This is a genomic window from Trueperaceae bacterium (genome assembly GCA_036381035.1).
Taxonomy (GTDB): domain Bacteria; phylum Deinococcota; class Deinococci; order Deinococcales; family Trueperaceae; genus DASRWD01.
This window is the reverse complement of record DASVDQ010000109.1, coordinates 1-56080: the sequence shown is the minus strand read 5'-3', so window position 1 is coordinate 56080 and position 56080 is coordinate 1. Positions and strand designations below refer to the sequence as shown.

Below are 56080 nucleotides of genomic sequence, written 5' to 3'. Positions count from 1 at the left end.
CGGAGCTCGACGGCGGCCTGGAGGCCCTCACCTCGCTGGCCTCCGAGGTGCACAAGGACAGCGACAGCGGCGCCCCGATCGCCTCGGGCAGCCACAGGTTCGAGGCCATGGTCGTCGTGCCTTGCAGCGCCGGCACGCTGGCGAAGGTGGCGCACGGCCTCACCGACAACCTCACCTCGCGCGCCGCCCACGTGGCGCTGAAGGAGCGCCGCAAGCTCGTACTCGTCGTGCGGGAGGCCCCCTACTCCCGCCCGATGCTCGAGAACATGCTGGCCGCCGACGCGGCCGGCGCCGTCGTCATGCCCGCCTCGCCGGGCTTCTACCACCGGCCCGCGTCGGTGGACGACCTCGTCGGCAGCGTGACGGCCCGCGTGCTCGACCACCTGGGCGTCGAGCACGCGCGGGTCCCGCGGTGGGGTGAGTGAGCGTGGGCGCGAGGGTCGCCGCCCTCCTGGCCGCCGCCGGGCGGGGCACGCGCCTCGGCCGCGGGCCCAAGGCGCTCGTCGAGGTCGCCGGCAGTACGCTCCTCGACCTGGCCCTCGACGCGCTGGCCCCGCACGTCGACGAGGTCGTCGTGGCCGTGCCGCCGGGCGCGCTGGCCGCTTGGCCCCGCCGCCCCGGCGCCGTCTACGTGGAGGGCGGCGAGACGCGCCAGGAGTCGGTGCGCGCGCTCGTCAGGGCGTCCACGGCGCGCCACGTGCTCGTGCACGACGTCGCCCGGCCGTTCCTGACCGGCGACGTGATCGCCCGCGTGCTCGCGGCGGCGCGCCGACACGGTGCGTCCACGGCGGCGCTGCCGGTCGCCGACACCGTCGTGACCGAGGCGGGCGAGGAGCTCGACCGGACGCTGCTGCGCGCCGTGCAGACGCCGCAGGGCTTCGAGCGCGCGCTGCTGCTCGCGGCCCACGAGGCGGCGGCCGCCGCGGGCGTCGCGGCCACCGACGACGCCGCGCTCGTCCGACGCCTGGGGCGGCAGGTGGCGCTGGTCGAGGGCAGTCCGCTCCTGATGAAGGTGACGCGGCCGGAGGACCTGCTGGTCGCCGAGGCGCTGGCGGCGAGGCTCGCCGTCGGCGCGACGCGGGGGCGATGACTGCCGGTAGGTCGCGGCGAGGCGAGGAGGCGGGCGGCGCCGACGGCGGCACCGCGGGCGCGACCGCCAGGGGCCCGGGCACCGTCGCGGGGGGCGCGTCCCCGACGGTCGCGGAGAGCGCGCCGGGCAAGGTGAACCTCGGCCTGGCCGTGCTGGCCAGGCGCGGCGACGGCTTCCACGAGATCGAGACCCTCTTCGCGCGCCTCGACCTGGCGGACGAGGTCGAGGCGACCCTGGCGCCGGAGCGGCCCGGCGAGGTGAGCCTCGTCGTGGACGCCGCGCCGTACCCCGGCGCCCCGGGGTGGTTCGAGCGCTCGGTCGCCGAGCTGCCGCCGGGCGAGGGGAACCTCGTCGCCCGAGCGGCGTCGGCCTACCTAGCGTCCTGGACGGCGAGCGTGGGCGCCCCGGCCCCCGGCGTCGCGCTGCGTCTCACGAAGCGCCTGCCCGTGTCCGCCGGGCTCGGCGGGGGCTCGTCCGACGCCGCCGCCGCGCTGCGCGCCCTGGAACGGCTCGTTCCCGGCGTGCCAGACCTCGGTGCGCTGGGCCTCGCGATCGGCTCCGACGTGCCGTTCTTCCTCTCGGGCGCGGACGCCGCCGTGGGTCGCGGACGCGGCGAGCGGCTCACGCCCGTCGCGGCCCCACGGCTCGACCTCGTGCTCGCCAAGCCCGAGCTCACGGTCTCGGCCGCCGAGGCCTACGGCGCGCTCGTCGGCTTCACGGGCCGGCTCAGGCACGTGGCGGCGCTGGAGGCCCTCGCGCGCGGCGCCGAGCCGGCCTGGCGCAACGGGCTGCAGGCCGGCGTGATGCGGGCGCACGTGGAGGTGCGCGAGCTGCTGGCCGAGCTCAGGTCGCTGGGCCTGCGCGGCGTGCTGATGGCCGGCAGCGGCCCCACCTGCTTCGGGGTCGCGGAGGGACCCGAGGCGGCCGCGGAGCTGGCCGCGGTGCTGCGCTCGCGCCGACCCGACCTCTGGGTGGCGGCGGCGCGCACGGGACCCGCCGACACGGAGCCGCGCGCCGGCTGAGCGTCCACCGCGATGCGCCGCGTCCGGGCCCGCCGCGGCGCCGCGTCCGGCGACGCTCGCCCGGAAGCCGCTAGCGGTCGCGCCTGGTGAAGGAGCGGCTGACCTCGACGTCCTCCTGGACCAGGAGGTCCTCGCCGGCGAGCGACTCGACGTGGTGCCTGAGCTCGTGCGTCAGCGTCTCCCACGCCTCCTCCTCCCAGTCGAAGTCGGGGTCGGCGTCGGCGATGGCCTTGAAGGAGCCGTAGTAGAGGGCGATGTGGCGGCCCAGCCCCTCGCTGCCGCCGAGGAACTGGTCGGGACCGGGGTCGAGGTACTCGCCCATGCGGAACACGTCCTCGTCGTAGCCCTCCTCGCGCTTGGCCTGCGGCAGGACGTGCACGCCCTGCAGGCCGCGCATGAACCGCTCTGGCACCTCGTCGACGAGGTCGGCGACGAGCTGGCGGAACTCCTCGAAGGTCACGACGCCGTCACCGCCTCCTCGAAGGTGTCGGGCGCGTCCCTGAGGCGCACCGGCGCGTGGTCGGCGGCGCTGGCGTAGGCGGCGAGGATCAGGCGCACGGCCTCGCGCCCGTCCTCGCCGGAGCACACGACCGGCCCCTCGCCGCGGACGGCCTGCACGAAGGCGATGACGTGCGCCGTGTGCGGCTTGTAGCCGCCGAACGTGTAGGTCGTGAGGTCGGTCTCGTCCCAGGTGCCGCCGGGCATCGACCGGTGGTAGTGCCGCAGCCAGGGCGGGCCGAAGCGGTTCGTGCTCTCCAGCGCGCCCTTCGTGCCGTAGATCCAGAACCCCTCCTCCCAGCCGGTGGCGGTCCACGCCGTCTCGATCGTGCCGATGGCGCCGTCGGCGAACTCCAGCGAGACGTTCGCCGTGTCCTCGACCTCGATGTCGTAGGCGAGGGTGGCGGTGCGGGCGAACACCTCGCGGACGCGCCCGCCGAAGAAGCGCGCCAGGTCGGCGAGGTGGCAGCCGTTGTCGAGGAGCGTGCCGCCGCCCGAGCTGGCCCTGGTGGCGAACGACGGGCGCACTCCGAGCCCGCCCCAGTCGTGCGCCTGCCGCAGGCGCAGGTGGGTCACGCGCCCGATGGCGCCGGCGAGGAGCAGCTCCTTGGCCTTGCGCGCCGGGCCGGAGGACCTGAGCTGGTGGTTGACGAAGAGGATCACGCCGGCGTCGCGGCAGGCGGCGATCATCTCGTCGGCCAGCGCGAGGTCGAGGGCGATGGGCTTCTCGACGAGGACGTGGACCCCGGACCTGGCCGCGGCCAGCGTGGCGGGGTGGTGCACGGCCGTGGGCGCGGCGATCGACACGGCGTCGATGCCGCCGGCGGCGAACAGCTCCTCGAAGTCGGCGTAGGTCCTGTCGACGCCCCAGGCGCTGGCGCGGGCGGCGAGCTGGACCGGGTTGACGTCGCAGAGGGCGACGACGTTGGCGCCAGCGGCGCGGTACCCGTCGAAGTGCGCCTGCGAGATGCTGCCGGTGCCGATTATCGCTACGCGCAACGGGTCGGCGACGGGCCTCACGGCTTGAGGACGTGCTCCTTCCCGGGGTTCGGGACGGGCTCGAAGGCCGCCGTGTTCGGGCAGGCGGAGTCGTCGCGCCTGAGCCGCGCGGCGGCGTACAGGGCGGCGTTCGCCACGATGCGCCTCACGACGGGGTGGTGGTAGGTGGGGTAGGTCTCGTGCCCCGGACGGAAGTAGACGACGCGTCCGTGTCCGCGCCGCCACGTCATGAGGCTGCGGAACACCTCGCCACCCTGGAACCACGAGATCATCAGCAGCTCGTCGGGGTCCGGGACGTCGAAGCGCTCCCCGTACATCTCCTCCGGCTCGATCTCGAAGTGGTCGGGTACGCCCGCGAGCAGCGGGTGGCCGGGCTGCAGGCTCCACAGGCGCTCCTTCTCGTCGGCCTCCCGCCACCTCAGCGAACCGTGCGTGCCGAGCAGGCGGAGGAACGGCTTCGAGAGGTGACCGGAGTGCAGGACGACGAGGCCCATGCCGGCGAGGACCGCCCGCTGCACGCGCTCGGCGACGGCGTCGGAGACCTCGCCGTGGGCCTTGTGGCCCCACCACAGCATGACGTCGGTGGCGTCCACGACCTCCTGCGACAGGCCGTGCTCCGGCTCGCGCAGGGTGGCGGTGCGCACCTCGGCCGCCGGCACGTGCTCGCGCACGGCGGCGGCGAGGGCGGCGTGGATCCCGTCGGGGTAGAGGCGGCGGACGCTCTCGACCTCCACCTCGTGGAGGAACTCGTTGTAGATGGTGACCCTCAAGGCGACCTGCCCATCACCGGGCGTCAGTCGGTCACGGCACCGACCGAGGCGCTGGATACGAGCTTGGCGTACTTCGCCAGCACGCCGGTAGTGTAGCGCGGCGGTGGCGGGCGCCACGCCGCACGCCGGCGCTCCAGCTCGGCGTCGTCGACCTCGAGCCTGATCAGGTTCTCGTCGGCGTCGATGGTGATGAGGTCGCCCTCCGCGACCAGCGCGATCGGCCCGCCCACGGCCGCCTCCGGCGCCACGTGGCCGACGACGAGTCCGTAGGTGCCGCCCGAGAAGCGCCCGTCGGTGACGAGCGCGACCGAGTCGCCCAGACCCTGCCCGATGATCGCGGAGGTCGGCGCCAGCATCTCGCGCATGCCCGGGCCGCCCTTCGGCCCCTCGTAGCGGATCACGACGACGTCGCCCGGCCTCACCTCGCGGCCGAGGATCGCCGCCATGGCGTCCTCCTCGCCGTCGTAGACGCGCGCGGGACCGGTGATGCGGCGCGAGCGCAGCCCCGTGGTCTTCGCGACCGCGCCCTCCGGCGCCAGGTTGCCGCGCAGCACGTTGAGGTGGCCGACGGGGTAGAGCGGCGCGGAGAGGGGCCGCACGACGTCCTGGCCGGCGGGCGGCTGGTTCGGGACGCCCACCAGGTTCTCGGCGACCGTCCTCCCGGTCACGGTGAGGCAGTCGCCGTGCAGCAGCCCGGCCTCGAGGAGCATGCGCATCACCAGCGGCACGCCGCCCACCGCGTGGAGGTCCGTGGCGACGTAGCGCCCCGAGGGCTTGAGGTCGCACAGCACGGGCGTGGTGCGGCGCAGCTCCTCGAAGTCGTCGATCGAGAGCGCCACGCCCAGCGAGTGCGCGATCGCGAGCAGGTGCAGCACGGCGTTCGTGCTGCCGCCGACGGCCATGACGACGCGGATCGCGTTCTCGAACGCCCGCCTGGTCATGATCCGCCGCGGCGTGAGGCCGAGCTCGACGAGCCTCACCACGGCCTCGCCGCTGGCGCGGGCGCTCTCCAGCTTCTCGTCGTCCTCGGCGGCCATCGTGCTCGAGTAGGGGAGGCTCATGCCCAGGGCCTCGATCGCCGAGGACATCGTGTTCGCGGTGTACATGCCGCCGCAGGAGCCCGGGCCGGGGCAGGCCGCCGCCTCGATCGCCCGCAGGGTCTCGAGCTCGATGCGCCCGGCGGCGTGCGCGCCCACCGCCTCGAAGACGCTGACGATCGTCAGGTCCTCGCCGGCCAGCCGGCCGGGCTTGATCGTGCCGCCGTAGACGTAGACGGACGGCACGTCGAGGCGCGCCAGGGCGATCATCCCGCCGGGCATGTTCTTGTCGCAGCCGCCCACCACGACCATGGCGTCCATGCTCTGCCCGCGGCCCACGGTCTCGATCGAGTCGGCGATGACCTCGCGCGACACCAGGCTGCACTTCATGCCCTCGGTGCCCATCGAGATGCCGTCGGAGACGGTGATCGTCCCGAACGTCTGCGGCATGCCGCCGGCCGCGCGGACGGCGTCCGCCGCCGCCTCGGCCAGGCGCCTGAGGCCGGCGTTGCACGGCGTGATCGTCGAGTGGCCGTCGGCGATGCCGACTATGGGCTTGCCGAAGTCGTGGTCGGAGAAGCCCACCGCCCGCAGCATCGCGCGGTTCGGCGCGCGCTCTGGCCCGCTGGTGACGACGGCGCTGCGGCGGTCGAGACGACGCTCAGCCATGGGCCACCGGCTCCTGTCGCGCGACTGCGGCCACGACCGCGTCGGTGAACGCGGCCGTGCCGCGCGTGCCGCCGAGGTCGACGGTCGGGTCGTCGGCCAGCGCCGCGGCGACGGCCGCCTCCAGCGCCGCGGCCGCCTCGGGGGCGCCCAGGCTGTGCCTCAGCATCATCGCGGCCGAGAGCATCGTGCCCGTGGGGTTGGCGATGCCCTGGCCGGCGATGTCCGGCGCGCTGCCGTGCACGGGCTCGTAGAGGCCGACCCGGCCGCCCAGGCTCGCCGACGGCAGCACGCCGAGGCTCCCGGGGATCACGGCCGCGAGGTCGGAGAGGATGTCGCCGAAGAGGTTGCCCATGACCAGCACGTCGAACGCTCCCGGGTCGCGCACGACCTGCATCGCCGCGTTGTCGACGTAGAGGTGGTTCAGCTCGACGTCGGGGAACTCGCGCTCGTGCACCTCGACGACGACGTCGCGCCAGAACTGCGAGACGTCGAGCACGTTGGCCTTGTCGACGTTCGTGACCCTGTTGCGGCGCGTGCGCGCGGTCTCGAAGGCCAGCCGGGCGATCCGCTCGACCTCGTGCCGCTCGTAGACCATCGTCGAGAGGCCCTGGTCCGGGCGGTTGTGAGACGGCCGGCCGAAGTAGATGCCGCCGGTGAGCTCGCGGAAGATCACCAGGTCGGTGGACCGCGCGCGCTCGGGGCGCAGGGGGGAGAGGCGCTCGAGTCCGGGGAAGACCTTCACCGGCCTGAGGTTCGCGAAGGCGCCGAGGTGGCGGCGCAGGGCGAGGATCGCCGTCTCGACGCGCTGCTCGCGGGGCAGGCGGTTCCAGGGGTGGTCGCCCACCGGCCCGCCGACGGAGCCGAGCAGGACGGCGTCGGCCCGCGTCACGGCCTCCCTCGTCGGCTCCGGGAACGCCGTGCCGTGCTCCGCGAGCGCGCCGCCGCCGAAAGGCAGGCGCCGGTACTCGAGCTCGAGGCCGTAGCGCTCGGCCACGGCGTCCAACGCCACCAGCGCGGCCTCGACGACCTCCGGGCCGACGAAGTCCCCGGGCAGGACGGCGATCGTCTTCTTGGCCGCCGTCACGGACGCGCCTCGCGTCGGCGGGAGGGGGCGGCGTTCACGGGCGCACCTCGCGCCGGCGGCTCGCCTTGGCGTTCACCGGCGCACCTCGTGCCCGAGGGAGGCGGCCGTCCGCCGCACGTCGGGAAGGCCCTCGAGGAGCTCGGCGAGGGGGTCGTAGGTGCCCGTCAGCAGTGCGTTCCTGGCGCTGTCCGGCATGGCGGCAGCGTAACCTCGCCCGCCGGCCTCCACCCGCATGGCCGCGAGGTCGACGGTGACAGCCAGCGCCGGGTCCTCCTGCACGCGGCGCGTGAGGTCGGAGAGGTCGCCCTCCGCCAGGCGCACGCAGGCCAGGCCGATGCCCGTGGCGTTGCCGAAGAAGATCTCGGCGAAGCTCCCGGCCACCACCGCCCTGAAGCCGGCGCGGTAGATGGCCTGCGGGGCGTGCTCGCGGCTCGAGCCGCAGCCGAAGTTCGCGCCGCTGACGAGAACGGTGGCGCCGGCGCGCGCCGGGTCGTCGAGCGGATGGCCCTTCGGCGTGCCGTCCGGCGCGAAGCGCTCGTCGACGAACAGCGCCGCGCCGAGGTCGTCGAAGGTGACGCTCTTGAGGTACCGGGCGGGGATGATGCGGTCGGTGTCGATGTCGTTCCCCGGCACCGCCACGGCCCTGCCGACGACGCGGACGACGGGCTGGAACGCGCTCACGCCACGACCTCGCGGCCCACGCCGAACACCTCGCGGGCGTCGGAGACCACGCCGGTGACGGCCGCGGCGGCGACCATCACGGGGCTCATCAGCACGGTGCGTCCGGTGGGGGAGCCCTGCCTGCCCTTGAAGTTGCGGTTGGAAGACGAGGCGCAGAGCTGGTCGCCTACGAGCTTGTCGGGGTTCATCGCCAGGCACATCGAGCAGCCCGCGTCGCGCCACTCGAAGCCGGCGGCCTTGAAGACCCGGTCGATGCCGATCCGCTCGCACTCGCTCTTGACGTGCTCGGAGCCGGGCACGGCGATCGCCTTCACGCGCGGGTGCACGCGGCGGCCGGCGAGCACCTTGGCCACCTCGACGAAGTCGGAGAGCCGCGCGTTCGTGCAGGAGCCCAGGAAGGCCACGTCCACCGGCGTGCCCACCAGGGGCCGGCCGCCCTCGAGCTTCATGTGCGCCAGCGCCTCGGCCACCGACGCCCGCTCGCCCTCTGGCACGTCCTCGGGCCGCGGCACCGGCTCGTCGATCGCGACCGACTGTCCGGGGTTGATGCCCCAGGTGACCGTGGGCGGCACGTCCTCGGCCCGGATCTCGACGACGTCGTCGTACTCGCACCCCGGGTCGGACCGGAACGAGAGCCAGCGCTCGACCGCCGCGTCCCAGGCGTCGCCCCGCGGGGCGTACTCGCGTCCGCGCAGGTACGCGACCGTCGTCTCGTCGGGCTGCACGTAGCCGAAGCGCGCGCCGCCCTCGATGGACATGTTGCAGACGGTCATGCGCTCCTCCATGCTCATCGCGTCGAAGACGTCGCCGGCGTACTCGTAGGCGTAGCCGACCCCGCCCTTCACGCCGAGCGTCCTGATGATGTGGAGGATCACGTCCTTGGCGTAGACGCCGGGGCCCAGGCGCCCGTTCACCTCGATGCGCCTCAGCTTCGGCTTCGACAGCGCCAGCGTCTGCGTGGCGAGGACGTCGCGCACCTGCGTGGTGCCGATGCCGAACGCGATGGCCCCGAAAGCCCCGTGCGTGCTGGTGTGGCTGTCGCCGCAGGCGATCGTCGTGCCGGGCTGCGTGAGGCCCAGCTCGGGGCCGACCATGTGCACGATGCCCTGCCTCCCGGTGCCGACGTCGAAGAACGCGATGCCGTGCTCGGCCACGTTCCGCCTGAGGTGGGCGATCATCGCGGCGGCCATGGGGTCCTCGAACGGCTCGACGCGCGTGTGCGTCGGCACGATGTGGTCGACCGTCGCGAACGTGCGCTCGGGCATCAGCACCTCAAGCCCCAGGTCGCGCAGCATCGCGAACGCCTGCGGGCTCGTGACCTCGTGGACCAGGTGCGTGTCGATGAAGAGCTGTGTCTGACCGCTCCGCAGGGTGCGGACCGCATGGGCGTCCCACACCTTGTCGAGCAGGCTCTTCGGCCGCTGTGGCATCGTCACCTCTCGTGCCCGCAGTAAGTGGAAGACCCCCGGCCGCGGGTGGGGCCGGGGGTCGTGGCGGTGCGAACCGGCGCGCCGGGCGCGCGCGTCCTAACCCTGCGACCCCGCGCCGCCTAGCTTCAGGCGGCGCGCCACGCCTAGCAGGGCGCTGACGCTGTCCAGGGGCATGGCGCGGAGTATATCGCGGCCGTCGCGAGGCCGGTCAACCCGCTGGACGGCCCGGCGGTCCGCCGGCGGACCGGCCCGCCGCCGCGGGCGGGCGGCGCAGGACGGGGACCTGGTCCAGCAGGCCGTGGTGCCCGAGGAACGCGACGACGCGCTCGTCGCGCAGGTAGCGGAAGCCGACCATCTGGATCTGCAGGCCTGCGCCGTAGTTCGCCTCGATCACGCTGAAGCCCCCGCGCTCGTCGGTGAGCACGACGTCCCAGCCGACGTAGACGAGGTACGGGTGCGCCTCCATGAGGCGCAGGAGGCGTTCGACGACCGCCGCCGCCCCGGGCACGACGGCGCCGGCGATCCGCGCTCCGGTGTCGGGGTGCTCGTCGTACCAGACGAGCCTCCTCGCGCCGAAGGGGTAGCCGGCCGCGGGGCCGATCTCGTAGGTCTCCAGGTCGACCCGGGCGATCAGGCCGCCCGAGGAGACGTTGTCGACGGGTCCCGTGCCCTCGCGCCCGAAGCGGTGCGCGATGGCCGCGACGAACGGCGCGTAGCCCGTGCCCTCGCCCCCGAAGGTCACGACCCGCATCGTGTTCACGCTGCCCGGGTTGAAGGCGGCGGCGTACGGCGCCTGCTGGGCCAGCTCGACGACGAGGGTCGCGGCGCCCTCGAGGAGCGCCGCCTCCGCCTCGGCGCGGCCGACCGGCGCGTGGTCGAGGAGGTACCGGCCGCCCTCCGACTCGAGCCTGTGGACGCGCTTCCCCTTCTGGCCGCCCATCGGCTTGAGGATCAGGGGGCGCTGGGCGGCGAGCTCCAGGACGGCGCCGGCGCTGCGCAGCGCGGTGTCGGCGACGGGCCGCACGTGCCCGCTCACGACGGCGGCCAGCACGGCGGGCATCGGCACGTCGCCGGCGAACGCGTACCAGAAGAGCAGCTTGTTCGAGAGCATCTCGGTGACCACGGGCCCGTTCAGCCGGTGGAGGGGGGCCCAGAGGCTGCTCGGCAGGTAGTCGGCCGGGTCGTTGCGGTCGAACTCGTAGATGACGTACGACTCGGGCGCGAACCCGAGCCGCGTCATGCGGAAGCGCTGCCCGTAGGGCAGGCCGGAGCGGTCGAGGTAGGCCTTGGCCGCGTCCTTGAGCAGGCGGAGCGCCCTCATGGTGGGGCACCCCCTGTCAGTTGGCTCGGGCTGGCCTCAGCCGGTGCGTCCGGCGCGACCGATCGGGGGCGGCCCGCTCACGCGCCCGAGGTCGCCGCCGACGCGCGGTGTCGGGGTCACGCCGCCGTTCTGGCCGGCGATGCCTCCCGTCGAGACGAGACGCTCGAACTCCTTGGCGTCGACGGCGCGCGCCAGGCCGGTCTCGAAGGAGATCATCTTCTTCAGGTGGAGCTCGGCCAGGCAGGCGTCCATCGTGATCATGCCGAGCTGGCCGCTCGTCTGGATGGAGCCGGGGATCTGGTGCGTCTTGCCCTCGCGGATCTGGTTCCTGATGGCCGGGGTGGCGATGAGGAACTCGTACGCCAGCACGCGTCCCTCGCCGTTCATCCGCGGCACGAGCTGCTGCGTGAGGATCGCCTGCAGGTTGTTCGCGAGCTGCACGCGCACCTGCTCCTGCTGCGCCTCGGGGAAGACGTCGATGATGCGGTCGATGGCCTCGGCGGCGGTGTTCGTGTGCAGCGTGCCCATGACGAGGTGGCCCGTCTCGGCCGCTGTCACGGCGGCGCCGATCGTCTCGTAGTCGCGCATCTCGCCCACGAGGATCACGTCGGGCGCCTGCCGGAGGACGCTGCGCAGCGCGTTGTTGAAGCTCTGCGTGTCCTCGCCCACCTCGCGCTGGTTGATGATCGACTGCTTGTGGCGGTGGAAGAACTCGATCGGGTCCTCGACCGTGACGATGTGCTTGGCGTACTCGGTGTTGATGAGGTCGATCATCGTCGCCAGCGTCGTCGACTTGCCCGAGCCGGTGGGCCCCGTCACCAGCACGAGCCCGCGCGGCAGGCGGGCGACGTTCGCGACCTCCTCGGGCAGGCCGAGCTGCGCGAACGTCATGACCTCCTCGGAGATCGTGCGCATCACGCCGCCGACGGAGCCGCGCTGCACGAACACGTTGACGCGGAAGCGCCCGTGGCCCGACAGCGAGAACGAGAAGTCGAGGTCCTTGCGCTCCTCGAAGTTGCGCTGCTTCTTCTCGTCCATCAGCGCGTACATCAGCCGCCGCGTCATCGTGGGGGTCAGCACCTCGTGCTCGGTGGGCCGCCACTCGCCGTGGATCCGCAGCATGGGCGGCAGCCCCACGGTGAGCAGGAGGTCGGAGGCCCTGCGCTCTATGGCGATCTTCAGGAGGTCGACGATGTCGGCCTGTATCTGCGTGGACCTGATCTGGTCAGCCATGGTGGTTCGCCTCGAAACCGACGATGTCGCCGGTCATGAAGATCTGGGTGGACCTGATCTGGTCAGCCATGGTGGTTCGCCTCGAAACCGACGATGTCGCCGGTCATGAAGATCTGTGTGGACCTGATCTGGTCAGCCATGGTGGTTCGCCTCGACGCCGACGACGTCAGCGGTCATCTGGATCTGCGTGGACCTGGTCTGGTCAGCCATGTCGCCGCTCCGGTCCTCTCACTAGGGCATCACCATAGGGGCGGCGCTGTCACGGTGCTCTGACGAATCGCACACCTGCCAGGGGCTCACTCGGCGGTGCGCGCGAGGACCTCCTCGAGCGTCGTGATGCCCTGCAGGGCCTTGTGGATGCCGTCGTCGCGCAGGGTCCGCATGCCGCGCGAGATCGCGAGCTCCCTGATCTCGAACGCCGACGCCTCCTTGACGATCGCGGTCCTGATCTCGTCGTCGACGACGAGGAGCTCGTGGATCGCGTGGCGCCCGTTGTAGCCGCTGCCGCCGCACTTCTCGCAGCCGACGCCGCGGTAGAGGACCTTGCCCTTGATCTCCTCGTCGGAGAGGCCGAGGCGCCTGAGGACGTCCGGCTCAGGGGTCGAGGCGACCTTGCAGTCCTGGCACACCTTGCGGACGAGGCGCTGGGCGAGGACGCCCAGCAGGGACGCCGAGACGTTGAACGGCTCGATGCCCATCTCGGTGAGGCGCGTGACGGCGCCGGCGGCGTCGTTCGTGTGCAGCGTCGCGATGAGCAGGTGGCCGGTGAGGGCGGCCTCCATGGAGATCTTGGCGGTCTCGTGGTCGCGGATCTCACCGACCATGATGATGTCCGGGTCCTGCCGCAGGAACGCCCTCAGCGCCCTGGCGAAGTCGAGCCCGGCCTTGATGTTCACCTGCGTCTGGTTGATGCCGGGGATCTCGTACTCGACGGGGTCCTCGATCGTCGTGACGTTCACGTCTGGCGTGGCGATGCGCTTGAGGATCGAGAACGTCGTGAACGACTTGCCCGAGCCGGTGGGGCCGGTGATCAGGAACATGCCGTACGGCTTCTTGATCAGGTCCTCGAAGCTCTGGAAGTTGTAGTCGGCGAAGCCGAGGTCCTCGATCTCGGGGATGTCTGTCGCCTTCTTCAGGATGCGCATCACCGACTTCTCGCCGTAGACGGTGGGCAGCGTCGAGAGGCGGAGGTCGACCTCGAGGTTCTTGTCCCTGAAGCGCACGCGGCCGTCCTGCGGCAGCCTGCGCTCGGCGATGTTGAGGCCGCCCATGATCTTGATGCGCGAGGACAGCGCCGGGGCCGTCACCTTCGGCATCGTCATGTACTCGCGCAAGGAGCCGTCCTTGCGCACGCGCACGACGACGCGCTCGGGCCGCGGCTCGATGTGTATGTCGGAGATGTCGTTGATGATGGCGTCGCGGATGATGTTGTTGACGACGCGCACGAGCGCGTTGTCGTCGATGGCCGAGCTGTCCTCCTCGGCCTCCTCCTGTGCGCGCCCGCTGGCGACCTCCTCGACCACGGCGCGCGCCAGCTCGTCCATGTCGGCGCCGTCGCGGTAGTAGCGGTTGAGGAGGCGCGTGAGCGTCTCCTCGGTCGCGACCGCCGGCTGGATCTCGCGGCCGGTGATGAGCTGGATGTCGTCGAGGGCGAACACGTGGCGCGGGTCCTTCATCGCCACCACGAGGGTGTTGCCCTCCAGGCGCACGGGCATGGCCGTGTAGCGACGCGCCGTCGCCTCGGGCACCAGGCTCACCGCGTAGGGGTCGACCTGGACGTTCTCCTCGATGAACGGGAAGCCGAGCTGCATCGCCAGGCTGCGGGCGAGCATGTCGGGGCTGATCTTCCCGGACTGGACGAGCGTGTCCTCGAGCCTGCCGCCGCCGGCCCGCTGCTTGTTCAGCGCCTCGTCGACGTCGGCCTGCGTGACGTAGCCCAGGTCGACGAGGATCTCGCCGAGCGGCTTGACGCTGCCCAGCTTGGTCTGTTCCTCGAGCGCGCGCCTGAGCTGCTCGCGCTTCAGCCGCCGGCTCTGCAGCAGGGTCTCGCCGAGGCGGCCCTTGTCGTCGGCGTAGAGCCTGTCGATGCGCTTCTGGACGGCGCCCTCCGGCGCGGCGACGAAGCGGACCGGCCTGTTGACGATCGCCTCGATGTCGGCCATGCGCCGCGGGTCGGCGATCGCCACGACGAGGACGTCGCCGTCCATCTTGTAGGGGACCGCCGAGAACTGCACGGCGTCGAGCCTGAGGAGCTGGCTGCCCAGCTTGTCGGAGACCGGCTCGTCGTCGAGGTCGGGCAGGTAGGCGATGCCCATCTGCTCGGCCAGGAGCTGGGCCAGCTGCTCCTCGTCGAGGGCGCCGGACTGCACGAGGATGCGTCCCAGCAGTCCGCCGGTGCGCTGCTGCTCGGCGATCGCGGCCTCGAGCTGCTCGGGCGTGACGAGGCCGCGCGAGACCGCCAGGTTGCCCAGCCGCTGGCTGATGTCGACCTCGACGTCGACGGGCGGCTCGAGCCCCAGCTCCGGGTAGTAGGTCGCGAGCGCCCACATGATCTCCTTGTGGAGGGCCTGGTAGGGCTCCACGAGGCAGCCGGAGGCGTCCTCCACCTCTTCTATCAGCAGCGCGTCGAGCGGGTCGACGAAGGCGACCCTGAGGCGGTCGCCGTCGATCGCGAACGGCATGGCCAGCAGCTCGGCCGCGAGCGTCGCGGGCACCTTCGCCAGCGCGTCGGCCATGACGTCGACGCGGGGGAGGTTCACGAGGGGGATGCCTATCGACTCCTCGACGGCGCGGGCGATGCGCTGCTCGGAGATCACGCCGAGCTGCATCAGTATGTCGGCGAGCCTGCCGCCGACCTCGGCGTGGCGCGCGATCGCCTGCTGCAGCGCGTCGTCGGTGACGTAGCCACGCTCGAGTAGGACGGCGCCAAGCCTCTTGTCGCCGATCGAGAGGACTGCCAAGGTCAACGCTCCTCGAGGATCATTCTCTCAAGCCGGCGGGCGAGCCTGGTATGAGGAAGCTTACCCTGGGTCAGCGGCCTGACGAGGACGGTGACGAGCCCGGCGCGCTTGGCGCCCAGCACGTCGGTGAAGAGCTGGTCCCCGACCATCGCCGTCGTGGCCGGCGAGGCGCCGGGCAGCAGGCCGAGTGCCCTGCGGAACGCCCAGCCGAACGGCTTGCCCGCCAGGGCGACGCCGGGCACGCCGAGGAGCCGCGACACGCGCGCGACGCGCTCCGGCTTGCCGTTGGAGAGGATCGCCACGCCGAAGCCGGCGTCTATGAGCCGGCTCACGAGCAGCGGGGCCTCCGCGACGTGCTCGTCGCGGTCGGAGGCGACCAGCGTGTCGTCGAGGTCGAGGAGCGCGTGGCTCACGCCCAGCCGGCGCAGCAGGTCGGGCGTGACCTGCGCCAGGCTGTCGACGCGTACGTCCGGGCGGAGCATCGGGGGAGTGTATCACCCCGCTCTGACCGGTCTCTTACCGGCCGGGCGGGGGCCGTGGGGCGGCCGGGCGGGGGCCGTGGGGCGGCCGGCCGACGCCTGGTGTGGCGGGCCGGCGGCCAGGCCTCGAGCGTGCCGTCGGCCCGGCCGACGCCGTCCCGAGCCCGGCCGCTCCCGCCGTCAGCCGAGCCCCCCCGTGAGGGCCTCGCGCAGCGTGGCGGCGAACCCCTCGTCGTCGATCCAGGGGTAGTGGCCGGCGTCTAGCAGCGCGAAGGTGGCGCCCGGCGCGGCCTCGAGCACCAGCTCGGCCTGGCCGGGGTAGCTGGTCCTGTCGAGCCGCCCCGCGAGGAGGACGACGGTGACGCCGCTCGCCGCCGCGGCGCGCAGGTCGTGCAGGCCCTCGGCCAGCCACACGGCGTCGTCGACGTCCTCCGGCGTCTCGCCCGAGAGCGCCACGGCGTCGACGTGCTCGAGGAACAGCCGCGACTTCGCCGAGGGGAACTGCATGGCGTCGAACAGCACCTTGGGGTTCACGAGCCCGAAGGCCTCGTCGACGAGCGCGCGGGGGTCGGCGGGCTCCTCGGCGGGTCCGCTCCGGGTGCCAGTAGCCTCGGCGTGCAGGTCGCGGGCGAGCTGCGGCATCGAGACCCAGGGGTTGACGAGCACGAGCCTGGTGACCCGTTCCGGGGCGGTGCGCGCCGCCCGCAGCGCGACGAGGGCGCCGAAGCCGTGCGCGAGCAGTGCGGCCCGCGCGACGCCCAGGGCGTCCATGACGGCGAAGACGTCCGCCGCCAGCAGGCCGACGTCGCTGCCGCCCTCGCCCGTGCTGCGCCCCGCGCCGCGCTGGTCGGCGTAGACGACGTCGAGGTCCTCCAGGTCGCCGCCGGCGATCTCGCGGAACGAGGCGGCGTTGTAGCCCGGCCCGCCGTGCAGGTAGTAGACGGTGGGGGCGCCCACGGGACCGACGCGCTCGACGTAGAGGCTCGCCGGGCGCGCGCCCCGGTAGGCCGCGGCGCCGCTGGCGTCGAGCGCCACGTCGACGCGCAGGGCCTCGTCGCGGAAGCCCTGGCGCTCGCCGTCGCGCCCCGGGATCACCGCGGCACCCCGTCGCCCTCCGCGGCGCCGGCGCCCGCGACGCCGGCGCCCCAGCCGAACAGCGCGGCGGCGTTCGCGTCGAGCGCGTCCTCCAGCGCGGCCGGGTCGGCGCCGCGAGCCTCGGCGAGCGCGGCGGCCGTGAGCCTCACGTGCGCCGGCGTGTTCGGCTCGCCGCGGTGCGGGACGGGGGAGAGGAACGGGCTGTCGGTCTCGACCAGCAGCCTGTCCTCGGGCGCGGCGCGGGCCGCCTCGCGGAGCGCCGCGGACGACCTGTAGGTGAGGTTGCCGGCGAAGGAGACGTGCCAGCCGAGCTCCAGGCCGGCCTCCATGAGGCCCAGGTGGCCGTTGAAGCAGTGCAGCACCCCGCGCCTCACGCCGGCCTCCCTGATCGCGGCGGCCGCGGCGCGGCTGGCGTCTTCGGCGCCCTGCCGGTCCCTGACGTGGAGGACCAGCGGCTTGCCCGTCCTCTCGGCCAGCTCCGCGTGCCAGTCGAAGGCCGCGCGCTGCGTCTCCAGCGTCTCCTCCCGCCAGTGCGTGTCGAAGCCCGTTTCGCCGATGGCCACCACGAGCGGGTCCGCGGCCAGCTCCGCGAGGCCGCGCCGCACGCGGGGGTCGCGGGCGTACGAGGCCTCGTTCGGGTGCACGCCGACGGCCACGCGCACGCGGCGCAGGCGCCGCGCCAGCTCCAGGGCCGCGCGCGAGTCCTCGAGCGAGGTGCCCACCGTGACGATCCAGGCCAGGCCCGCGCCGTCCACGGCGGCGTCGGGGTCGGCCAGCCGCGTGAGGTGGCAGTGGGAATCGGTCATAGCGCCTCACGATAGCCGCCGCTGCGCGAGCCGCGGTGGACGGCGGGCCCGGATGACCGTTGGGTGAGAGTTCTGTAAGAAGGCCGCTGCTACCTTGCGCCGCAGAGAGCGATGGTCGATCGCCGACCAGGAACGAGGAGCAGGATGGTACAGAGTCGTCCGATGGCCGAAGCCATCCGGTACTACAGCAACGAGGAGCTGTCCGAGATCATCTCCAAGTGCGAGACCGCCATCACCGACGGCACCGCCGAGATCGAGGACTACGAGGCGTTCGTGCTGTGCCAGAAGGAGCTCGCTCGGCGCACCTGGGCCTGAGCCCGGAAGACGTTCACACCCGACCCGGCGCGCGTGCCAGTAACATCGGTCGTGCACGCGCGCCGGGTCTCTTCGTCACGACGCCTCGCCCCCCTGACGCTGCTCGGCTGCACGCTCCTGTTCGCCGCCTGCGCGCCCGCGGTGGCCCGCTCCGACGCCACGCCGACCGCCTTCGTCGTCGAGACCCAGGCGCCGCCCTTCCGGGTTCAGGAGGGCAAGGCCTCGTGGTACGGGCCGGGCTTCGCCGGGCGGCTCACGGCCAGCGGCGAGGTCTTCGACCCGAGCCAGCTGACGGCCGCTCATCGCGAGCTGCCGTTCGGCACGCTGGTGCGCGTCCTCAACCTCGACAACGGCCGCAGCGTCGTCGTGCGCATCAACGACAGGGGACCGTTCAAGGCCGGCCGCGTCATCGACCTCTCGCGCGCGGCGGCCGAGGCGATCGGCATGACGGGCGCGGGCACGGCCGACGTGAGGCTCGAGGTCATGAGCCTGCCGGCCGGGATGGTGCGCGTCGCGGCCTTCGGCAAGCTCAGGGGCTACGAGGCGATGTCCCGCTACCACCCCGTCGGCACGCTGCTGGTGCTGGAGCCGCCCGCCGGGCGCCCGCCGATCGTCGTGCGCGTCGTGAGCCAGGACGTGCCGACGGGCATGCCGGCGGACCTCCTGCTCGCCTACGACCTGTTCGCCGTAGTCGGCTCCGAGGTCACGGTTCTGGGCGACTGAGGGCCGCTGCGCCGGAGGACCGGCGGGTCCGCCGGCGCCGGTGACCGGAGGGCGCGGACACCGCGCCGGACGCTCGGGGTCGGCGGTCGCGTGCGGCTCGTCCCGACCGGCGTCCCGCCGGCCCGCGAACCGGCTCGCCCGCGTCAGCGCTCGCAGCCCGCGCGCAGCTCGCGCGCCAGCTCACTGAGGTCCCTGCCCTCCTCGACGGCCCTGACGATCGCCGAGCCCACGACGACGCCGTCGGCCACGCGGGCGACGCGGCGCGCCGTCGCGGCGCTGGCCACCCCGAACCCCACGGCCACGTTCCGGCCGCCCGCGGACCGCGTCCTGGCGACGAGCTCCTCGAGCTCGGGCGGGAGGCTGTCGCGCACGCCCGTGACGCCCGTGACGCTGACGGCGTAGACGAAGCCGCGGCAGGCCCCCGCCACCAGCGCCAGGCGCTCGTCGGTTGACGTGGGGGCGGCGAGGAACACGGTGCCGAGGTCGGCCCTCCTGGCGGCGGCGATCAGCGACTCGCCCTCGTCGGGCGGCAGGTCGGGGAGGATCATGCCGTCGCCGCCAGCAGCCCTCAGGTCGTCCACGAAGCCGGCCTCGCCGCCGGGGTAGCAGTAGATGGGGTTGTAGTACGACATCACGACGAGCGGCTTGTCGGTCCGCCGGCGCAGGGCGGCGACGAGCTCGAGGGTCTCCGGCGCGCCGACCCCGGCCGCCAGCGCCCGCTCCGAGGCGCGCTGGACCGTCGGCCCGTCGCCCAGGGGGTCTGAGAACGGCAGCCCGACCTCGAGGAGGTCGCCGTGCTCCAGCAGGGCCTCGGCGTGGCCCAGGAAGCCCTCGCGGTCGGGGAAGCCGGCGGTGAGGTAGGGGACGAACGCCGCTCGTCCCTCGCGCCCGGCCGCGTCGAACGCCGCCTCGATGCGGGCGACGCCGCCGCCTGCGCTCGTCCCCCCGTCGGTCGTGCCCCGCTCCACCGGGCCCGTCCCGCCGCGCGCGCCCGCGGGCCCGCTCCCGCCGTCGGCGCCGCCGCTCATCGGCTCGCTCCCGCCGCGGCCGGCGTCGCGGCCCCGGCGACGCCGCCGCGCAGGCGGCTGACCTCGGCGACGTCCTTGTCGCCGCGCCCGGAGAGGTTCACGACCATGACCGCGTCCCGCGGCAGCGTCGGCGCCAGCTTGGCCGCGTGCGCGACGGCGTGCGCGCTCTCCAGGGCCGGCACGATGCCCTCGGTGCGCGCCAGGAGCTCGAAGGCGTCGAGCGCCTCCGCGTCGGTCGCTACGGCGTACTCGGCCACGCCCGTCTCGGCGTAGTAGCTGTGCTCCGGGCCGACGCCGGGGTAGTCGAGACCGGCGGACACCGAGTGCGGCGGCGAGACCTGACCGCCGTCGTCCGAGAGCAGGTACATGAGGGAGCCGTGCAGCACGCCCGTCTTGCCGCCGGCGATGCTGGCGGCGTGCTCGCCGCTCGACAGGCCGCGACCGCCGGCCTCGACGCCCACCAGGCGGGGGCGCTCGGCGGCGGGCAGGTAGGCGAACGGCGCGAACAGGCCGATGGCGTTGCTGCCGCCGCCCACGCAGGCGACCAGGACGTCGGGCACGCGCCGCCCCTCGCGCGCCTCGAGCTGGTCCATGACCTCGTAGCCGATCGCGCTCTGCAGGTCGCGGACGAGCATGGGGTAGGGGTGGGGGCCCACGACAGAGCCGAGCACGTAGAAGGTGTCGCGCACGTTCGTGACCCAGTCGCGGATGGCCTCGTTCGTGGCGTCCTTGAGGGTGCGCGTGCCGGACGACACGCTCACGACCTCGGCTCCGAGCAGGCGCATGCGGTAGACGTTCAGCTCCTGGCGCCGGACGTCCTCCTCGCCCATGTAGACGACGCAGCTGAGGCCGAAGAGCGCCGCGGCCGTCGCCGCCGCCACGCCGTGCTGGCCGGCGCCGGTCTCGGCGACGATGCGCCTCAGGCCCATGCGGCGGGCGAGGAGCGCCTGTCCGACGGTGTTGTTGATCTTGTGCGCGCCGGTGTGGTTGAGGTCCTCGCGCTTCAGGTAGAGGCGCGCGCCGCCAAGCTGGCGCGTGAGGTTCTCGGCGGCGTAGAGCGGCGAGGGGCGGCCGACGTACTCGCGCAGCACGTGCCGCAGGTCGGCGACGAAGCCGGGGTCGTGCTTCGCCTCGCGGTACGCGGCCTCCAGCGCTTGCAGCGCCGGCACCAGGGTCTCTGGCACGTACCGCCCGCCGAAGCGGCCGAAGCGTCCGCGGGCGTCGGGCAGCGGGAAGTCCGGCAGTCCCCGCGGCAGCACGGCTGTCTCGTCCATGGGTCAGGAGTCTACGCCGCTCAGACGCGCGAGGTCCGCCGTGGCCAGGCGCACGGGCCCGGCGGGCGCCTTCACCGGGCCGGGACCGAGCGACGCGAGCAGCTCGCGCGTGGTCGTCGGCTCGGGTCCCTCGGTCCAGCCGAGCGTGTGCGCCAGCAGCCCGAGGACCGCGGCGGGCTCGGCGCCGGCGCGGCGCAGCTCGTGGAGGGAGAGGGCGCCGCCGCGCTTCGAGAGCTTCTCGCCGTCCTCGCCGAGGAGCAGGCCGACGTGGGCGAAGGCCGGCGGCGTCAGCCCCAGCGCCCGGTAGAGGACGAGCTGCGCCGCCGTGCTCTGCAGCAGGTCGGCGCCGCGCGCGACCTCGGTGACGCCCATCGCGTGGTCGTCGACGACGACGGCGAGCTGGTAGGCGACCTGCCCGTCGGAGCGCCTGACGACGAAGTCGCCCACCGCGGACGCGAGGTCGACGCTCACGCGTCCCTGGACGGCGTCGTCGAACTCGACGGTCCCCGCGGGGACGCGGAAGCGCAGGCTGGGTCTCCGGCCCTCGGCGCGACGGCGGGGCGCCACGGAGTCGTTCAGCTCGCGATGTGCTGGGCCGTAGACGCGCGAGGGCGCGTCCTGCCGGCCCTCGCCGGCGTCGTCGACGCCGGGCGGTCCGCTCGACAGCTCGGCCACCTCGCGGCGGGTGAGGAAGCACTCGTAGAGGTGGCCGGCCGCGAGCAGCCGCGCCAGCGCCGCCTCGTAGAGGGGGCCGCGTCGGGACTGGAGGTAGGGGGCGTGCGGTCCGCCGCGGTCGGGCCCCTCGTCCCAGTCGAGGCCCAGCCACGCCAGCTCCTCGAGGTTCCCCAGGACCGCCTCCGGACGCGTGCGCGGGGCGTCGAGGTCCTCGACGCGCACGACGAACGCGCCGCCGGCGGCGCGGGCGCGGGCCCAGGCGAACAGGGCCGTGCGCGCGTTGCCGAGGTGCAGCCAGCCGCTCGGCGAGGGAGCGAAGCGCCCGCGGTAGCTAGCCACGGCGCGCGCGGGACGACCTCAGCCGCGCCGCCCGATCGCCTCGAGCACGGCGTCGCCCATCTCGGAGGGCGTGCGCGCCACGACCACGCCCGCCGCCTCCAGGGCGGCGATCTTCTCGGCGGCGGTGCCCGACCCTCCGGAGATGATCGCGCCGGCGTGGCCCATGCGCTTGCCGGGCGGCGCCGTGGTGCCGGCGATGAACGCCGCCACGGGCTTGCTGACGTGCTCCCTGATCCAGGCCGCGGCCTCCTCCTCGGCGGAGCCGCCGATCTCGCCGATCATCAGCACGGCCTCGGTCTCCGGGTCGTCCTCGAACACCCGCAGCATGTCGATGAAGCTGGTGCCGTTCACGGGGTCCCCGCCGATGCCCACGGCGAGGGTCTGGCCGAGGCCGTTGTCGGTGAGCTGCTTGACGGCCTCGTACGTGAGGGTGCCGGAGCGGCTGACGACCCCCACCTTGCCGGGCGCGTGGATGTAGCCGGGCATGATGCCGATCTTGCACTCGCGAGGCTTGGTGAGGCCGGGGCAGTTCGGGCCGATGAGGCGGGTGCGCTTGCCCTCGAGGAAGCGCTTGACGCGCACCATGTCCGCGATCGGGATGCCCTCGGTGATCGCCACGACCAGCTCCAGGCCGGCGTCGGCGGCCTCCATGATCGCGTCGGCGGCGAACGGCGGCGGGACGAAGACGACGCTGGCGTTGGCGCCGGTGGCGGCCACGGCCTGCGCGACCGTGTCGAAGCTCGGCACCTCGACGTCGTAGCTGTCCGGCCGGCCCGGCACGCCGGAGTGGTCGGTCTCTCCCGTGAAGCGCACGCCCTGGCCGCCCTTGCCCGGGCGGACCGCGGCCACGACGTTCGTGCCGTAGGCGATCGACCTGTCGGTGTGGAACGTGCCGGCGCCGCCCATGCCCTGGACGAGCAGGCGCGTCTCGCGGCCGATCAGCGGGCTCACGCCGCGCCCCCGGCCAGCTCGACGACCTTGCGCGCGCCGTCCTTCATGTCGGTGGCGCTGACGACGTTGAGGCCCGACTCGTCGATGATCCTCTTGCCCAGCTCGGCGTTGGTGCCCTCGAGCCGCACGACCAGCGGCACCTTCAGGCCCACCTGCTTGACGGCGGCCACGACGCCGTTCGCGATCGTGTCGCCCTTCATGATCCCCCCGAAGATGTTGACGAAGATGCCCTTCACGTTGGGGTCGCGCGTGATGATCTTGAACGCCGCCGTCACGTTCTCCTCGGTGGCGCTGCCGCCCACGTCGAGGAAGTTCGCCGGCTCGCCGCCGACCTGCTTGATCGTGTCCATCGTCGCCATGGCCAGGCCGGCGCCGTTGACGAGGCAGCCGATGTTGCCGTCGAGCTTGATGAACGAGAGGCCGTAGCGGCTCGCCTCGACCTCGGCGGGGTCCTCCTCGCTGAGGTCGCGCAGGCTCGCGTACTCGGGGTGACGGAAGAGCGCGTTGGAGTCGAAGCTGACCTTGGCGTCGAGGGCCACGACCTCGCCCTGAGCGGTGACGACGAGCGGGTTCACCTCGAGGAGGTCGGTGTCGAGCTCGACGGCGGCGCGCGCCACGGCCTTGAGCAGCGCCGCGCAGCGCTTGTGAGCGTCGCCGGAGAGCCCGAGCGCGAACGCCAGGGCGCGGGCCTGGTAGTCGGCCAGGCCGAGGAGCGGGTCGATGGCGACCCTGACGATCTTCTCGGGCGTCTCGGCGGCCACCTGCTCGATGTCCATGCCGCCCTCGGTGGAGACCATGACGACGTTGCGGCCCACGGAGCGGTCCAGCACCACGGAGAGGTACAGCTCGCGCGCGATGTCCATGCCCTGCTCGACGTAGAGCCTGTTCACCTGCTTGCCGCCGGGGCCGGTCTGGACGGTGACGAGGGTGGAGCCCAGCATCCTCTCGGCCAGCTCGCGCACCCGCCTCTCGGCCGCCTCGATCCCGCCGGAGACGCCGTCTGTGACGACGTTGACGCCGCGCAGGCCGGCGTGCTCCACGAAGGTGCCCTTGCCGCGCCCGCCGGCGTGGATCTGGGCCTTCACGACGACGACGGGGTCGCCGCTCTCCTCGACGAGCGGCCTCACGGCCGCGGCGGCCTCCTCCGGGGTCGCGGCGGGGCGACCGCGGGGCACCGCCACGCCGAACGGCGCGAGCAGCTCCTTGGCCTGGTACTCGTGGATCTTCAAGGGCTAGTACCTCCGTAACCGCCGGTGCGCACGCAGCCGGCCAGCAGACACGGTAGGTTACCGCGCGCGGTAGCGGCCGCGGAGCCGCGCTGGAGCGCGTTGTGGCAAGGTCCTCTCGCGCGCCGGGGCGGGGGCAGTAGAGTGCCGGCATGGTGAGGACGGCGATCCTTACCGTCTCCGACTCGGTCGCGGCCGGTAAGCGCGAGGACGGCAGCGCCCAGGCGATACGCCAGGTGCTGAAGACCGGGCCCTTCGTCGAGGTCGACTACCAGGTCGTGCCGGACGAGCAGGCGCTCATCCGCGCCCGCCTGCGCCTATGGGCCGACCAGGACGGCGTCGACCTCGTGCTCACGACCGGCGGCACCGGCCTGTCGAAGAAGGACAGGACGCCGGAAGCTACCGAGGAGGTCATCGAGCGGCGCGTGCCCGGCCTCCCCGAGCTGATGCGCACGATCGGCGCGGCGCGGAACAAGGTCGCCGCCCTGTCGCGCGGCGTGGCGGGCGTGCGCCGCCAGACCCTGATCCTCAACCTGCCCGGCAGCCCCGGCGCGGCCGCCGAGTCGCTGGCCGCCGTCCTCGAGACCCTGCCCCACGCGGTCGACGTGATAAGGGGCGAGCCCCAGGCGGCCCCCGAGACCTGGCATAGCTGAGGCGCCTCACCCCGCTTGGCCAGGGCGCCGCCGGGCGCCGGTGGGCTCCGGCGCGACCCGTGGTCCCTGGCGCGGCGAGCGGGCGCGTCCCGGCGTGTCCCCACGGACCCTGGCGCCGCGGGCGAGCGCGCACTAGACTCGTCAGCGCCGTGACCGTCCTCGCCTTCGCCGTCTTCCTCGTCGCCTACGTCGTGGCCCTCGTCGGCGTGATCGTGCCCGTGCTGCCAGGGGTGCCCATCGCGCTGGCCGGCGCCGTCGTCGCGGCGCTGATCATGGGCTACGAGCGCTTCGGCGTGCAGCCCCTCGTCTACGTCAGCTTCCTGACCGTGCTCTCCCAGCTCGTCGACGTCGCGGGCACCTGGCTGGGCTCCAAGCGCTTCGGCGCCAGCCGCGCCGGGGTGTGGGGCGGGGTCTTGGGCTCCTTCGTCGGGCTGTTGGTGTTCCCGCCGTTCGGCTTCCTGGTCGGGGCGCTGGCGGGCGCCGTCCTCGCCGAGCTGCTCGCGGGGCGCGAGCTGAGCGAGTCGTTCAGGTCGGGCATCGGCGCCTTCGTCGGGACCCTGGGCGGGGCGGTGGCGAAGCTCGTCATCATGGTAGTGATTGGGTTCGTGGCTTTCCCGAGGTTCTTCGGCGGCTGACGCGGCCGAGAAGGAGCGGATATGGATCCGATCTTCGTCCAGATAGGGCCGTTGGCCGTCCGGTGGTACGGGCTGCTGATCGCCCTCGGCGTGCTGGTCGGCGCCTCCTGGGGCCTGCGGGCGGCGGAGCGCCGGGGTCTGGACACCGACCGGCTGCTCGACATGGCCCTGTGGCTCGTGATCGCGGGCGTGGTGGGGGCGCGACTCGTCTACGTGCTCACCAGCCCCGCCGCCTACTTCGGTCCCGGCGGCGACTGGGTAGACGTCTTCAAGGTGTGGGAGGGCGGCATCAGCATCCACGGCGGCGTGCTGGGCGTGGTGCTCGCGGCCTGGCTCTACTGCCGACGCCACGGGCTGAACGTGTGGGCCTACCTGGACGTCATGACCCCCGTGGGCGTGCTGGGCATCATGGGCGGTCGCATCGGCAACATCATGAACGGCACCGACACGGGCGGCCGGCTCACCGACTGGGCGATCGGCTTCCGCTGGCCGGAGGCGGGCAGCGAGACCTTCGGCGCCTTCGGCCGCGCGGTCTTCGGTCGGGACCTGTGGCAGTTCGCGCCGCCGGCGTGCGCGTCGGTCCCCGCCGGCGAGCCGTGCGTGGTGCACTTCACCCAGCTCTACGGCTTCCTCGTCGGGTTCGTCCTGCTGTTCATCGTCGCCTGGGCCCTGCGCCGCGACCGGCCGGCCGGCAACGTGTTCTGGCTGTTCGTCCTGTGGTACTCGGTGCTGCGCAGCGTGATCGAGGAGCCGTTCCGCGACAACCCGCTGCCGTGGCAGGTCTACCTGAACGACCAGGCGGGCGTGGGGCTCTTCACCTACACGCAGCTCGCCAGCATCCCCATCGTGCTCATCGCCCTCTACATGCTGCTCACGGCCCCGGAGCGGGACCGGGCGAGGCGCCCTGCCGAGGCGAGGTGAACCCCCTCGCCGTCGTCGTCCTCGCCGCCGGGGCGGGGACGCGGATGCGCTCCTCGCGCCACAAGGTCCTGCACGAGGTCGCCGGCGCTCCTCTCCTCGAGCACGTGCTGCGCGCCGTGGACCCGCTCGCCCCCAGGCGCGTGGTGGTCGTGATCGGCCACCTGGGCGAGCAGGTGAGGGAGCGCTTCGCCGCGCGGTCCGCGGGAGGCGGGCTGGTGTTCGCCGAGCAGCGGGAGCTCCTCGGCACCGGCCACGCCCTGGCGCAGGCCGAGGAGCAGGTGCTGGCCGCGTTCGCGCCGGGCGAGCGCGGCACCGTGCTCGTGCTCGTGGGCGACGCGCCGCTCGTCACCAGCGAGACCCTGCGGCGCCTGGTGGACGCCCACGGCGAGGGGCCCGGCATGACGCTCCTCACGGCCACGGTGCCCGACCCGGCGGGGCTGGGGCGGATCGTGAGGGCGGCAGACGGCGCCGTCGAGCGCGTCGTCGAGCACAAGGACGCCGGCCCGGCCGAGCTGGCGATCGCCGAGGTGAACGGCGGCTTCTACGCCTTCGACCTCGGGGTGTTCGAGCGCTGCCGGCTGCTCTCGCGCGACAACGCCCAGGGCGAGCTCTACCTCACCGAGCTCCTCGACATCTACCGGGCCGAGGGCCTGCCGGTCCGCGCCGTGGCGGCCGCCTCGCCCGAGGAGGTCCTGGCGGCGAACGACAGGGCCGAGCTCGCCGTCGTCGACAGGGCCCTGCGCGACAGGGCGCGCCGCGCGTGGCTCCTCGCCGGCGTGACGATGGTGGCGCCGGAGACGGTGTTCCTCGGCGACGCCGTGAGGCTGGCGCGCGACGTGACGCTCCACCCCGGCGTCCACCTGCTGGGCGCCACGACGGTGGGCGAGGGCGCCAGCGTGGGACCCTACGCCGTGCTCACCGACTGCACCGTCGAGCCCGGCGCCGTGGTGCCGCCGCACACCGTCGCGGCGGGGGAGACGTTCTCGTCCCGGTAGCGTCGCCGGCCTCGCCGGCGGACGAGCGACCGCGTCGGGGGGAGCCCTGACCGTTCGGGCGCGCGCGGCCGGGCCTCAGCGCCCGGCGCGGACCTGCCAGCCCGCGCGGGCCAGGCCCTCGGCGACGCCGGCGCAGAACGGCCGCGCGGCCGCCAGCACCCCAGGGTACGACCTCAGGTCGGAGAGCTCCGGCTCGTGGTTGGCGACGAGCACGGCGACCATGCCGGCGTCCGCGGCGGCTACCAGGAGCTCGCGGTCGTTGCCCGAGTCCCCGGCGGCGACGACGTCCTCCGGCTCCAGGCCGTAGCGCTCCACGAGCCAGAGGAGCGCTCCGCCCTTCGAAGCGGGGCGGGGCAGAACGTCCAGGTACCTGCCGGCCGAGTGGACGAGCCGGGCGGGCGAGCCGCGCGCCGCCAGCGCCCGCGCCGCCTCCTCTACGGCCGCGCCGTCCTCGACGAGGTAGCTGACCTTGTGCTCGCCCTGCGCGTCGGCGGGCTGGAGCCGCAGCCCGCGCACCCCCGAGAGCGCCTCGCGCACGTCGTCCGCGCTGAAGCCCGACGCCGCGAGCCGCTCCCGCCACGCCTCGTCCCGGACGAAGCCCGTCCCGTCCCAGGCGTGGACCTCGGAGCCCACGCCGCACACGAGAGCCGACGGCCACGGCAGCCCGGCGGCGGCGAGGGCGTCTGCGGCGACGAGGGACAGCCGGAGGCCGCGACCCGAGCAGAGCACGAGGGCGGCGTCGGCGGCGACGAGCGCGGACCCCAGCGCCGCGGCGTCGTCGCACGGACGCCCGCCGTCGAGCAGCGTGCCGTCGACGTCCGACACCAGCGCGCGCCTGCCCCGCCCCAGGCCGACGCAGTAGCCGCCGCGCCCCTCCCGCCGCCCGAACCTCGCGCCTCTCACGACGCCGCGGGCACCGCCTCGAGGACCTGTTCGAGGGCGTTCACGTACTTGTCGACGTGCGCCCGCCACGAGTAGTGCTCGCGCACGCCGGCGACCCCGTTCTCGGAGTAGCGCTCCCACTTCTCCCTGTCGACGAGGATGCCCTTGATCGCGGCCTGGATCGCGCCCTTGTCGCGCGCGTCGATGAGCTCCCCCGAGCCGACCTTCGAGATGATCTCCTGCGGGCCGCCGTGGTTCGTGGAGACGACCGGCAGCCCCGACGAGCTGGCCTCGATGATCGTGATGCCGAAGTTCTCCTCCAGCGCCGGGTTGACGAACACGCCGCGGCGCGCCGCGACCAGGCGGTAGAGGACCGGTATGTCGACGTCGGGCCTGTGCTTCTTCGGGATCGCCAGACGCCCGTAGAGGTCGTAGCGGTCCATGGCGAAGAGCAGCCCCGTCATGACCTCGCGCTCGTTGTCGTCGAGCTGCTCGATGTCGCTGCGCACCCCGGCGAAGATCGCCAGGTTCGCGAGGTGCCTCAGCTCCTTGTCCTCGCCGTACGCCTCCACCAGGCCGAGGTTGTTCTTCTTCCGGTCCGGCCGGCTTATCGAGAGGATCACCGGCTTGTCCGGGTCGCGCAGGAAGCGCGTCAGCTCGCGCTTCATGCGCACGCGCGCCTTCACGACCTCCTCGTCTGGCTCGAACGACGCGTCGAGGTCGTAGTAGTAGGGGTAGAAGCGCTCGACGTCGACGCCCGGCGGGATCACGGCGAACCGCGCGGCCGGGGCGGCGTCGTAGAGCTCGTAGCCCTTCACGACCTCCTGGTGGGTGCTGGCGATGACCAGGTCGGCGGCGCGCAGGGCCTGCTCCTCGGCCTCGATGCGCCTGCCGATCCGGTACTGGTCCTCCATCTCCTCGCGGGTCATGCCAGCGCCGCGCAGCGCCCGCTGCTTGTTGCGACCGAGCGAGTGCCCCGTGAACACCATCGGGCGGCGCCACCGCTGCGCCAGCCGCTGCGCCACGTAGCCGGCGTCGGCGTAGTGACCGTGCACGACGTCCGGCACGCCGGGCCCCTCCTCGAAGTAGCGGGCGGCGTTCGCCGCCAGCTCGTCGAGGTGCGGCCACAGCTCCTCCTTGCGCATGTACTCGTCGCCGCCGGCCGGCACGCGCACGAGCGCGGCGCGCTCCCCCAGGCGCTCGACGGGCTTCGCGTAGTCGTCGCTGACCTCGAGGTCGTCGATGCGCCGCGTGACCAGGTCGACGCGCGAGACGCGCGGGTGCCTGCCCAGGGCGCGGGCCAGCTCGACGACGTACTTCGTCTGCCCCCCGGTGTCCGCGTCGCGCCCCAGCTCGAGGTCGGAGCCGCGGATCAGCCCGTGCACGCTGAACATCGCGATGTGGAGGCCGGCCTCGTCCTTCCTCATGGTTTCCCTGTCCATCTATCTGGCCTCCCGGAGACGGCACCGTAGCGCGCGAGGCGATGAGTTTGGGGGCCTGGCCGACGTGGCGCATGAAGATGCAACGACGTGTATGCAGCCTGCAACGACCGCGCCCGGCGCGTGGTAGAGTGCCCGCTCGGATGGCGCTCCTCTCCAAGCCACGCGCGGTCCTCGCCCTCGAGGACGGCACCGTCTACAAGGGCTACGCCTTCGGGGCCCGCGGCAAGTCGGTCGGCGAGATCGTGTTCAACACCTCGATGACCGGCTACCAGGAGATCCTCACCGACCCCAGCTACCACGGGCAGATCGTCACGATGACCTACCCGCACATCGGCAACTACGGCGTCAGCGTCTACGACATGGAGTCGAACAGGCCGTACGCGCGCGGGTTCATCGTGCGGGAGTTCAGCCGCGTCGCCTCGAACCACAGGGCCAACCAGGACCTGCAGTCGTTCATGGAGCAGCACGGCATCGTCGGGATCGAGGGCATAGACACCAGGGCGCTGACGCGGCGCCTGCGCGTGGGCGGCGTCGTCAAGGGCGTGATCTACCACGGCGACGCCGACGACGAGCTCGAGGCCGAGCTCGTGCGGGAGGCGCGGGAGCACATCGACATCGACGGGCGCGACATGACGCCGGAGGTGACGACGCCGCTGCCCTACGCCCGTCCGACGTTCAAGGACAACCCGCGCGTCGTGGTCCTCGACTTCGGCATCAAGCACTCGATCGTCTACCAGCTCGAGCGCGCCGGCGCCGAGGTCATCGTCGTGCCGGCCCAGACGACGCCGGCGCAGATCATGGCGCTCGACCCCTACGGCCTCGTGATCTCGAACGGCCCCGGCGACCCCGACGGGCCGAAGTACGCCCACGACACCGTCTGGCAGCTCCTCGGCCTGCTGCCCACCTACGGCATCTGCCTCGGCCACCAGCTCCTCGGCCTGGCCGTGGGCGGCCGCACGTTCAAGCTCAAGCACGGCCACCACGGCGCGAACACGCCCGTGAAGAACCTGCTCACCGGCGGCGTCGAGATCACCAGCCAGAACCACAACTACGCCGTCGACATCGACTCGATACCCGGCGGCCAGTTCGTGGCCACGCACGTGAACCTCAACGACGGCACCCTCGAGGGCATGGCGCACGCCCGCTACCCGGTGTTCAGCGTCCAGTACCACCCCGAGGCGAGCCCGGGGCCGCACGACGCCAGCTACCTGTTCCGTCGCTTCATGGCCGAGGTCGACGCGTTCGAGGGCGCCTCTTCGCTGCCCGTGAACGCGCTGGCGGCCGTCTAGGCGCCCCCGCCCGGTCCCCCACTGCGGGGAGGTGGGCGGGCCTTCCACCGGTCGCGCCGGCGCCCCGCCCGCTCCTCAGCCGAACAGCTCCTCGGAGTCGAGCCACAGCGTCACCGGCCCGTCGTTGACGAGCTCGACCTCCATCTCGGCCCCGAAGCGGCCCGTGGCCACGGGCAGGCCGGCCGCCTCCAGCGCCCGGGCGAAGCGCAGGTAGAGCCGCTCGGCCGGCTCCGGCGGCGCGGCGCGCGAGAAGCCGGGGCGGTTGCCTGAGCGCAGGTCGCCGTAGAGCGTGAACTGGCTCACGACGAGGCAGCCGCCGCCCGCCTGCTCCAGCGAGCGGTTCATCCGGCCCGCCTCGTCGGGGAAGACCCGCAGCTTGCGCACCTTGTCGGCGAGCCTCTCCGCGACGGCCTCGTCGTCCTCCGGCCCCACGCCCAGGAGCACCAGGAAGCCGCGCCCGACGCGGCCAACGACCTCACCGCCGACGCGCACCTCGGCGCGCGACACGCGCTGCACCAGCGCCCTCACGTCAGAACAGCGACACCTGCTCGGCCGTGTCGATGACGACGCTGCCCTGCCGCGGCGGCAGGGCGTCGAGCGCCCGCTTGACCTCCTGCATGTCCTGCCACATCAGCCACTTCGGGCCGCCGCGCTCGCGCGTGGGGTTGCGCAGCAGGTAGGCGGGGTGGAAGAGCGGCATGACCTTGATGCCGTGCCAGTCGAACCAGCGGCCGCGCAGCCGCGTGATGCCCTCGTTCGTCTTGAGGAAGTACTGCGTCGGGACGTTCCCCAGGGTCCCTATCACCTGCGGCCGGACGATCCTGATCTGCTCGAGCAGCACGCGCTCGCTGGCGGCGACCTCGGCCGGCGTGGGGTTGCGGTTGCCGGGCGGCCGGAACTTGACGACGTTCGTGATGTAGACCTGCTCGCGCTCGAGGCCGACGGAGGCGAGGATCTTGTCGAGGAGCTGGCCGGCGCGGCCGACGAACGGGCGGCCCTGCAGGTCTTCCTCCTCGCCGGGCGCCTCGCCGACGAGCATGAACGCGGCGTCATCTGGTCCCTCGCCGAAGACGAGGTTGTCGGAGAGTTCGCGCAGCGCCGGCGGCTTCTCGGCCGCGAGGCGCTCGAGCTCGGAGAGCGTCACGCCTCAGTAGATAACACGGGCACCCCGGCTCAGAGCTCGCGCGCCGCGGCCTCGTGGCCCGGCGTCTCGCGGGAGTGCAGCGCCTTGCGCTGGCTGCGGATCTCGCGCCGCAGCTTCGGCTCGAGGCCGATCATCAGGAAGAAGTTCTCCAGGGCGTTCTCGCGCCCCTTGATCTCGGTGAGGGCCTCGTCGTCGCTGCCCGTCACGAACGGCAGCTCCCGGTACGCCCTCAGCGCCTCCTCCACGACCTCGGGCGGAGACTTCGTCTGGGCCAGCTCCGAGAGGTACGAGTACACGCTGCGCCGAGCCTCGGCGTGGCGCCTGAAGACCTCGGGGTTGTCCGTCTCGCTCGCCAGCAGCAGGTCCTGCTTGGCGATGCGCCGGTAGTGCTTGAGACCCCGCAGGATCTCCTCCGAGCTCAGGACCACGTTGAGTTCCATCGGCTCTCCTTCCCGGGGCGCGGCGGCGCACCCCCGCCGCCAGAGGTCGACGGCGCACCGCGAGACGCCCTCACCGTCGTCTCGGTGAGGGTCGCGGCAGTCACCTCCATCACCTAGGCCTTCAAAGTCCTGATCGGTACGGGTACCCTGTCGCCCTCGGATCCCTCACGCTCGAGCACCTCGCCCCCGTAGCGCGTGAGGGCGGCGATCTCCTCGGCGTCGGAGCGGTAGCCGCAGGACTCGCACTCGAGCTCCTCGAAACCCTCCCGGTAGTGGAACGTGATCGTCCGCCGGCTGCCGCAGCTCGGGCAGGGGGTCTGCTCGTGGAAGCCCTCGGCGTCCAAGTGGTGCTCCCCTCGCAAGGTGACCTGAGTCTAGCTCAGGCGAGGGAGGGTCCGTGTGCCCGCGCGTCCGCCGCCGCGGCCAGCAGCTCCTCGGCGTGCGACAGCGACGCCTCCGTCACCGTTCCCGACAGCATCCGCGCCAGCTCCTCCGCCCGCTCGCGGCCGGTCACGCGCCGCACCGTGGTCAGCGTCCGCCCGGCCTCCTCCGCCTTGGTGACGACGAAGTGGGCGTCGCCGAACGCGGCGACCTGGGCCAGGTGGGTGACGACGAGCACCTGCCGTCCGCGGCCCAGCTCGCCGAGAAGCGCGCCGACCTCGCGCGCGGCGCGACCGCCGACGCCGGCGTCCACCTCGTCGAAGGCCAACGTGGGCTGCGCGGCGCCGGTGACCAGGTGGAGCGCGAGCATCAGCCGCGACAGCTCGCCGCCCGACGCGATCTGCGACACGGGACCGGGCGGCTCGCCGAGGTTCGCGCTGAAGAGGAACGACACCTCGTCGGCGCCGCCGGCGTTCGGCTCGGCGAGCGGCTCGACGGCGACGGCGAACGAGGCGTTCGGCATGCCGAGGCGCCGCAGCAGCGGGGCCACCTGCGCCTCGAGCCGCTGGGCGGCCGAGCGCCTGGCCGCAGTGAGGGCGTCGGCGAGGCGGGCGAGCTCCTCGGCGAGCTCCTGCTCCTCGCGGACCAGCTCGGCCTCGTCCTCGTCGAGGGCCAGCAGCTCCTCCTGCTCGCGGGCCGCCGCCTCGCGGTAGGCGAGCACGGCGGCGAGGTCGTCGCCGTACTTGCGCTTCAGGTCGTCGAGCTTCGAGAGCCGCGCCTGCACCGCGTCGAGGCGGGCCGGGTCGGCCTCGAACCCGGCGAGGAACGACTCGACCTCGGCGGCGACCGCGCCCAGGCCGGTGAGCGCGTCGTCGAGGTCCCGCGCCAGCGGCTCCAGCGCCGGGGCGTACTTCGCCGCGGCGCTCAGCTCCCTCGCGGCGTCGGCCGCGAGCTGGACGGCTCCGGTCTCCTCGCCGGCGAGGGCGGCGAGTGCCGCGCCGGCGCCCTGCACCACGCGCTCGGCGTGGCGGAGGGTCCGCAGCTCGGCCTCGAGCTCCTCCTCCTCGCCCGGCCGCGGCTTGGCCTCGTCGATCTCCTGCACCTGGTAGGCGAGGACGTCGAGCCGCCGGGCGCGCTCGCGCTTGGCCGCCCGCACCTCGGCGAGGCGCTGCGCGACCTCGGCGCGCCGTTGGAACGCCCGCCTGTGCTCCTGCAGCGCCTGCCTGGCGTCCTCGGGCAGCAGCCTGTCGAGCTGCGCGCGCTGCGCCGCGGCGCCCTGCAGCTCTAGCGCGCCGTGCTGGGCGAACACGGCCACGAGGGGGCCGACCCGCTCGGCCAGCTCGCCGACGGTCACGAGCTCGCCGTCCAGCCGGGCGGAGTGCCGGCCGGAGAGCGCGATGCGCCGGGCCGCGGAGGAGACCTCGGCGCCGTCGAACTCGCCCTGGACGAGGGCGCTGTCGGCGCCGGCGCGCACGAAGGAGACGTCGGCCCGGCCGCCGGCGAGGAGCGCGAGCGCGTCGACGACGATCGACTTGCCCGCCCCCGTCTCGCCCGTGAGGACGTTGAGGCCGGGGGAGAGCTCGAGCTCCAGCTCGCGGATGATGGCGAAGTCACGCAGCTCGATCCTGCGGAGCACGCCGCGAGTATAGACGTCGTGGAGGGGGATGCCGGCGCGCCCCTGGGCTATCATCCCGGCATGCCGGCGAGCGGGCCAACCTACGTCGAGTGCCCGCGCGACGCCTGGCAGGGGCTGGCCCACGCCATCCCCACCGACGTCAAGGTGGCCCACCTGCAGGACCTGCTCGACGCCGGCTTCACGCACCTCGACCTCGGCTCCCTGGTCTCGCCGCGGGCCGTCCCCCAGATGGCCGACACCGAGCGCGTGCTCGAGGGCCTCACGGCCCCGGAGGGAGCCGACCTCATATGCATCGTCGGCAACGTCAAGGGCGTGGAGAGGGCGCTCGCCTCGGGGCGGGTCACGACCGTCGGGTACCCGCTGAGCGTGAACGAGACGTTCCAGCGGCGCAACGTGGGGCGCGGGCTCGAGGAGTCGTGGCGCGACCTCGCCGCGATGCAGGAGCTCTGCGCCAGCTCCGGCCTGGGGCTCGTCGTCTACGTGTCGATGGCGTTCGGCAACCCGTACCGCGAGACGTGGGGGCCCCACGTGACGGCCGAGGCGATCCAGCGGCTGCGCGACGCCGGCGTGGACCGCATCGCCCTGGCCGACACCGTCGGCACCGCCGACGAGCGGCTCGTCGACCGCGTGCTCTCCTCGGTCTCGAACGCCAGCGACCTCGGCCTGCACCTCCACGCACGGCCCGACGCCTGGCGGCCGCTCCTCGAGGTCGGCCTGCGCCGCGGCGTGCGGTGGGTCGAGGGGGCGCTGGGCGGGGTGGGCGGCTGTCCCTTCGCCGGCGACGACCTCGTCGGTAACCTGCCCACCGAGGAGGTGCTGCCGTGGCTGGCCGAGCGCGGCGTGAGACCCGTCGAGGTGGAGCCAGGCAGGCTGGCGGAGCTCGCCGCCGAGGCGCGGGCGCTGGCGACGCGGTTCGGCTGAGGCGCGGGCCGGCCCCTCGGCGCGGCTGAGGATGGACACGCCAGCGGCGTCCGGAAGACCGAGCCCCCTGGAGGCGCCCTGGGCGGCGACCGCGGACGCCGTCGCCGACGCCCTCGGCGTGGACCCTCGCGCCGGCCTGGACGAGGCGGAGGCCGCCTCGCGCCTGCGTCGCCACGGGCCGAACGAGCTCGAGGTCGCGCCGCTGCGCACGAGCTGGCAGGTGCTACTGGGCCAGTTCCGCGGCGTGCTCACATGGATGCTCGTGGCGGCGGCGGTCCTGTCCGCCGCCTTCGCCCAGTGGTCGGAGGCCCTGGCCGTGCTGGTCGTCCTGGCCATCAACGCGACCGCCGGCTTCCTCACCGAGGTCAGGGCCGTCCGGTCCGTCGAGGCGCTGCGCAGGCTCGGCACGGCGCAGGCGACGGTGCGGCGCGGCGGTGGTCCCGCCGTGGTCCCGGCGCCGAGCCTCGTGCCGGGCGACGTGCTCGTCGTCGAGGCCGGCGACGTCGTGCCGGCCGACGCCAGGCTCGTGAGCGCGTGGCGTCTCGCCGTCGACGAGTCGGCGCTCACCGGGGAGTCCGTGCCGGTGGACAAGGCGCCGGAGCCCGTGGCGCCGGCGGCGCTCCTGGCGGACCGCCGGCCCATGCTCTACCGCGGCACGTCCGTGATCAGGGGGCGCGGGGAGGCCGTCGTCGTGGCGACGGGCATGCGGACCGAGCTGGGCCGGGTCGCCGGCCTCGTGCGGGCAGCCGAGCCGGAGCGGACGCCCCTCGAGCGGCGCCTCGACGCCCTCGGCGGCAGGCTGCTGTGGGTCGCGCTCGGCGCCGCCGCCGCCGTGGCCGGCTACGGCCTCGCCACCGGCCGCGGCTGGTTCGAGATGGTCCAGACGGCCATAGCGCTGGCAGTAGCGACGGTGCCGGAGGGCCTGCCCGTTATCGCCACTCTTACCCTCGCCAGGGGCGCCAAGCGCATGGCCGACCGCAACGCGCTCGTCAACCGCCTCTCCGCCGTCGAGACCCTGGGCGCCACGAACGTGATCCTCACCGACAAGACGGGCACCCTGACGCACAACCGGATGGCCGTGGCCGGCTGGTGGCTGCCCGACGGGCGCCACGAGGCCGGTCCGGGCCGCCGCGACCCGCGCCGGGTGGCCGCGGGCGCGGAGCCGATCGACAGGGCCCTGCGCGCGGCCGTGCTGTGCGGCACCGCCTCGCTGAGCGAGGGTGGCGCCGACGACGTGGGCGACCCGATGGAGGTCGCGCTGCTGCGCGCCGCCAGGGACCAGGGCGTGGAGCGCGGGGCGCTCCACGAGCTGCTGCCCGAGCTCTCGCAGCTGCCGTTCGACGCCGACTACCGCGTGATGGCGACGTTCCACCAGGCGGAGGAGGGCGGGCTGCTGTTGGTCAAGGGCGCGCCGGGCGCCGTCGTGCCCGCCTGCGTCAGCGTCGCAACGCCGGGCGGCGACGCCGCGCCCCTCGACGAGGCCGGGCGCGAGGCCTGGCTGGAGCGCAACCGCGCCATGGCCGCCGAGGGGCTGCGCGTGCTGGCGCTGGCCGACAGGCGCGGGGCCTGGCGACCCGGCGAGCCCCTCGAGGGCCTGACCCTCGTCGGGCTGGTCGGTCTCGCGGACCCGCCGCGCGAGGCGGCCGTGGCGGCGGTGCGGGAGTGCCGGAGGGCCGGGATCCGCGTGGTGATGGTCACGGGCGACCAGCCGGTCACGGCCCGGGCGATCGCGCGGTCGGTGGGCCTCGCGCACCCGGACGCCGTCGTCACCGGCGCCGACCTGGCGCGGTCCGCCGCGGACGGGGAGGGCCCGGCGCGCGCCGTGGCGACGGACGTTCTGGCCCGCGTCAGCCCCGAGCAGAAGCTGCGCCTCGTCGAGCTCCACCAGGCCGCCGGCAGCGTGGTCGCGATGATCGGCGACGGCGTGAACGACGCCCCGGCGCTGCGGCGCGCCGACATCGGCGTGGCCATGGGACGGCGCGGCACCGACGTCGCCCGCGAGGCGGCGGCGATGGTCCTCAAGGACGACGACTTCGCGACGGTCGTCGCGGCGGTGGAGGAGGGTCGCGCGATCTTCCGCAACATCCGCGCCGCCGTCGCCTACCTGCTGTCGTGCAACCTCAGCGAGATCCTCGTGATCGGCCTCGCCGCTGCCCTCGGCTTCCCGCTGCCCCTCCTGCCGCTGCAGATCCTGTTCCTGAACCTCGTCACCGACGTCTTCCCGGCGCTGGCGCTCGGCACCACGCCGGCCGACCCAGGAGTCCTCGACAGGCCGCCACGCGACCCGCGGGAGCCGCTCGTCGCGTCGCGCCACTGGCGCCTGGTCGCCGTCTACGCCCTGCTCCTCACGGCGCCGGTGCTGGCGGCGTACGCCCTGGCCCTCGGTCCGCTGGGCCTCACGACCGGCCAGGCGGTCACCGTGGCCTTCCTCGGCCTGGCGCTGGCGCAGGTCTTCCACGTGCTGAACATGAGGGACGTGCGCCGGCGCCGGCGGACCGGCGCGCCCGCCGCCCCCGACCCGCTCACGCGCAACCCCTGGGTCTGGGCGGCGATCGCGGCCTGCAGCCTGATGGTCGCGTCCGTGACCTCGCTGCCGCCCCTGAGGGCGGCGCTGTCGGTGGAGGCGCTGCCCGCCGCGGGCTGGGCGCTCACGCTCGCGGTCGCGCTCCTGCCGACCGTCGCGGGTCAGGTCGGCAAGTCCGTCGGGGTGGGACGCGTCGACTGACGGGTCTGCTAGTGGGCGGCGGGCGCCGAGGGGCGGTCCGCCGCGGCGCCGGGCCGCGGCCGTCCGCGTGAGGCTTGGCGCCGAGCCGCGGGAGTGCTCGAGCCGCCCGGCGCTTCGACCGTCCTTAGGCCGTCACGGGCAGCTGGCCCTGGCGCTCCAGCTCCCGCCGCGCGGCCGCCACGAGCCGGCGTTCGGCCTCGTCGAGGTCGACGCCCGGCAGCGTGGCGCCGGCGGCCGCCACGTGCCCGCCGCCGCCCAGCTCCACGCAGATCGCCTGCGCCGAGACGCCGTCACGAGTGCGCACGCTGATCTTCACGTCGGGCCCGCGCTCCTTCAGCAGGGCGGCGACGAGGACGCCTTCGGCGTAGCGGATGATGCCGACGAAGTCGTCGGAGTCGTCCTCCTCCGCGCCGGAGACGGGCTTCATGTCCGCCGTGTAGCGGGCGGTGACGAGCCTGCCGCCGAGGTCGAACTCGACGGTCTCCATGACGCGCCCCAGGGTCTTGAAGTAGTCGGGGTGGCGCCACTGGAGCCTGTCGGTGAGCCAGACGTACTCGACGCCGTGGTCGAGCAGCTCGCCCGCCGCCTCGAGCACCTCGCGGTTCGTGTTGGCGAAGCGGAAGTTCCCGGTGTCCGTGATGATGCCGGTGAGGCAGGGCGTGGCGATCGCGGGGGTCCAAGCCACGCCGAGCTCGTCGATCAGCTCCTTCACCAGCAGCGCCGTGGCGGCCTTGCTCGGCTGCACCACGGCGATGTCGCCGAAGCGGTCGTTGGTGCCGTGGTGATCGATGTTCACCGTGAACGCCGCGCCCTCGGCGGGTCCGCCGGCCACGCGCGACCTGTCGGCCACGTCGAGGACGAACAGCAGCGCGCCCTGCGGCAGCCTCGGCACCTCGTCGACGAGCTCTCCCTCGTCGGCGAGGAAGCGCAGGTACCTGGGAGGGGTCGTGGCGACGGTGACGTCCTTGCCCAGCGTCCTCAGGGCGCGCCCGAGCGCCAGGCTGCTGCCGACGGCGTCGCCGTCCGGGTCCACGTGGGTGAGGACGACGACGGGGCCGCTCCAGGAGCGCGCGACGCGCGCCGCCTCGCGGAGCTTCTCGCGGTACGCGGGGTCGGGGGCGTTGTCGGGGAGCGGCGGCATGCGGCCAATGATACTCGTGGCCCGTCCGTAGGCCGCTTATATTGGCGTCGTGTCGGGACCCCGGCCCTTCACGTGGCTGCTGTTCTTCACGCTGGCGCTAGCGGCGGTGCTGGCCACCGAGCTGCGGCGGGAGGAGCCGCGGCTGATGCACGTGCAGGGGCCGCCTCCCGTCGAGCAGCCCGAGGGGCAGCTCGAGGAGGCCTACCTGCTCGCCAGGGACGCGACAGTGCGCATCGAGGCGCGGTGCACGGGCTCGCGGGCCGGCCAGACGCTCGGCGTCGGCACCGGCTTCTTCGTCACCGCGGACGGCATGGTCTTCACGGCCTTCCACGTCGTCGAGCAGAGCAGCACGCAGCCCTGTCCCACGCGCCTGGTGGCCGTCACGGCGGCCGGCGCCGAGTACACGCTCGACCTCGTCGGCTTCGACGTCTACATGGACGTGGCGGCGCTGCGCGCCGACGTCGACCACGCCGTGCCGTACCTGACGCCCGCCGCCAGGCGCCCTGAGGTCGGCGACCAGGTGGTGGCCATCGGCAACAGCCGCGGCGACTTCCTGGCGGCGCGCGCCGGACGTGTCACGCGTCTCGGCGTCCAGGCGGGCCGGGCCGACTTCGCCAGCGGCACGATCGAGCTGACGAACTCCCTGGCGCCGGGCGACTCCGGCGGTCCGGTGGTCAACGAGAAGGGCGAGGTCGTCGGGGTCGTCAGCTACATCAGCTTCAACCCGTCGGCGATGACCTCGCAGGACTGGGTGCCGCCCTACCTGCGCGGCGCGCGCCTCCCCAGCGCCTACGCCAGCTACGCCGTCCCGCTCGTCGCCGGCGACGAGCTGTTCACCACCGTCCTGGCGGGCGGCCGGCGCGACGTGCCGGTGATCGGCTTCACCGTCGAGAACGACTACGACCCGGCCAGGTCGGCGCACTACCTGGGCGCGCGTCCCGGCGTCATCGTCCGCCAGGTGATGCCCGGCAGCCCCGCCGAGCGCGCCGGGCTGCGCAGCCGCTCGGAGGAGACCCTGGTGAGCGAGAGCGGCGTGCGCATCGTGCCGCAGGCCGACGTCGTGGTGGCGATCGACGGCAGACCGACGCCCACCTACCAGGACCTCGTCGCCGAGATCAGGCAGAAGGAGATCGGCCAGACGGTGGTCGTGACCGTGCAGCGCGGGAACGCCACGTTCCGCGTCGAGCTGACGCTGGGCGCGCGCACCGACGTCTTCGTGGGCAACGGGGCCGACTAGGCGCCGCGCGCCGCCGGAGGGTGGCGCCGAAGCAGAGGGCGCGCCCGGACCCGGGCGCGCCGTTCTCGTGGTGGGCGATGGTGGACTCGAACCACCGACCTCGTCGTTATCAGCGACGCGCTCTAACCTGCTGAGCTAATCGCCCGCTCCCATCAGGCAGCGTCCCCGAGAGTACCACGCGCGGTCTCGCTGGGACAAGCGCGCGGACGCCCGGCGCGGGCGGGCCCCGGTATCATCGCCGGGATGGTCGAGCGCCTCTACCTCGCCAAGCCGCGCGGGTTCTGCGCCGGCGTCGTCATGGCGATCAGGGCCGTCGAGGAGCAGGCGGCCGAGTCCGCGGCGCGCGGCGAGGGCGGCATCGCCGTCTACCACGACATCGTGCACAACAAGACCGTCGTCTCCCGGCTGGAGGAGCGCCACGGGGTCACGTTCGTCGAGGACCTGGACGACCTCGAGGAGGCCCGGCGCGCCGCGGCCGCGGCGGGGAGGACGGTCGGCCACACGGTCGTCTTCAGCGCCCACGGCGTGAGCCCCGCGGTCAGGAGGCGGGCCGCCGAGCTGAGGCTGGCGACCGTCGACGCCACCTGCCCGCTGGTCACGAAGGTCCACAACGAGGCCAAGCGCTACGCCGAGCGCGGCTACCACGTCCTCCTCGTCGGCGACTCGACGACTCACCAGGAGGTCATCGGCACGCGGGGCGAGGCGCCGGAGCACACGACGGTCGTGGCCGTGGTGGGCAACCGCAACCACGACCCCGGCCTCGCCGACCCCCACACGGTCGAGGTGCCCGACCCCGACCGCGTCGTCGTGCTGACGCAGACGACGCTCTCGGTCGACGACACGATGAGGACCATCGAGGTCCTCAAGAGCCGCTTCCCCAACCTGGTCGTGCCGCCCTCCGACGACCTCTGCTTCGCCACCAAGAACAGGCAGGACGCCGTGCGCCGCATCGCGCCGCGCGTCGACCTGTTCCTCGTGGTGACGAGCGCCGCGTCGTCGAACGGCATGAGGCTCGTCGAGCTCGCCGAGGGCATGACCGGCAACGCGCGGCGGATCGAGTCGGTCGCCGACATCGAGGAGGGCTGGCTGGCCGGCGTGCGCCGGGTGGGCGTCACCTCGGCGGCGAGCACGCCGGACGACCTCGTGCAGGAGGTCGTGGCGTTCTTCAGGGACCGCAACCCGTCCCTCGAGGTCGTCGAGGAGGGGGAGTGGGAGGACATCGCGTTCCGCAAGCCGAGGCGCGTGGAGGCGCCCGCTTGACAGGGCGCGCCGCAACGGGCTGGCGCGGGGTGCGGCCGCGCCTCTCGGTCGCGCCGATGATGGCGCTCACCGACAGGCACTTCAGGCGCCTGGCCAGGCTGCTCTCGCGCCAGGTCCTGCTCTACACCGAGATGGTCACGGCCAAGGCCGTGCTGCACGGCGACAGGGAGCGGCTCCTAGGGCGTTCGCCGGAGGAGGGCGCCGTCGTGCTGCAGCTCGGCGGGTCGGACCCCGACGAGCTGCGCGCCGCCGCCGCGGCGGGGGCCGAGTTCGGCTACGCCGAGCTGAACCTCAACGTCGGCTGCCCCTCCGACCGCGTGAGGAGCGGCCGCTTCGGCGCCTGCCTGATGGCCGAGCCGGAGCTTGTGGGCGAGTGCCTGGCCGCGCTGGCCGAGGCGGGGCTGCCCGTCAGCGTCAAGCACCGCATCGGCATCGACGACGCCGACGCCTACGAGGACCTCCTGCGCTTCGTCGACGTCGTGGAGGCGTCCTCCGGCGGCGCGCCCGTCGCGTACACGGTCCACGCGCGCAAGGCCTGGCTGAGCGGCCTGTCGCCGCGGGAGAACAGGACGGTGCCGCCGCTGCGCTACGAGGACGTCTACCGCCTGAAGCGCGAGCGCCCCGAGCTCCCGGTCGAGCTCAACGGTGGCGTGCCGCACGTCGCCGCGGCGATGGAGCACCTGCGGTGGGTCGACGGCGTGATGATCGGTCGGGCGTTCTACGAGCGCCCGGCGCTGCTCGCCGACGTCGACCCGGCCCTCACGGGCTCCGGTCGTACCGTCACGCTGCGGGGCGTCGTCGCGTCCATGGCCGACCACGCCGCCGCCGAGGTCGCGGCTGGCACGCCGCTCCACGCCGTCACGAGGCACATGCTGAACCTGTTCAAGGGGGCTCCGGGCGGACGCGCGTGGCGCCGCGCCCTCAGCGAGGGCGCCCACCGCCCCGGCGCCGGTCCGGAGCTGCTCACTGACGCCCTGCGCGCGGTGCCCGACGAGGTGCTCGACGCCCCGCTCGGCGCGGCGCCCCCGGGCGAGCGCGCGGCCGCCTGAGGGACCGCGCGTCCGCCCAGCCGGCTCGCGGGCGTCCACCGCGGCGGTGACCCGGTCGTCATGCGTCCCCGCCGGGAGGTCCCTCACGCCTCTACCGAGCGGGGCAGTCGGTGGCGCCGCGGGTCCTCAGGCTCCCACCGAGCGCAGCAGGTCCCTGGCGATGATCAGGTGCTGGATCTCGTCGGTGCCCTCGCCGATGCGGGTGAGGCGGGCGTCGCGCCAGTAGCGCTCCACCGGGTACTCCTTAGTGTAGCCGTAGCCGCCGAGGACCTGGATCGCGGCGTCGCAGGCCGCCACGCCGGCGGTGCTGCCCTTCAGCTTGGCCATCGCCGCCGCGGCGGTGTGCTCTCGTCCCGCGTCGCGCAGGGCGGCCGCCTTGCGCACGAGCAGGCGCGCGGCCTCCAGCTCCATGGCCATCTCGGCGAGCTTGAAGGCGATCGCCTGGTGGCGGGCGATGGGCCTGCCGAACTGGCGCCGCTCCGCCGCGTAGGCGAGGGCCGTCTCGAGGGCGGCGCGCCCGAGACCGACGGCCATGGCGCCGATGCCGATGCGCCCGCCGGTGAGCACGTACGAGACGTCGGCGAACGCCTCGCCCTCGCGTCCCAGCAGGGCGTCGGCTGGCAACCTCATGCCCTCGAACGCGAGGGGCGTGGTGTCGGAGCTGGTGAGCCCGAGCTTCTTCTCCGGCTTGCCGCGCACGAGGCCCGCTGTCGCGCCGTCGGCGACGAAGGCGCTGATGCCGTGGGACCGCTCGCGGCCCGCGGCCGGGTCGGTCGTGCGGGCCATGAGGACGTACGTGGAGCCGACGGTGCCCTGCGTGATGAAGACCTTGCTGCCGTCGACGACCCAGTGGTCGCCCTCCGGGCGCGCGCGGGTGGCGATCGCGGCGGCGTCGGAGCCGGCCCCGGGCTCGGTCAGGCACCACGCGCCCAGCCGCTCCCCCGCGGCGAGTGGCGGCACCCAGCGCTCGAGCTGCCGCTCGTCGCCGGCGCGCAGGAGGTGCCCGAGGCAGAGGGAGTTGTGGGAGGCGACGGTGAGGGCCAGCGAGCCGTCTACGGACGCGACCTCCTCGATGACGAGCGCGGCCGTCACCGTGTCCAGCCCGGCCCCGCCTAGGCGCTCCGGGACCTGCAGGCCGAAGAGCCCGAGCTCGCCCAGCCGCCTGACCAGGTCGTGCGGGAACTCGCCGGCGGCGTCCCTCGCGGCGGCTCCGGGCGCGACCTCTCCCTTCAGCACCTCCCGCAGGGGGCCGAGCAGGGCGCGTTGGTCGTCGGTGAGGTCGAACCACTCTGGCGCAGCGGCCGCGTCTCGCGTCATGGGTCCAGTATCGACGTAGCGGAGCCCTCCCGGGGGCGCCCAGGGGCTGCTGGTAGACTCCGCGCCATGGACGACGGGCCCTACTGGGTGCGCGGGGTGCGGGGCGCCATCACCGTGGCGGAGGACCGCCCCGACCTCATCCTCGCGGCCACCCGCGAGCTCCTCGGGGCGATGCTCGAGGCGAACGGCGTGACCGACTACGACCGCATCGCGGCGATCTTCTTCACGACCACGCCCGACCTCGTCTCGACGTTCCCCGCCGAGGCCGCCCGCGAGCTGGGCATGGACATGGTGCCGCTGCTGTGCAACCAGGAGATCCCCGTCCCGGGCCGACTGCCGCGCTGCATCAGGGTGATGATGCAGGTGCACACGCGTCGCTCGCAGCGTGAGATGGTGCACGTCTACCTGCGCGAGGCCCGCTCGCTGCGCCCCGACCTCACCAGCGCGCAGTGACCGTCAGGCGGAGCGGGCGCTCGCCGGCGCCGCCCGCCGTCGGTCGAGCCCTCCGGCCACGGCCGCCCGCCCCCTGGCGAGCGCGCCGACGACGGCCGCGCGGCGGCTTTCGCGCCCCGAAGAGGACCGATCCGTTCGGCGTTCGGCTATGAAGCTGCTGGGCGCTGACACGTCAACGCGCCCGCACCGACTGCTGGAGGATGGTGCGAGCGCGCCTCCTGGAAGCAGGGGTGACCTAGCTCAACGGGCGTCGCCGACGCGCCTGCCGGCCTGTGAGGCCCGCGCCAGACGGGCGCTGCGCGCGTTGCTGTCGATCCGGTCCTTCACCAGCTGCCTGAGCTGCGCGACCGTGTAGAACATAGGCCACCTCCTATGGAGGACTATAGGCGGACGGTCCCCTCGTGTCAATAGGGAGACGCCGATATAGGTCGGCGGGGCCCGGTGCCGGCGGGACGGCCCTCGGACGCGCCGCAGACCGCGAGCCGGGAAGGCCATCGGACCGAGCGGCGCGCTGGCCGCGGGAGGGGACCGTCAGCCGACGAGCGAGCGCTGCAGGGCCGCGATCACGTCCTTCACGGCCGGTTCGACGAGGCTGTAGTAGGAGCGGTTGCCCTTCTTCACCACGTCGACGAGGCCCATCTCCTTGAGCAGCCTGAGGTGGCCGCTCGTCGTGGGCTGGCTGACCCCGACCTGCTTCGCGAGGTCGCCGACGGTGAGCGGGAACTGCGAGAGGCGCCCGATGAGCACCATCAGCAGCAGGCGCGTCGGGTCGCTGAACGCCTTGAGCTTCCCGGCCAGGTCGGCCAGCTCCGACTGCTGCTTGGCGAAGAGGCTCTCGGCATGCACGCCGTAGCCGACGTAGTCGACGCCGCCGAAGTCGAGGTGGAAGCCGCCCTGCGAGGCGAAGTAGAGGGGGACGACGACGAACCTGCCGCCCTGGTCCTGCGCCCTGCGGAACGACTCGGCGGCGCCCTCGAAGCGGACGAAGTGGTGTTCGGGCAGCGCCGATAGCAGGTCGCCCGTGGCGGCGACCTCGGCCTCGAGCTCCCGGGCGGCGGCATCGCTGACCGCGCGTCCCTCGCGCTCGTAGGTGGGCTCCAGGTACGACCACAGCGCCGAGAGGGCGCTCTGCATCGTCGCCGAGACGCGCGGCTGGCCGAGCAGCCTGAGGCGCGCCGCGACCTCCTCGTACTTGGCGTCGCGCTCCTCGTCCGCCAGCTCCTCGCTCTCCTCCACGAGCTGACGCAGGCCCTCCAGCGCGCGCTCGGCCAGGCCGGGGAAGTCGGCGAGGAAGCGCTGCGGCGTGCCATCGAGCGCGTAGCCGAGGCTGCAGGCCAGGAGCAGCAGCTCGGTGCCGACGGAGCGCAGCTCCTCGTCGCCCCAGGCCCGCTTCAGGATGTCGATGCTGGCCGGCGGGTTCTCCCTGAGCTGCCTCACCCACGGCAGGTCGTCGTCGCGCCCCTCGCCGAAGCGGCGCATGAGGAAGTAGTAGGCGTACGCCAGCTCCAGCACCGGAGCGGGCGTGACGACGAGCCTCCGCCGGCCCACGAGCGGGGCCGAGAACGAGAGGATGCCTTCCTCGTTCATTGGCACGGACCGATGATAGCAGCCTCAGGCGCGACCGAGGGTGCGGTCCCTCGCGCGCGAGCCAACGGGGGCGCCCGCCGCGTGCCGCCGGCGGCGTCCGCGGCGCGGCGCGGCGCGCCGGCGGGGGAGCGCGTCCGGCGCCCCTCGGGCGGGACGACCGGCGCCGTCGTCAGTCCACCCACTCGCTGGCGCGCAGCAGCTCCCCGCCGTCGACCGCCGCGGAGATGACCTTGTGCGACCGGTTCATGGTGACCTCGAGCGTGGCGTTGTCGAGCGTCTGCGGCCCGATGAGCGACTTGCGGACGAAGTAGCCGCCGCCCGTGACGCTCATCTCCGAGGTCTTCGAGAGGCGGACCTTGATCACCTCGCCGTGGGCGTCGGTCCGCACCTGGCAGAGGAGGAAGTTCCCGTCGTCGCGGAAACGCGGGTCCTGGCGCCGGAACAGCCCGAACATGAGAGCAGTGTAGCGCTGCTATGCTCCGCTTCGTCCATGGCACGCCTGGTAGACGCCGACACGAGCGGCATCGCCGCGGCCGCCGCCCGGCTGCGCGAGGGCGGCCTCGTCGCCTTCCCGACCGAGACCGTCTACGGGCTCGGCGCCGCCGCCGCTGACCCCGCGGCCGTGGCGCGCGTGTTCGCGGCCAAGGGCAGACCGCGCGACCACCCGCTGATCGTGCACCTGCCCGGCGCCGACGACCTGTGGTCGTGGGCCGACCGGGCGGCGCAGGAGGAGCGCGGCGTCGCGCCCGAGCTGGTGGAGGAGCTGGCGCGCCGCTTCTGGCCCGGACCGCTCACCCTGGTGCTGCACGCGCTGCCGTCGGTCGACCGCGCCGTGACCGGCGGCCAGGACACCGTGGCGCTGCGCGTGCCGTCGCACCCCGTGGCGCTCGACCTGCTGGCGGCCTACGGCGCGGCGCTCGTGGCCCCGTCGGCGAACCGCTTCGGGCGCGTCAGCCCCACCCGCGCCGATCACGTCCTGGACGAGCTCGAGGACGAGGACGTCCTGGTGATCGACGGCGGGCCCACGGAGCACGGGCTCGAGTCGACGATCCTCGACCTCAGCGGGCCAGAGGCGCGCCTGCTGCGCCCCGGCGCGCTGCCCCTGGAGAGCGTCGGGGAGGTCCTGCCCGTGGCCGCGGCGTCCGCGGAGGGCCCGCGGGCGCCCGGCACGCTGGCGCGCCACTACGCGCCCGCGACGCCCCTGCGGACCGTCGCCGCCGACGACCTCGAGCGCGAGCTGGTGGGGGCGCGCGGCGTCATCGCTCGGCGCGAGCCGCACGCGCCCGTCCCCTACGCGAGGTTCGCCGCGACGGGCGAGGAGCCGCCGCCCGACGCGCGCTGGCTGGTGCTGCCGCCGGACGCCGCCGGCTTCGCCCGCGAGCTCTTCGCCGCCGTGAGGCACCTCGACGCCCTCCGGCTGCAGGAGGTCCTCGTCGAGGCCCCGCCGCCCGGGGAGGCCTGGCTGGCCGTGAGCGACAGGCTGCGACGGGCCAGCGCGCGCGGCGAGGTCGGCGCAGGCCCGCGCGCGCCGGACCCCGCGTCGGTCGCGCGCGAGGTCTCGGGTCGCGGTGAGGCGCCGGCGGGCGGCGGCGACCGCCCGCTGGTGGCCGTCGTGATGGGCAGCGCCAGCGACTGGGAGACGATGAAGCGCGCCGACGAGGTGCTGACCTCGTTCGGGGTGCCCCACAGCTGCTCGGTCGTGTCGGCGCACCGCACGCCGGAGCGCCTCGCCGACTTCGCCCGCGGCGCCGCCGACGCCGGCTACCAGGTGATCGTCGCGGGGGCCGGCGGGGCGGCGCACCTGCCGGGGATGATCGCCGCCCACACCCACCTGCCGGTGTTCGGCGTCCCCGTGCGGAGCTCGGCGCTGTCTGGCCTCGACTCGCTGCTCTCGATAGTCCAGATGCCGCGCGGCGTGCCGGTGGGCACGCTGGCGATAGGGGAGGCCGGCGCGGAGAACGCCGCGCTCCTCGCCGTGGCGGTGCTCGCCCTGACCCGACCCGAGCTGCGCGAGCGGCTCGTGGCCTTCCGCCGCGAGCAGACGGACGCGGCGGCGTCCACCGTGCTGCCTACCCCCACCTTCGAGCCCTGATGGGCAGGAGCGGCGCGATCCCGCCCGGCGCCACCGTCGGGGTCGTCGGCGGCGGCCAGCTCGGGCTGATGCTGGGCGCCGCCTGCCGGCGCATGGGCTACGGCTTCGCCGTGCTGGCGCCCGAGGAGCGCCCGCCGGCCGCCGCTCTCGCCGACCTCCACGTGCGGGCGCCGCTCGACGACCCCGCCGCCCTCAGGGACTTCGCTAGGCGCGTCGACGTGGTGACCTTCGAGTTCGAGAACGTCTCCTCCGCGGCCCTGGCGGAGGCGACCGCCGTGGGCACGGTGAGGCCCTCGCCGGCCGTGCTGCACGTCACGCAGCACCGCGGGCGCGAGAAGGCCTTCCTCGCCGCCGCCGGGCTGCCGGTCCCGCGCCACGCGACTGCCGCCGGCGCCGCCGAGCTCGCGGACGCCGTGGCGGAGGTCGGCACGCCCTGCGTGGTCAAGACCGCCGGCCTCGGCTACGACGGCAAGGGCCAGGCGGTCGTGACCGACGCGGCCTCGCGAGACGCGGCGGCCGCCCTGGCCGACGCCGGGCCCGTGGTCGTGGAGGAGCTCGTCGACCTCGGCGCCGAGCTGTCGGTGGTCGTGGCGCGCGGCGCCACCGGTGAGACGAGGGCCTACGCCCCGTTCGTCAACCGCCACGAGCGACACGTCCTCGACGTGACGGTGGCCCCGTTCGCGGGCGGCCGGCGCGAGTGGCGCGGGGTGGGGGAGGCGTCGGCGGTGCGCGCCCGCGAGCTGGCCGTGACCGTGGCCGAGAGGCTCGACCTGGTGGGCGTGTGCTGCGTCGAGTTCTTCCTCTCGCGCTCCGGCGACCTGCTCGTCAACGAGGTCGCCCCGCGCCCGCACAACTCGGGTCACCTGACGATCGAGGCGGCGCCGGCGAGCCAGTTCGAGCAGCAGCTGCGGGCCGTGTGCGGCCTGCCCCTGGGCGAGGTGCGCCTGGCGCGCCCGGCGGCGATGGCGAACCTGCTGGGCGACCTGTGGTCGGGCGGCGAGCCGGCCTTCGCCGCGGCCCTCGCCACGCCCGGCGTGACCCTGCACCTCTACGGCAAGGACGAGGCGCGACCGGGCCGGAAGATGGGCCACCTGACCGCGGTGGCCGACGACCCGGACGAGGCCGAGGCGCTGGTGCTGAGGGCCCGCGCCGCGCTCGCGAGGCGCTGACGCGGGCCGCCGCGCCGGCGTGGTCCCGGAGACGGGCTCGTGACCGCGCTCAGGGCGCCGCGACCGCCCTCGCGCTCAGGCCCCGTAGGCCCGGCCCAGCCTCTCGCGCAGCAGCTCCATGACGTCCACGAGGGCCGCCTCCAGCTCCTCGTCGAGCTCGTCCGGCTCGGCGGCGGGCGGGGGCGCGAGGACGTCCTCGCCGCGCACGAGCTTGCCCTCCGCGAGCGAGGCCACGCCGCGCGCCGTCGCGTCCTCCAGCTCGCCCGGGTCGAGGTCGTCGGCGAACAGCGTCCGGGCCGCGGACGTCAGGCGCTCGACGGTGCGCGCGTCGGCGGTGCCCAGCTCGGGCAGGCCGACCTCGGCAGGCTCCCTCAGCTCCTCGGCGTAGCGCAGCGTGAGGCCCCTCAGGGTCCCGTCGCGCGAGACGATCGCCATGAGGTACGAGCGCCCGCGCATCACGAAGGTCGCGATGCCCGCCCGGCCCGCCTCCGCCATCGCGCGCGCCAGCAGCCGGTAGGCGGTGACCGCGGGCGGCTCGGGGACCAGCACGTACGAGGCGACCACGTAGGCGGGATCGACCTGCTCGACCGGCACGAAGACGTCAAGGTCGATGGCCCGCGACCTCTCGGGGTCGAGCGCCTCGAGCTCCTCGTCCTCCAAGGTCACGTACTCGCCGCCGCCCACGGGGTAGCCGCGCACGACCTCCTCGGGTCCGAGGAACCGGCCGTCGAGCGGGCAGTAGTAGCGCCGGCTCAGCGGCGTGCCGTCGGGGGCGAGCAGGCGCAGCGGGGCGCCGACGCGCCGCGCGCCGGGGTAGAGGCCGACGGGCAGCGCGACGAGCCCGAAAGCCAGGGTGCCCCGCCACACGGGACCGCCGGCGCGCTCGTCGGCGGGCGGCTGGCCGCCCGGGGCGCCCGCTCCGGGGCGTCTTCGGCGACCCTCAGGCACGCCCGCCCGCCCCTCCCGCGCGCGCCAGGCTGCGCTCGAGCGACGCCGTGAGGTCCGTGGTCGCCGGGCGCTCCCGTGGACGCGGCGCCGCGACCTCCCTGCCCTCGCGCTTGGCGGCGACGAGGTCCAGCACGGCCTCGCGGTGCTCGTCGCGGTAGGCGTCCGGGTCGAGGTCGGCCGACAGGGCCTCGATGAGCTGCCGCGCCAGGGCCAGCTGGCGCTCGTCCAGGTCGCCGGCCTCGCCCGGCTCGAACCGCCCCAAGGGCGCGACCTGAGCGGCCGACCTGAGCGTCACGAGCATGGGGTAGCCGCGGTGCAGGCGCAGCGACCCGTGGTGGACCCGGTCGCGCATCACCCAGTGGGCCACGCCCTCGCGGCCCGTGCGCGCGAGCATCGCCGCCAGCGCGGCGTGGGCCTCGTCGTCGCCGTCGGGCCCGAGGAAGTAGGGCCGACGGTACCAGCGGTGCTCGATGGCCCCGGCCGGCACGAAGCGCGTGACCGCGACGTCCCGCGAGGGCTCCGGCTCGACCGCCTCCAGCTCGGCGGCCTCGAGCGCCACGATCGCGCCGTCCGGGGTCACGTAGCCGCGGCCCGCCTCGCGGTAGGCGACGACCTCGTCGGTGAGGGGGTTCACCAGCGCGCTGCGCACCGGCACGCCGTCCTCCCGATGCAGGAGGCGGAACGACAGGCGCCTGTCCTCGACGGCGGCGTAGAGCCGCACCGGCACCGCGGCGGTGCCGAAGCGCACCACGCCGCGCCACAGCGCCCTGGCGCTCACGCCTCCTCCGCCGCGGCCTCCAGCTCGGAGGCGAGGGCGGCGACCGCCCGCGGCAGGGGCACCGCCGCGTCCTCGTAGCCCTGCCACGGGTCCCCGCCCAGCGCCGCCAGCCGGCGCCTCACGCGCCGCACGTCGTAGGCGGACGAGGCGTCGAGCCCGGGCAGCTCGTCCCAGCGCAGCGGCACGGCCACTGGCGCGCCGGGCCGCGCGCGGACGGAGTAGTCGGCGATCGCCGTCGCGCCGCGCCCGTTGCGGAGGTAGTCGACGAACACCTTGCCCTCGCGCCTCTCCTTCGGCAGGTCGGTCGTGAGCCTGTCCGGGTCGGCGGACGCGAGCGTCGCCGCCACGGTCTCGGCGAACGACTTGACGTCGTCCCACCCGGACTCGGGCTCCAGCGGCGCCACGACGTGCAGCCCCTTGCCGCCCGTCGCGCGCAGGAACGGGGTGAGGCCGAGGCGCTCGAGGAGGCGCCGCAGGCGCTGCGCCGTCTCCTTGGTGACGTCGAAGGGGACGCCGGGGGAGGGGTCGAGGTCGAAGACGAGCCTGTCCGGCTCCTCCAGGCGCTCGACGGTGCTGCCCCAGGTGTGCAGCTCGACGACACCGACCTGGACCAGCCCGACGAGGTGGGCGACCTCCGTGACGTACACGTACTCGTCGGGCCCCTCCTTCTCCTCGATCACCACGCGGGGCAGGTCGGGGTCGAGCGACTCGCCGGGGTGCTTCTGGTAGAAGCACCCGCCGGCCAGGCCGTCGGGGCAGCGCACCAGGGCCAAGGGTCGCCCGGCGGCGCGCCCGAGGAGCACCTCGCCGACGGACGCGTAGTGCTCGGCCACCTCCCCCTTGGTCACGCCGGTCTCCGGGAAGACGACGCGCTCGGGGCTGGTGAGCCGCACGCCGGCCAGCTCCCTGTCCTCGCCCCTTCGCTCCGCGCTCATCCTCGCTCGCCTCCGCGCGGCCGCGCCGCGCTCCGTGCGCGCCGCCGCGGCCACGAACCACGCTAGGCCGCGGGCATGAGAGCAGCGGCGCACCCGGCCCTCACCTCCGCCGCCCCTCTGTAGCGCGGGGCTTGCGTGCAGCAGGGACGGGCCTCTATACTTGCTCGGTTTGGTCGCCCCCTGGCCCGCAGCGCTGGGTCCGGGGGACGGTTCGTCGTGAGTGCAATCAGGCCGCCGCAGCGGCGGTTGCAACGCGTAGATCGCGAGGCGTGAGGCCTCGAGCCGACGAGCTCCGCGCGGGCTGCGTGGGGAAGAAAGAGGGAGTGATCGTTCTGCCGACGGTTAACCAGCTGCTGCGCAAGGGGCGCAGGAAGATCGAGAAGAAGAGCAAGACGCCCGCGCTGAAGGGCTCGCCGCAGCGCCGTGGCGTGTGCACGGCCGTCAAGACCCAGACGCCGAAGAAGCCGAACTCGGCGCTGAGGAAGATCGCCCGCGTGCGCCTCTCCGGGGGCCAGGAGGTCACCGCCTACATCCCCGGCGAGAAGCACAACCTCCAGGAGCACTCGGTCGTCCTCATCCGCGGCGGACGCGTGAAGGACCTCCCCGGCGTCCGCTACCACATCGTGCGCGGCGCGCTCGACGCCCAGGGCGTCGGCATCGGCCGCTACGTGCAGCGCAACAAGGGCCGCTCGAAGTACGGCACCAAGAAGCCGAAGGACGGGGCGAGGTAACCGTGGGACGCCGCAGACGCGCCGAGGTCCGCAAGCTCCAGCCCGACCTCGTCTACTCCGACACGACCGTCACCGCGCTCATCAACAAGCTGATGCGCGACGGCAAGAAGAACCTCGCCAGCCGCATCTTCTACGGCGCCTGCCGCCTGATCCAGGAGCGGACGGGCCAGGAGCCGCTCAAGGTCGTGCGCCAGGCCCTCGACAACATCCGCCCGCGCATCGAGGTGCGCAGCCGCCGCGTCGGCGGCTCCACCTACCAGGTGCCCGTCGAGGTCATCCCGCGCCGCGCCCAGTCGCTGGCGCTGCGGTGGCTCGTCGCGGCGTGCGACGCCCGTCCCGAGCGGACGGCGGTCGAGCGCGTGGCCGGCGAGCTCATCGACGCCGCCGCCGGCCGTGGCGGCGCCGTGAAGAAGAAGGAGGACGTCGAGCGGATGGCGGAGGCGAACCGCGCCTACGCCCACTACCGCTGGTGACCTCCGGCCGCCAGTAGCGACGGGAAAGCCATGACTATCGCGACCAAGACAGACCTGGGCAAGACCCGCAACATCGGCATCGCCGCCCACATCGACGCGGGCAAGACGACGCTGACGGAGCGCATCCTGTTCTTCACCGGCCGCATCCACAAGGTCGGCGAGACCCACGAGGGCGCCGCCCAGATGGACTGGATGGAGCAGGAGCGCGAGCGCGGGATCACGATCACCTCGGCCGTGACCCAGTGCTTCTGGCACGACACGCGCATCAACATCATCGACACCCCGGCCACGTGGACTTCACCATGGAGGTCGAGCGCTCGATGCGCGTCCTCGACGGCGCCGTGGCCGTGTTCGACTCCAGCCAGGGCGTCGAGCCCCAGAGCGAGACCGTGTGGCGGCAGGCGGACAAGTACCACGTCCCCCGCGTCGCCTTCGCGAACAAGATGGACAAGACCGGCGCCAGCTTCGACCTGGTGCTCAAGTCCCTCAAGGAGCGGCTGGGCGCGACAGGACTTGCAGTCCAGTGGCCCATCGGCGCCGAGGACTCCTTCAAGGGCCTCATCGACCTCGTCGAGATGAAGGCCGTCTACTACAACGACGATATCGGCGTCGACATCGATGTCACCGAAATCCCCGACGACCTCAAGGCCCTGGCGGAGGAGAAGCGAGCCAAGCTCGTGGAGACCCTCGCCGACGCCGACGACGACATCGCGATGCTCTACCTCGAGGGCGAGGAGATCGAACCCGACGCCCTGCGTGCCGCCATCCGCCGCGCCACCGTGGCTCTCAAGCTCTTCCCGGTGCTGTGCGGCTCCGCCCTCAAGAACAAGGGCGTCCAGCGGCTCCTCGACGCGGTGAGCTACTACCTGCCCAGCCCGCTCGACGTCCCGCCCGTCAAGGGCGTGACGCCGGACGGCGAGCCGTCGCAGCGTCCCTCCGACGTGGACGCCCCCACGTCCGCCCTCGCCTTCAAGGTCGCCTCCGACCCTTACGTCGGCCGTCTGGTCTTCGTGCGCGTCTACTCGGGCGCCCTGGTCGCAGGCACGTACGTCTACAACGCCAGCAAGGGCAAGCGCGAGCGCATCGGTCGCCTCCTCAAGATGCACGCCAACCACCGCGAGGAGATCGAGCGCATCGAGGCCGGCGAGCTTGGTGCCGTCATCGGTCTCAAGGACACGACGACCGGCGACTCGCTCACCGACCCGGATCACCCCATCCTGCTCGAGTCCATCGAGGTGCCCGAGCCGGTCATCACGGTCGCCATCGAGCCCGCCTCGAAGGCCGACCAGGACAAGCTGAGCAACGGCCTCATCAAGCTATCGGAAGAGGACCCCACCTTCCGCGTCGAGACCGACCCCGAGACCGGCCAGACCAAGATCTCGGGCATGGGTGAGCTCCACCTGGAGATCATCGTGGACCGCCTCAAGCGCGAGTTCCACGTCAACGCAAACGTCGGCGCCCCGCAGGTCGCCTACCGCGAGACAATCATGAAGCCGGTCGACGTCGAGGGCAAGTTCGTCAGGCAGACGGGCGGTCGCGGTCAGTACGGCCACGTCAAGATCAAGGCCGAGCCCCTCCCGCGCGGCAGCGGATTCGTGTTCGAGAACGCCGTCGTGGGCGGCACGGTGCCCAAGGACTTCATCCCCGCCGTCCAGAAGGGCACCCAGGAGGCGCTCCAGTCCGGACCGCTCCTCGGGTTCCCGATCGTCGACCTCAAGGTCATCCTCTACGACGGCTCCTACCACGAGGTGGACTCGTCCGAGATGTCCTTCAAGATCGCCGCGTCCATGGCGGTCCGCGAGGCCATGGCCAAGGGCGATGCCACGATCCTCGAGCCGATCATGCGCGTCGAGGTCGTCACGCCCGACCAGTACATGGGCGACGTCATCGGCAGCCTCAACTCGCGCCGCGGTCAGATCCAGGGCATGGAACCCAGGGCCAACGCCCAGGTCGTTGTGGCGAACGTGCCGCTGGCCGAGATGTTCGGTTACGCGACGGACCTGCGCTCCCTGACGCAGGGTCGCGCGGTGTTCACGATGATGCTGGACCACTACGAGCCGGTCCCGCGCAGCATCCAGGAAGAGCTCGTCAAGCGCTGAGCGCATCGGCTCGAGCGACTAACGGTTTAGGGAGTTACTGAAGATGGCTAAGGGTGTTTTCGAGCGTACGAAGCCGCATGTGAATGTTGGGACGATTGGTCATGTTGATCATGGCAAGACGACGTTGACGGCGGCGATCACGTTTACGGCTGCGACGGCTGATCCGACGGCGACGACGCAGTCGTATGACCAGATCGATAAGGCGCCGGAGGAGAAGGCGCGGGGTATCACGATCAACACGTCGCATGTGGAGTATCAGACGCAGGCGCGGCATTACAGTCACGTGGATTGTCCTGGTCACGCTGATTACGTGAAGAACATGATCACGGGTGCGGCGCAGATGGACGGGGCGATCTTGGTGGTGTCGGCGGCTGATGGTCCCATGCCGCAGACGCGTGAGCACATCTTGTTGGCGCGTCAGGTGGGGGTTCCTTACATCGTGGTGTTCATGAACAAGGTGGACATGGTTGATGATGAGGAGCTGCTGGAGTTGGTGGAGATGGAAGTGCGGGAGCTGCTGTCGAGCTATGAGTTCCCTGGTGATGACATCCCGGTGGTGAAGGGCTCTGCCCTCAAGGCGCTGGAGGCTCTCACGGCTGATCCGAAGGTGGCGCGTGGCAGCAACGAGTGGGTGGATCGCATCTGGGAGTTGCTTGATGCGGTTGATTCGTACATCCCGACGCCTGAGCGTGATGTGGATAAGCCGTTCTTGATGCCGGTGGAGGATGTGTTCACGATCACTGGTCGTGGGACGGTGGCGACGGGTCGGGTTGAGCGTGGTGTGGTGAAGACGGGTGATGAGGTCGAGATCGTCGGTCTCTCGGACACCGCCAAGTCGGTCGTGACGGGTGTGGAGATGCACCGCAAGACCCTCGACAGCGGCATGGCTGGTGACAACGTGGGTGTGTTGTTGCGTGGTGTGGGTCGTGATGATATCGAGCGGGGTCAGGTTCTGGCTAAGCCTGGTTCGATCACGCCGCATACGGGTTTTTCTGGGTCTGTGTACATCTTGAAGAAGGAGGAGGGTGGGCGTCATTCGGCG

At 73.4% G+C, this 56080-nt stretch carries 54 protein-coding genes, 1 tRNA gene and 1 pseudogene (1 of these 56 cut by a window edge); 23 read left to right on the top strand and 33 right to left on the bottom strand.

The genetic code is table 11. The features are described 5' to 3' along the window. The 3 genes in view from VF202_13260 to VF202_13250 are tightly spaced (each overlapping or abutting the next) and all read left to right on the top strand, a layout consistent with a single transcriptional unit that may run on beyond the window. Positions 1-425: the 3' portion of a UbiX family flavin prenyltransferase gene (locus VF202_13260; protein HEX7041083.1), read on the top strand. The gene continues 157 nt to the left of window position 1, outside the view; 425 of the gene's 582 nt are visible here — the last part of the coding sequence; its start codon lies beyond the left edge, outside the window; the stop codon is at positions 423-425. Then, a complete protein-coding gene (gene ispD / locus VF202_13255; GenBank protein ID HEX7041082.1) occupies positions 422-1090 on the top strand; it encodes a 2-C-methyl-D-erythritol 4-phosphate cytidylyltransferase in 669 nt (222 codons plus the stop codon). The genes VF202_13260 and ispD overlap by 4 nt, the downstream gene beginning before the upstream one ends. Next, positions 1087-2112 carry a hypothetical protein gene (locus VF202_13250; GenBank protein ID HEX7041081.1) on the top strand — a complete coding sequence of 342 codons (1026 nt, stop codon included), beginning with the start codon at positions 1087-1089 and terminating at the stop codon, positions 2110-2112. Before ispD ends, VF202_13250 begins: the two co-directional genes overlap by 4 nt. 70 nt (positions 2113-2182) lie before the next feature. On the opposite strand, the gene VF202_13245 is transcribed toward VF202_13250, so the two are convergent. The 13 genes from VF202_13245 to VF202_13185 form a co-directional block, all read right to left on the bottom strand. Then, positions 2183-2572, bottom strand: coding sequence for a metallopeptidase family protein (locus VF202_13245; protein HEX7041080.1), 390 nt, complete (start codon positions 2570-2572; stop codon positions 2183-2185). After that, the gene (locus VF202_13240) at positions 2569-3630 is read right to left on the bottom strand and encodes a Gfo/Idh/MocA family oxidoreductase (protein HEX7041079.1); all 1062 of its coding nucleotides are present in this window, start codon (positions 3628-3630) and stop codon (positions 2569-2571) included. The genes VF202_13245 and VF202_13240 overlap by 4 nt, the downstream gene beginning before the upstream one ends. Continuing rightward, positions 3627-4379 (bottom strand): ThuA domain-containing protein, encoded by a 753-nt coding sequence (locus VF202_13235; GenBank protein ID HEX7041078.1) that lies wholly within the window; start codon positions 4377-4379, stop codon positions 3627-3629. The genes VF202_13240 and VF202_13235 overlap by 4 nt, the downstream gene beginning before the upstream one ends. 23 nt (positions 4380-4402) lie before the next feature. Beyond that, entirely contained in the window at positions 4403-6085 is a 1683-nt protein-coding gene (gene ilvD, locus VF202_13230) for a dihydroxy-acid dehydratase (protein HEX7041077.1), read from the bottom strand. Beyond that, positions 6078-7169 carry a 3-isopropylmalate dehydrogenase gene (gene leuB / locus VF202_13225; GenBank protein HEX7041076.1) on the bottom strand — a complete coding sequence of 364 codons (1092 nt, stop codon included), beginning with the start codon at positions 7167-7169 and terminating at the stop codon, positions 6078-6080. Before leuB ends, ilvD begins: the two co-directional genes overlap by 8 nt. Positions 7170-7241: 72 nt before the next feature. Further along, positions 7242-7850 (bottom strand): 3-isopropylmalate dehydratase small subunit, encoded by a 609-nt coding sequence (locus VF202_13220; GenBank protein ID HEX7041075.1) that lies wholly within the window; start codon positions 7848-7850, stop codon positions 7242-7244. Continuing rightward, complete coding sequence (leuC, locus tag VF202_13215; GenBank protein ID HEX7041074.1) at positions 7847-9280, bottom strand: 3-isopropylmalate dehydratase large subunit; 1434 nt, start codon at positions 9278-9280, stop codon at positions 7847-7849. The genes VF202_13220 and leuC overlap by 4 nt, the downstream gene beginning before the upstream one ends. 208 nt (positions 9281-9488) lie before the next feature. Beyond that, positions 9489-10601 (bottom strand): sugar-transfer associated ATP-grasp domain-containing protein, encoded by a 1113-nt coding sequence (locus VF202_13210; protein HEX7041073.1) that lies wholly within the window; start codon positions 10599-10601, stop codon positions 9489-9491. Positions 10602-10637: 36 nt separating this feature from the next. Beyond that, complete coding sequence (locus tag VF202_13205) at positions 10638-11834, bottom strand: type IV pilus twitching motility protein PilT (GenBank protein ID HEX7041072.1); 1197 nt, start codon at positions 11832-11834, stop codon at positions 10638-10640. 296 nt (positions 11835-12130) lie between these two features. Next, positions 12131-14794, bottom strand: a complete 2664-nt coding sequence (locus tag VF202_13200; GenBank protein HEX7041071.1) for an ATPase, T2SS/T4P/T4SS family — start codon at positions 14792-14794, stop codon at positions 12131-12133. 2 nt (positions 14795-14796) lie between these two features. Continuing rightward, positions 14797-15276 (bottom strand): YqeG family HAD IIIA-type phosphatase, encoded by a 480-nt coding sequence (locus tag VF202_13195; protein HEX7041070.1) that lies wholly within the window; start codon positions 15274-15276, stop codon positions 14797-14799. A 177-nt stretch (positions 15277-15453) separates the two neighbouring features. After that, entirely contained in the window at positions 15454-16368 is a 915-nt protein-coding gene (locus VF202_13190; protein ID HEX7041069.1) for an alpha/beta hydrolase, read from the bottom strand. Further along, entirely contained in the window at positions 16365-17174 is an 810-nt protein-coding gene (locus VF202_13185) for a TatD family hydrolase (GenBank protein ID HEX7041068.1), read from the bottom strand. The genes VF202_13190 and VF202_13185 overlap by 4 nt, the downstream gene beginning before the upstream one ends. Before the next feature lie 162 nt (positions 17175-17336). On the opposite strand from VF202_13185, the gene VF202_13180 reads away from it, so the two are divergent. Together VF202_13180 and VF202_13175 are read left to right on the top strand one after the other, a co-directional pair. Further along, entirely contained in the window at positions 17337-17489 is a 153-nt protein-coding gene (locus VF202_13180; GenBank protein HEX7041067.1) for a hypothetical protein, read from the top strand. A gap of 51 nt (positions 17490-17540) precedes the next feature. Further along, entirely contained in the window at positions 17541-18212 is a 672-nt protein-coding gene (locus tag VF202_13175) for a septal ring lytic transglycosylase RlpA family protein (GenBank protein HEX7041066.1), read from the top strand. Between the two features lie 143 nt (positions 18213-18355). On the opposite strand, the gene trpA is transcribed toward VF202_13175, so the two are convergent. Genes trpA through sucC form a run of 5 tightly spaced genes read right to left on the bottom strand, consistent with a single transcriptional unit; the run spans position 18356 to position 23708 of the window. Then, complete coding sequence (gene trpA, locus VF202_13170) at positions 18356-19240, bottom strand: tryptophan synthase subunit alpha (GenBank protein ID HEX7041065.1); 885 nt, start codon at positions 19238-19240, stop codon at positions 18356-18358. Then, positions 19237-20514, bottom strand: coding sequence for a tryptophan synthase subunit beta (trpB, locus tag VF202_13165; protein ID HEX7041064.1), 1278 nt, complete (start codon positions 20512-20514; stop codon positions 19237-19239). Before trpB ends, trpA begins: the two co-directional genes overlap by 4 nt. 3 nt (positions 20515-20517) lie before the next feature. Continuing rightward, a complete protein-coding gene (gene gluQRS, locus VF202_13160; GenBank protein HEX7041063.1) occupies positions 20518-21528 on the bottom strand; it encodes a tRNA glutamyl-Q(34) synthetase GluQRS in 1011 nt (336 codons plus the stop codon). An 18-nt stretch (positions 21529-21546) separates the two neighbouring features. Next, complete coding sequence (sucD, locus tag VF202_13155) at positions 21547-22479, bottom strand: succinate--CoA ligase subunit alpha (protein HEX7041062.1); 933 nt, start codon at positions 22477-22479, stop codon at positions 21547-21549. Then, complete coding sequence (sucC, locus tag VF202_13150) at positions 22476-23708, bottom strand: ADP-forming succinate--CoA ligase subunit beta (protein ID HEX7041061.1); 1233 nt, start codon at positions 23706-23708, stop codon at positions 22476-22478. The genes sucD and sucC overlap by 4 nt, the downstream gene beginning before the upstream one ends. Positions 23709-23857: 149 nt before the next feature. On the opposite strand from sucC, the gene VF202_13145 reads away from it, so the two are divergent. From VF202_13145 to VF202_13130, 4 genes are all read left to right on the top strand, one after another. Continuing rightward, positions 23858-24358, top strand: coding sequence for a MogA/MoaB family molybdenum cofactor biosynthesis protein (locus tag VF202_13145; protein HEX7041060.1), 501 nt, complete (start codon positions 23858-23860; stop codon positions 24356-24358). Positions 24359-24507: 149 nt separating this feature from the next. After that, positions 24508-24993, top strand: a complete 486-nt coding sequence (locus VF202_13140; protein HEX7041059.1) for a DUF456 family protein — start codon at positions 24508-24510, stop codon at positions 24991-24993. A 21-nt stretch (positions 24994-25014) separates the two neighbouring features. Then, entirely contained in the window at positions 25015-25914 is a 900-nt protein-coding gene (gene lgt / locus VF202_13135) for a prolipoprotein diacylglyceryl transferase (protein ID HEX7041058.1), read from the top strand. Next, positions 25911-26909, top strand: coding sequence for an NTP transferase domain-containing protein (locus tag VF202_13130; protein HEX7041057.1), 999 nt, complete (start codon positions 25911-25913; stop codon positions 26907-26909). The genes lgt and VF202_13130 overlap by 4 nt, the downstream gene beginning before the upstream one ends. A 75-nt stretch (positions 26910-26984) precedes the next feature. Here the strand turns inward: VF202_13130 and VF202_13125 are convergent, their stop codons facing one another. Both VF202_13125 and VF202_13120 read right to left on the bottom strand, forming a co-directional pair. Then, entirely contained in the window at positions 26985-27812 is an 828-nt protein-coding gene (locus tag VF202_13125) for an HAD-IIB family hydrolase (GenBank protein ID HEX7041056.1), read from the bottom strand. Beyond that, a complete protein-coding gene (locus VF202_13120; protein ID HEX7041055.1) occupies positions 27809-29233 on the bottom strand; it encodes a glycosyltransferase in 1425 nt (474 codons plus the stop codon). The genes VF202_13125 and VF202_13120 overlap by 4 nt, the downstream gene beginning before the upstream one ends. 140 nt (positions 29234-29373) lie before the next feature. Between VF202_13120 and carA the strand changes: the two genes are divergently transcribed. Then, a complete protein-coding gene (carA, locus tag VF202_13115) occupies positions 29374-30522 on the top strand; it encodes a glutamine-hydrolyzing carbamoyl-phosphate synthase small subunit (GenBank protein ID HEX7041054.1) in 1149 nt (382 codons plus the stop codon). Positions 30523-30597: 75 nt separating this feature from the next. Here the strand turns inward: carA and dtd are convergent, their stop codons facing one another. From dtd to VF202_13090, 5 genes are all read right to left on the bottom strand, one after another. Beyond that, complete coding sequence (gene dtd / locus VF202_13110) at positions 30598-31038, bottom strand: D-aminoacyl-tRNA deacylase (protein HEX7041053.1); 441 nt, start codon at positions 31036-31038, stop codon at positions 30598-30600. A gap of 13 nt (positions 31039-31051) precedes the next feature. Beyond that, positions 31052-31666 (bottom strand): uracil-DNA glycosylase, encoded by a 615-nt coding sequence (locus tag VF202_13105; protein HEX7041052.1) that lies wholly within the window; start codon positions 31664-31666, stop codon positions 31052-31054. A gap of 29 nt (positions 31667-31695) precedes the next feature. After that, complete coding sequence (locus VF202_13100) at positions 31696-32106, bottom strand: hypothetical protein (GenBank protein HEX7041051.1); 411 nt, start codon at positions 32104-32106, stop codon at positions 31696-31698. Positions 32107-32219: 113 nt separating this feature from the next. Then, complete coding sequence (locus VF202_13095; protein ID HEX7041050.1) at positions 32220-32468, bottom strand: hypothetical protein; 249 nt, start codon at positions 32466-32468, stop codon at positions 32220-32222. Positions 32469-32485: 17 nt separating this feature from the next. After that, the gene (locus tag VF202_13090) at positions 32486-34123 is read right to left on the bottom strand and encodes a DNA repair protein RecN (GenBank protein ID HEX7041049.1); all 1638 of its coding nucleotides are present in this window, start codon (positions 34121-34123) and stop codon (positions 32486-32488) included. A 60-nt stretch (positions 34124-34183) separates the two neighbouring features. Between VF202_13090 and VF202_13085 the strand changes: the two genes are divergently transcribed. Both VF202_13085 and VF202_13080 read left to right on the top strand, forming a co-directional pair. Continuing rightward, complete coding sequence (locus VF202_13085; GenBank protein ID HEX7041048.1) at positions 34184-35044, top strand: hydroxymethylglutaryl-CoA lyase; 861 nt, start codon at positions 34184-34186, stop codon at positions 35042-35044. A gap of 31 nt (positions 35045-35075) precedes the next feature. Further along, positions 35076-37769 carry a cation-transporting P-type ATPase gene (locus tag VF202_13080; protein HEX7041047.1) on the top strand — a complete coding sequence of 898 codons (2694 nt, stop codon included), beginning with the start codon at positions 35076-35078 and terminating at the stop codon, positions 37767-37769. A 124-nt stretch (positions 37770-37893) separates the two neighbouring features. Here VF202_13080 and VF202_13075 read toward each other — a convergent pair whose 3' ends face one another. Next, positions 37894-38910: a DHH family phosphoesterase gene (locus VF202_13075; protein HEX7041046.1), complete on the bottom strand. Its 1017-nt coding sequence runs from the start codon at positions 38908-38910 to the stop codon at positions 37894-37896. A 49-nt stretch (positions 38911-38959) separates the two neighbouring features. Between VF202_13075 and VF202_13070 the strand changes: the two genes are divergently transcribed. Then, positions 38960-40147 (top strand): S1C family serine protease, encoded by a 1188-nt coding sequence (locus VF202_13070; protein HEX7041045.1) that lies wholly within the window; start codon positions 38960-38962, stop codon positions 40145-40147. Between the two features lie 68 nt (positions 40148-40215). Here the strand turns inward: VF202_13070 and VF202_13065 are convergent. Continuing rightward, positions 40216-40292 (bottom strand) — tRNA-Ile (locus VF202_13065). Positions 40293-40390: 98 nt separating this feature from the next. On the opposite strand from VF202_13065, the gene ispH reads away from it, so the two are divergent. Both ispH and dusA read left to right on the top strand, forming a co-directional pair. Further along, the gene (gene ispH, locus VF202_13060; GenBank protein HEX7041044.1) at positions 40391-41407 is read left to right on the top strand and encodes a 4-hydroxy-3-methylbut-2-enyl diphosphate reductase; all 1017 of its coding nucleotides are present in this window, start codon (positions 40391-40393) and stop codon (positions 41405-41407) included. Continuing rightward, entirely contained in the window at positions 41404-42456 is a 1053-nt protein-coding gene (gene dusA / locus VF202_13055; GenBank protein ID HEX7041043.1) for a tRNA dihydrouridine(20/20a) synthase DusA, read from the top strand. Before ispH ends, dusA begins: the two co-directional genes overlap by 4 nt. 126 nt (positions 42457-42582) lie before the next feature. Here dusA and VF202_13050 read toward each other — a convergent pair whose 3' ends face one another. Beyond that, the gene (locus tag VF202_13050) at positions 42583-43773 is read right to left on the bottom strand and encodes an acyl-CoA dehydrogenase family protein (protein ID HEX7041042.1); all 1191 of its coding nucleotides are present in this window, start codon (positions 43771-43773) and stop codon (positions 42583-42585) included. Between the two features lie 66 nt (positions 43774-43839). On the opposite strand from VF202_13050, the gene aroH reads away from it, so the two are divergent. Then, the gene (aroH, locus tag VF202_13045; GenBank protein HEX7041041.1) at positions 43840-44226 is read left to right on the top strand and encodes a chorismate mutase; all 387 of its coding nucleotides are present in this window, start codon (positions 43840-43842) and stop codon (positions 44224-44226) included. A gap of 531 nt (positions 44227-44757) precedes the next feature. Here the strand turns inward: aroH and VF202_13040 are convergent. Next, positions 44758-45813 (bottom strand): metalloregulator ArsR/SmtB family transcription factor, encoded by a 1056-nt coding sequence (locus VF202_13040; protein HEX7041040.1) that lies wholly within the window; start codon positions 45811-45813, stop codon positions 44758-44760. A gap of 169 nt (positions 45814-45982) precedes the next feature. Then, positions 45983-46267, bottom strand: a complete 285-nt coding sequence (locus VF202_13035) for a hypothetical protein (GenBank protein HEX7041039.1) — start codon at positions 46265-46267, stop codon at positions 45983-45985. Positions 46268-46303: 36 nt separating this feature from the next. On the opposite strand from VF202_13035, the gene purE reads away from it, so the two are divergent. Beyond that, positions 46304-47905, top strand: a complete 1602-nt coding sequence (gene purE / locus VF202_13030; protein HEX7041038.1) for a 5-(carboxyamino)imidazole ribonucleotide mutase — start codon at positions 46304-46306, stop codon at positions 47903-47905. Beyond that, the gene (locus VF202_13025) at positions 47905-49074 is read left to right on the top strand and encodes a 5-(carboxyamino)imidazole ribonucleotide synthase (protein ID HEX7041037.1); all 1170 of its coding nucleotides are present in this window, start codon (positions 47905-47907) and stop codon (positions 49072-49074) included. The genes purE and VF202_13025 overlap by 1 nt, the downstream gene beginning before the upstream one ends. Before the next feature lie 75 nt (positions 49075-49149). On the opposite strand, the gene VF202_13020 is transcribed toward VF202_13025, so the two are convergent. Genes VF202_13020 through ligD form a run of 3 tightly spaced genes read right to left on the bottom strand, consistent with a single transcriptional unit; the run spans position 49150 to position 51735 of the window. Then, positions 49150-50022, bottom strand: coding sequence for a Ku protein (locus VF202_13020; GenBank protein ID HEX7041036.1), 873 nt, complete (start codon positions 50020-50022; stop codon positions 49150-49152). Next, entirely contained in the window at positions 50015-50800 is a 786-nt protein-coding gene (locus VF202_13015; GenBank protein ID HEX7041035.1) for a Ku protein, read from the bottom strand. Before VF202_13015 ends, VF202_13020 begins: the two co-directional genes overlap by 8 nt. Next, the gene (gene ligD, locus VF202_13010) at positions 50797-51735 is read right to left on the bottom strand and encodes a non-homologous end-joining DNA ligase (GenBank protein HEX7041034.1); all 939 of its coding nucleotides are present in this window, start codon (positions 51733-51735) and stop codon (positions 50797-50799) included. The genes VF202_13015 and ligD overlap by 4 nt, the downstream gene beginning before the upstream one ends. A gap of 332 nt (positions 51736-52067) precedes the next feature. Between ligD and rpsL the strand changes: the two genes are divergently transcribed. The 5 genes and pseudogenes from rpsL to tuf all read left to right on the top strand — a co-directional run. Beyond that, on the top strand, positions 52068-52466 hold the full coding sequence (rpsL, locus tag VF202_13005) for a 30S ribosomal protein S12 (protein HEX7041033.1): 399 nt from the start codon (positions 52068-52070) through the stop codon (positions 52464-52466). A gap of 2 nt (positions 52467-52468) precedes the next feature. Next, positions 52469-52939, top strand: a complete 471-nt coding sequence (gene rpsG, locus VF202_13000; protein HEX7041032.1) for a 30S ribosomal protein S7 — start codon at positions 52469-52471, stop codon at positions 52937-52939. Between the two features lie 30 nt (positions 52940-52969). Next, a pseudogene (locus VF202_12995) lies at positions 52970-53164 on the top strand (GTP-binding protein). Between the two features lie 65 nt (positions 53165-53229). Then, positions 53230-55038, top strand: a complete 1809-nt coding sequence (fusA, locus tag VF202_12990) for an elongation factor G (GenBank protein HEX7041031.1) — start codon at positions 53230-53232, stop codon at positions 55036-55038. 43 nt (positions 55039-55081) lie between these two features. Next, positions 55082-56080: elongation factor Tu (tuf, locus tag VF202_12985; GenBank protein HEX7041030.1), on the top strand; the 999-nt coding region annotated here is incomplete at its 3' end.

Excerpts from the sequence above, each read along its gene's own strand:
- VF202_13250 (HEX7041081.1), top strand. The coding sequence starts at position 1,087 with ATGACTGCCGGTAGGTCGCGGCGAGGCGAGGAGGCGGGCGGCGCCGAC.
- ilvD (HEX7041077.1), bottom strand. The coding sequence starts at position 6,085 with ATGGCTGAGCGTCGTCTCGACCGCCGCAGCGCCGTCGTCACCAGCGGG.
- leuC (HEX7041074.1), bottom strand. The coding sequence starts at position 9,280 with ATGCCACAGCGGCCGAAGAGCCTGCTCGACAAGGTGTGGGACGCCCAT.
- VF202_13210 (HEX7041073.1), bottom strand. The coding sequence starts at position 10,601 with ATGAGGGCGCTCCGCCTGCTCAAGGACGCGGCCAAGGCCTACCTCGAC.
- VF202_13205 (HEX7041072.1), bottom strand. The coding sequence starts at position 11,834 with ATGGCTGACCAGATCAGGTCCACGCAGATACAGGCCGACATCGTCGAC.
- VF202_13195 (HEX7041070.1), bottom strand. The coding sequence starts at position 15,276 with ATGCTCCGCCCGGACGTACGCGTCGACAGCCTGGCGCAGGTCACGCCC.
- VF202_13185 (HEX7041068.1), bottom strand. The coding sequence starts at position 17,174 with ATGACCGATTCCCACTGCCACCTCACGCGGCTGGCCGACCCCGACGCC.
- VF202_13180 (HEX7041067.1), top strand. The coding sequence starts at position 17,337 with ATGGCCGAAGCCATCCGGTACTACAGCAACGAGGAGCTGTCCGAGATC.
- trpA (HEX7041065.1), bottom strand. The coding sequence starts at position 19,240 with ATGAGCGGCGGCGCCGACGGCGGGAGCGGGCCCGCGGGCGCGCGCGGC.
- trpB (HEX7041064.1), bottom strand. The coding sequence starts at position 20,514 with ATGGACGAGACAGCCGTGCTGCCGCGGGGACTGCCGGACTTCCCGCTG.
- VF202_13145 (HEX7041060.1), top strand. The coding sequence starts at position 23,858 with ATGGTGAGGACGGCGATCCTTACCGTCTCCGACTCGGTCGCGGCCGGT.
- lgt (HEX7041058.1), top strand. The coding sequence starts at position 25,015 with ATGGATCCGATCTTCGTCCAGATAGGGCCGTTGGCCGTCCGGTGGTAC.
- VF202_13120 (HEX7041055.1), bottom strand. The coding sequence starts at position 29,233 with ATGGACAGGGAAACCATGAGGAAGGACGAGGCCGGCCTCCACATCGCG.
- carA (HEX7041054.1), top strand. The coding sequence starts at position 29,374 with ATGGCGCTCCTCTCCAAGCCACGCGCGGTCCTCGCCCTCGAGGACGGC.
- VF202_13100 (HEX7041051.1), bottom strand. The coding sequence starts at position 32,106 with ATGGAACTCAACGTGGTCCTGAGCTCGGAGGAGATCCTGCGGGGTCTC.
- VF202_13085 (HEX7041048.1), top strand. The coding sequence starts at position 34,184 with ATGCCGGCGAGCGGGCCAACCTACGTCGAGTGCCCGCGCGACGCCTGG.
- VF202_13080 (HEX7041047.1), top strand. The coding sequence starts at position 35,076 with ATGGACACGCCAGCGGCGTCCGGAAGACCGAGCCCCCTGGAGGCGCCC.
- VF202_13075 (HEX7041046.1), bottom strand. The coding sequence starts at position 38,910 with ATGCCGCCGCTCCCCGACAACGCCCCCGACCCCGCGTACCGCGAGAAG.
- ispH (HEX7041044.1), top strand. The coding sequence starts at position 40,391 with ATGGTCGAGCGCCTCTACCTCGCCAAGCCGCGCGGGTTCTGCGCCGGC.
- VF202_13050 (HEX7041042.1), bottom strand. The coding sequence starts at position 43,773 with ATGACGCGAGACGCGGCCGCTGCGCCAGAGTGGTTCGACCTCACCGAC.
- aroH (HEX7041041.1), top strand. The coding sequence starts at position 43,840 with ATGGACGACGGGCCCTACTGGGTGCGCGGGGTGCGGGGCGCCATCACC.
- VF202_13040 (HEX7041040.1), bottom strand. The coding sequence starts at position 45,813 with ATGAACGAGGAAGGCATCCTCTCGTTCTCGGCCCCGCTCGTGGGCCGG.
- VF202_13035 (HEX7041039.1), bottom strand. The coding sequence starts at position 46,267 with ATGTTCGGGCTGTTCCGGCGCCAGGACCCGCGTTTCCGCGACGACGGG.
- purE (HEX7041038.1), top strand. The coding sequence starts at position 46,304 with ATGGCACGCCTGGTAGACGCCGACACGAGCGGCATCGCCGCGGCCGCC.
- VF202_13025 (HEX7041037.1), top strand. The coding sequence starts at position 47,905 with ATGGGCAGGAGCGGCGCGATCCCGCCCGGCGCCACCGTCGGGGTCGTC.
- ligD (HEX7041034.1), bottom strand. The coding sequence starts at position 51,735 with ATGAGCGCGGAGCGAAGGGGCGAGGACAGGGAGCTGGCCGGCGTGCGG.